Origin of the sequence: Arsenicicoccus sp. UBA7492, assembly GCF_002479615.1 — a bacterium.
GTDB classification, from domain to species: Bacteria; Actinomycetota; Actinomycetes; order Actinomycetales; family Dermatophilaceae; genus Arsenicicoccus; species Arsenicicoccus bolidensis.
In genome coordinates this window covers 1-56,783 of sequence record NZ_DLOE01000016.1, presented here as the reverse complement: position 1 = coordinate 56,783, position 56,783 = coordinate 1, and the positions used below count along the sequence as shown (strand labels likewise).

At 72.7% G+C, this 56,783-nt stretch carries 50 protein-coding genes (1 of these 50 running past the window's edge); 23 read left to right on the top strand and 27 right to left on the bottom strand.

The window, feature by feature from the left end; all coding sequences use genetic code 11:
- On the top strand, positions 1-237 hold the 3' portion of the coding sequence (locus B4E97_RS04530) for a hypothetical protein (RefSeq protein ID WP_019287507.1). Its footprint begins 63 nt before the window's first position; 237 of the gene's 300 nt are visible here — the last part of the coding sequence; its start codon lies off the left edge, out of view; it ends in the stop codon at positions 235-237.
- A 492-nt stretch (positions 238-729) separates the two neighbouring features.
- Here B4E97_RS04530 and B4E97_RS04525 read toward each other — a convergent pair whose 3' ends face one another.
- Positions 730-1,935, bottom strand: coding sequence for a helix-turn-helix domain-containing protein (locus tag B4E97_RS04525; RefSeq protein WP_286958859.1), 1,206 nt, complete (start codon positions 1,933-1,935; stop codon positions 730-732).
- A gap of 75 nt (positions 1,936-2,010) precedes the next feature.
- Between B4E97_RS04525 and B4E97_RS04520 the strand changes: the two genes are divergently transcribed.
- Complete coding sequence (locus B4E97_RS04520; protein ID WP_019287500.1) at positions 2,011-2,187, top strand: hypothetical protein; 177 nt, start codon at positions 2,011-2,013, stop codon at positions 2,185-2,187.
- 145 nt (positions 2,188-2,332) lie between these two features.
- Here B4E97_RS04520 and B4E97_RS04515 read toward each other — a convergent pair whose 3' ends face one another.
- The 4 genes from B4E97_RS04515 to B4E97_RS04500 all read right to left on the bottom strand — a co-directional run bounded on the left by B4E97_RS04515 (position 2,333) and on the right by B4E97_RS04500 (position 5,344).
- Positions 2,333-2,884, bottom strand: a complete 552-nt coding sequence (locus B4E97_RS04515) for a GNAT family N-acetyltransferase (protein ID WP_286958857.1) — start codon at positions 2,882-2,884, stop codon at positions 2,333-2,335.
- A 68-nt stretch (positions 2,885-2,952) separates the two neighbouring features.
- Positions 2,953-3,681, bottom strand: coding sequence for a DUF72 domain-containing protein (locus tag B4E97_RS04510; RefSeq protein WP_286958856.1), 729 nt, complete (start codon positions 3,679-3,681; stop codon positions 2,953-2,955).
- Positions 3,678-4,571 carry an NAD(P)H-hydrate dehydratase gene (locus B4E97_RS04505; protein ID WP_286958855.1) on the bottom strand — a complete coding sequence of 298 codons (894 nt, stop codon included), beginning with the start codon at positions 4,569-4,571 and terminating at the stop codon, positions 3,678-3,680. The genes B4E97_RS04510 and B4E97_RS04505 overlap by 4 nt, the downstream gene beginning before the upstream one ends.
- Positions 4,568-5,344, bottom strand: coding sequence for a histidine phosphatase family protein (locus B4E97_RS04500; protein WP_019287496.1), 777 nt, complete (start codon positions 5,342-5,344; stop codon positions 4,568-4,570). Before B4E97_RS04500 ends, B4E97_RS04505 begins: the two co-directional genes overlap by 4 nt.
- Positions 5,345-5,539: 195 nt before the next feature.
- Between B4E97_RS04500 and B4E97_RS04495 the strand changes: the two genes are divergently transcribed.
- Positions 5,540-6,838 carry an MFS transporter gene (locus B4E97_RS04495; RefSeq protein ID WP_286958854.1) on the top strand — a complete coding sequence of 433 codons (1,299 nt, stop codon included), beginning with the start codon at positions 5,540-5,542 and terminating at the stop codon, positions 6,836-6,838.
- A 428-nt stretch (positions 6,839-7,266) separates the two neighbouring features.
- Here B4E97_RS04495 and B4E97_RS04490 read toward each other — a convergent pair whose 3' ends face one another.
- The gene (locus B4E97_RS04490; protein ID WP_286958853.1) at positions 7,267-8,409 is read right to left on the bottom strand and encodes a hypothetical protein; all 1,143 of its coding nucleotides are present in this window, start codon (positions 8,407-8,409) and stop codon (positions 7,267-7,269) included.
- A gap of 197 nt (positions 8,410-8,606) precedes the next feature.
- Between B4E97_RS04490 and B4E97_RS04485 the strand changes: the two genes are divergently transcribed.
- The 3 genes from B4E97_RS04485 (at position 8,607) to B4E97_RS04475 (ending at position 10,915) form a co-directional block, all read left to right on the top strand.
- Complete coding sequence (locus B4E97_RS04485) at positions 8,607-9,398, top strand: phosphate ABC transporter substrate-binding protein PstS (RefSeq protein ID WP_286958852.1); 792 nt, start codon at positions 8,607-8,609, stop codon at positions 9,396-9,398.
- Positions 9,399-9,431: 33 nt separating this feature from the next.
- Positions 9,432-9,743 (top strand): hypothetical protein, encoded by a 312-nt coding sequence (locus B4E97_RS04480; RefSeq protein ID WP_286958851.1) that lies wholly within the window; start codon positions 9,432-9,434, stop codon positions 9,741-9,743.
- 101 nt (positions 9,744-9,844) lie between these two features.
- A complete protein-coding gene (locus B4E97_RS04475; protein WP_286958850.1) occupies positions 9,845-10,915 on the top strand; it encodes a Na/Pi cotransporter family protein in 1,071 nt (356 codons plus the stop codon).
- Positions 10,916-11,566: 651 nt separating this feature from the next.
- Here B4E97_RS04475 and B4E97_RS04470 read toward each other — a convergent pair.
- The 8 genes from B4E97_RS04470 to B4E97_RS04435 all read right to left on the bottom strand — a co-directional run bounded on the left by B4E97_RS04470 (position 11,567) and on the right by B4E97_RS04435 (position 22,893).
- The gene (locus B4E97_RS04470; protein ID WP_239265758.1) at positions 11,567-12,310 is read right to left on the bottom strand and encodes a sirohydrochlorin chelatase; all 744 of its coding nucleotides are present in this window, start codon (positions 12,308-12,310) and stop codon (positions 11,567-11,569) included.
- Positions 12,307-13,305, bottom strand: a complete 999-nt coding sequence (gene cobA, locus B4E97_RS04465; protein WP_286958849.1) for a uroporphyrinogen-III C-methyltransferase — start codon at positions 13,303-13,305, stop codon at positions 12,307-12,309. The genes B4E97_RS04470 and cobA overlap by 4 nt, the downstream gene beginning before the upstream one ends.
- A complete protein-coding gene (locus tag B4E97_RS04460; RefSeq protein WP_286958848.1) occupies positions 13,302-13,739 on the bottom strand; it encodes a nitrite reductase (NAD(P)H) small subunit in 438 nt (145 codons plus the stop codon). Before B4E97_RS04460 ends, cobA begins: the two co-directional genes overlap by 4 nt.
- Positions 13,736-16,396, bottom strand: a complete 2,661-nt coding sequence (gene nirB, locus B4E97_RS04455) for a nitrite reductase large subunit NirB (RefSeq protein ID WP_286958846.1) — start codon at positions 16,394-16,396, stop codon at positions 13,736-13,738. The genes B4E97_RS04460 and nirB overlap by 4 nt, the downstream gene beginning before the upstream one ends.
- A gap of 31 nt (positions 16,397-16,427) precedes the next feature.
- Positions 16,428-18,026, bottom strand: a complete 1,599-nt coding sequence (locus B4E97_RS04450; RefSeq protein ID WP_286958845.1) for an NAD(P)/FAD-dependent oxidoreductase — start codon at positions 18,024-18,026, stop codon at positions 16,428-16,430.
- Positions 18,019-20,193 (bottom strand): molybdopterin oxidoreductase family protein, encoded by a 2,175-nt coding sequence (locus tag B4E97_RS04445; RefSeq protein ID WP_286958844.1) that lies wholly within the window; start codon positions 20,191-20,193, stop codon positions 18,019-18,021. The genes B4E97_RS04450 and B4E97_RS04445 overlap by 8 nt, the downstream gene beginning before the upstream one ends.
- 35 nt (positions 20,194-20,228) lie before the next feature.
- Complete coding sequence (locus tag B4E97_RS04440) at positions 20,229-21,644, bottom strand: MFS transporter (protein WP_286958843.1); 1,416 nt, start codon at positions 21,642-21,644, stop codon at positions 20,229-20,231.
- 166 nt (positions 21,645-21,810) lie between these two features.
- On the bottom strand, positions 21,811-22,893 hold the full coding sequence (locus tag B4E97_RS04435) for an NADH:flavin oxidoreductase/NADH oxidase (RefSeq protein ID WP_286958842.1): 1,083 nt from the start codon (positions 22,891-22,893) through the stop codon (positions 21,811-21,813).
- Between the two features lie 123 nt (positions 22,894-23,016).
- Here B4E97_RS04435 and B4E97_RS04430 point away from each other — a divergent pair, with 123 nt between their 5' ends.
- Positions 23,017-23,421, top strand: a complete 405-nt coding sequence (locus B4E97_RS04430; RefSeq protein WP_286958841.1) for a hypothetical protein — start codon at positions 23,017-23,019, stop codon at positions 23,419-23,421.
- A 161-nt stretch (positions 23,422-23,582) separates the two neighbouring features.
- A complete protein-coding gene (locus B4E97_RS04425; RefSeq protein WP_286958840.1) occupies positions 23,583-24,800 on the top strand; it encodes an MFS transporter in 1,218 nt (405 codons plus the stop codon).
- Here the strand turns inward: B4E97_RS04425 and B4E97_RS04420 are convergent.
- Together B4E97_RS04420 and B4E97_RS04415 are read right to left on the bottom strand one after the other, a co-directional pair.
- The gene (locus B4E97_RS04420; RefSeq protein ID WP_019287480.1) at positions 24,797-25,399 is read right to left on the bottom strand and encodes a hypothetical protein; all 603 of its coding nucleotides are present in this window, start codon (positions 25,397-25,399) and stop codon (positions 24,797-24,799) included. The two genes, B4E97_RS04425 and B4E97_RS04420, sit on opposite strands and share 4 nt — an antisense overlap.
- A gap of 83 nt (positions 25,400-25,482) precedes the next feature.
- Positions 25,483-25,845 carry a hypothetical protein gene (locus B4E97_RS04415; RefSeq protein ID WP_019287479.1) on the bottom strand — a complete coding sequence of 121 codons (363 nt, stop codon included), beginning with the start codon at positions 25,843-25,845 and terminating at the stop codon, positions 25,483-25,485.
- A gap of 343 nt (positions 25,846-26,188) precedes the next feature.
- Between B4E97_RS04415 and B4E97_RS04410 the strand changes: the two genes are divergently transcribed.
- From B4E97_RS04410 to B4E97_RS04390, 5 genes are all read left to right on the top strand, one after another.
- On the top strand, positions 26,189-27,409 hold the full coding sequence (locus B4E97_RS04410; protein WP_286958839.1) for an NRAMP family divalent metal transporter: 1,221 nt from the start codon (positions 26,189-26,191) through the stop codon (positions 27,407-27,409).
- Positions 27,410-27,418: 9 nt separating this feature from the next.
- Positions 27,419-28,177, top strand: coding sequence for a LamB/YcsF family protein (locus tag B4E97_RS04405; protein ID WP_286958838.1), 759 nt, complete (start codon positions 27,419-27,421; stop codon positions 28,175-28,177).
- Between the two features lie 12 nt (positions 28,178-28,189).
- Positions 28,190-29,932 (top strand): 5-oxoprolinase/urea amidolyase family protein, encoded by a 1,743-nt coding sequence (locus B4E97_RS04400; protein ID WP_286958837.1) that lies wholly within the window; start codon positions 28,190-28,192, stop codon positions 29,930-29,932.
- Positions 29,929-30,720, top strand: a complete 792-nt coding sequence (locus B4E97_RS04395; protein ID WP_286958836.1) for a putative hydro-lyase — start codon at positions 29,929-29,931, stop codon at positions 30,718-30,720. The genes B4E97_RS04400 and B4E97_RS04395 overlap by 4 nt, the downstream gene beginning before the upstream one ends.
- A 339-nt stretch (positions 30,721-31,059) precedes the next feature.
- Complete coding sequence (locus B4E97_RS04390) at positions 31,060-31,356, top strand: PPC domain-containing protein (protein WP_286958835.1); 297 nt, start codon at positions 31,060-31,062, stop codon at positions 31,354-31,356.
- A 57-nt stretch (positions 31,357-31,413) separates the two neighbouring features.
- Here the strand turns inward: B4E97_RS04390 and B4E97_RS04385 are convergent, their stop codons facing one another.
- From B4E97_RS04385 to B4E97_RS04375, 3 genes are all read right to left on the bottom strand, one after another.
- Positions 31,414-32,067, bottom strand: coding sequence for a phosphatase PAP2 family protein (locus tag B4E97_RS04385; protein ID WP_286958834.1), 654 nt, complete (start codon positions 32,065-32,067; stop codon positions 31,414-31,416).
- Positions 32,068-32,193: 126 nt separating this feature from the next.
- Positions 32,194-32,937, bottom strand: coding sequence for a class F sortase (locus tag B4E97_RS04380; RefSeq protein ID WP_239266709.1), 744 nt, complete (start codon positions 32,935-32,937; stop codon positions 32,194-32,196).
- 178 nt (positions 32,938-33,115) lie between these two features.
- Positions 33,116-34,177: a hypothetical protein gene (locus tag B4E97_RS04375; RefSeq protein ID WP_286958833.1), complete on the bottom strand. Its 1,062-nt coding sequence runs from the start codon at positions 34,175-34,177 to the stop codon at positions 33,116-33,118.
- Between the two features lie 896 nt (positions 34,178-35,073).
- On the opposite strand from B4E97_RS04375, the gene B4E97_RS04370 reads away from it, so the two are divergent.
- The 3 genes from B4E97_RS04370 to B4E97_RS04360 are packed head-to-tail and all read left to right on the top strand — an operon-like array spanning position 35,074 to position 37,128.
- The gene (locus tag B4E97_RS04370) at positions 35,074-35,373 is read left to right on the top strand and encodes a TfoX/Sxy family DNA transformation protein (RefSeq protein WP_286958832.1); all 300 of its coding nucleotides are present in this window, start codon (positions 35,074-35,076) and stop codon (positions 35,371-35,373) included.
- 38 nt (positions 35,374-35,411) lie between these two features.
- The gene (locus tag B4E97_RS04365; protein WP_286958831.1) at positions 35,412-36,233 is read left to right on the top strand and encodes a hydroxymethylpyrimidine/phosphomethylpyrimidine kinase; all 822 of its coding nucleotides are present in this window, start codon (positions 35,412-35,414) and stop codon (positions 36,231-36,233) included.
- Between the two features lie 40 nt (positions 36,234-36,273).
- Entirely contained in the window at positions 36,274-37,128 is an 855-nt protein-coding gene (locus tag B4E97_RS04360) for a thermonuclease family protein (RefSeq protein ID WP_286958830.1), read from the top strand.
- A gap of 30 nt (positions 37,129-37,158) precedes the next feature.
- Here the strand turns inward: B4E97_RS04360 and B4E97_RS04355 are convergent, their stop codons facing one another.
- The 3 genes from B4E97_RS04355 to B4E97_RS04345 form a co-directional block, all read right to left on the bottom strand.
- The gene (locus B4E97_RS04355; protein ID WP_286958829.1) at positions 37,159-37,746 is read right to left on the bottom strand and encodes a riboflavin synthase; all 588 of its coding nucleotides are present in this window, start codon (positions 37,744-37,746) and stop codon (positions 37,159-37,161) included.
- A 105-nt stretch (positions 37,747-37,851) separates the two neighbouring features.
- Complete coding sequence (locus tag B4E97_RS04350; RefSeq protein ID WP_286958828.1) at positions 37,852-38,805, bottom strand: carbohydrate kinase family protein; 954 nt, start codon at positions 38,803-38,805, stop codon at positions 37,852-37,854.
- Positions 38,806-38,834: 29 nt separating this feature from the next.
- Positions 38,835-39,494 (bottom strand): nucleoside/nucleotide kinase family protein, encoded by a 660-nt coding sequence (locus B4E97_RS04345; RefSeq protein WP_286958827.1) that lies wholly within the window; start codon positions 39,492-39,494, stop codon positions 38,835-38,837.
- Positions 39,495-39,545: 51 nt separating this feature from the next.
- Here B4E97_RS04345 and B4E97_RS04340 point away from each other — a divergent pair, with 51 nt between their 5' ends.
- Together B4E97_RS04340 and B4E97_RS04335 are read left to right on the top strand one after the other, a co-directional pair.
- Positions 39,546-40,391, top strand: a complete 846-nt coding sequence (locus tag B4E97_RS04340) for an SMP-30/gluconolactonase/LRE family protein (protein ID WP_019287463.1) — start codon at positions 39,546-39,548, stop codon at positions 40,389-40,391.
- A 1-nt stretch (position 40,392) separates the two neighbouring features.
- Complete coding sequence (locus B4E97_RS04335) at positions 40,393-41,658, top strand: cation:proton antiporter (protein WP_286958826.1); 1,266 nt, start codon at positions 40,393-40,395, stop codon at positions 41,656-41,658.
- 179 nt (positions 41,659-41,837) lie between these two features.
- Here B4E97_RS04335 and B4E97_RS04330 read toward each other — a convergent pair whose 3' ends face one another.
- Positions 41,838-43,229: an NAD(P)/FAD-dependent oxidoreductase gene (locus B4E97_RS04330; RefSeq protein WP_286958825.1), complete on the bottom strand. Its 1,392-nt coding sequence runs from the start codon at positions 43,227-43,229 to the stop codon at positions 41,838-41,840.
- 77 nt (positions 43,230-43,306) lie between these two features.
- Complete coding sequence (gene argS, locus B4E97_RS04325) at positions 43,307-45,049, bottom strand: arginine--tRNA ligase (protein ID WP_286958823.1); 1,743 nt, start codon at positions 45,047-45,049, stop codon at positions 43,307-43,309.
- A gap of 160 nt (positions 45,050-45,209) precedes the next feature.
- Between argS and B4E97_RS04320 the strand changes: the two genes are divergently transcribed.
- Positions 45,210-47,465: a 6-phosphofructokinase gene (locus B4E97_RS04320; protein ID WP_286958822.1), complete on the top strand. Its 2,256-nt coding sequence runs from the start codon at positions 45,210-45,212 to the stop codon at positions 47,463-47,465.
- Positions 47,466-47,621: 156 nt separating this feature from the next.
- Entirely contained in the window at positions 47,622-48,596 is a 975-nt protein-coding gene (locus B4E97_RS04315) for a PRC and DUF2382 domain-containing protein (RefSeq protein WP_286958821.1), read from the top strand.
- Positions 48,597-48,768: 172 nt separating this feature from the next.
- Here the strand turns inward: B4E97_RS04315 and B4E97_RS04310 are convergent, their stop codons facing one another.
- From B4E97_RS04310 to B4E97_RS04300, 3 genes are all read right to left on the bottom strand, one after another.
- The gene (locus B4E97_RS04310; RefSeq protein ID WP_349681165.1) at positions 48,769-50,019 is read right to left on the bottom strand and encodes a vWA domain-containing protein; all 1,251 of its coding nucleotides are present in this window, start codon (positions 50,017-50,019) and stop codon (positions 48,769-48,771) included.
- Between the two features lie 727 nt (positions 50,020-50,746).
- A complete protein-coding gene (locus tag B4E97_RS04305) occupies positions 50,747-51,505 on the bottom strand; it encodes a CPBP family intramembrane glutamic endopeptidase (protein WP_286958818.1) in 759 nt (252 codons plus the stop codon).
- Positions 51,506-51,545: 40 nt separating this feature from the next.
- Positions 51,546-53,102 carry a peptide MFS transporter gene (locus B4E97_RS04300; protein WP_286958817.1) on the bottom strand — a complete coding sequence of 519 codons (1,557 nt, stop codon included), beginning with the start codon at positions 53,100-53,102 and terminating at the stop codon, positions 51,546-51,548.
- 349 nt (positions 53,103-53,451) lie between these two features.
- Here B4E97_RS04300 and B4E97_RS04295 point away from each other — a divergent pair, with 349 nt between their 5' ends.
- From B4E97_RS04295 to B4E97_RS04285, 3 genes are read left to right on the top strand one after another with little or no spacing between them, the layout of a single operon-like run.
- Entirely contained in the window at positions 53,452-54,696 is a 1,245-nt protein-coding gene (locus tag B4E97_RS04295) for an arginine deiminase (RefSeq protein ID WP_286958816.1), read from the top strand.
- Entirely contained in the window at positions 54,696-55,697 is a 1,002-nt protein-coding gene (argF, locus tag B4E97_RS04290) for an ornithine carbamoyltransferase (RefSeq protein ID WP_154592248.1), read from the top strand. Before B4E97_RS04295 ends, argF begins: the two co-directional genes overlap by 1 nt.
- Before the next feature lie 3 nt (positions 55,698-55,700).
- Complete coding sequence (locus B4E97_RS04285; RefSeq protein ID WP_286958815.1) at positions 55,701-56,666, top strand: carbamate kinase; 966 nt, start codon at positions 55,701-55,703, stop codon at positions 56,664-56,666.
- Positions 56,667-56,783 lie beyond the last annotated feature (117 nt).

Below are 56,783 nucleotides of genomic sequence, written 5' to 3'. Positions count from 1 at the left end.
TTCCACGACGTCGACCCGACCGGCGCGGGCCAGAGCGCGGCCGAGCGCCCGGCCTACCCGGACGCGGACCAGGACACGGGTGTGGACGACCAGGGTGGCTACGAGGGGGGCGAGCCGGCCGGCCAGCAGCCCACCGAGCAGGTGCCCGAGCCCACCTCGGGCGACCCCGAGACCCCCGGCGAGTCCGACGAGGAGGGCAACGCCGAGGGCCTTACCCAGGGGATCAACGCCGGCTGACCTCGCGATCGGGCTCGAGGGCCGAGGCGACGCGCGGTTCGACGCGCTCCGTCGGGCCCCTGTGACGCCCGGTCACGCCCTCCTCCGGGTGGGTGGACCGGCGTCCGCGATCTCATCCTTCTGGGGGAGGCGCGGGTCGGGACGTTCCAGGGAGGGTGGAGGCACACCGACCACCCAAGGAGACGTCATGAGCAGCAGCACCGCTCGCCGGACGTTCATGGCCGGCACCGTCCTCACCTTGATCGCGTCGACCGGGGCCGCAGCGGGTCCTGCAGGCGTCCGTCGACCAGCTCGACCGCGCCGGCGCCGTGGGGGTCCCGTCCTCCCTCCCACCGCACACCATTGGTCACCGATGGCGTCTGGGGACCCGTTTGGATCGTTCACAAACGTCAGTGGTGACAAATGGCGCGAGGGAGTGCGCGTCGACACAAAGTGTCAACTCGGCGACTCAGTGTGAATGCGCAACGACAGGTGGTGACGGTGCGCGGCGGCTCAGGCGGGCCCGGCGTTGGTAGACGTCAGCGTCAGGAGCAGGCGCACCGACTCCTGCAGGTGCTCGGCCGCCCCGCGGTGATCGCCCAGCTCGCCCAGCGCGGTGCCGAGGTGATGGTGGGCGTCGGCCAGGTCGGAGGCGGCGAGCAGGTGCCCGTCCTCGAGCACCCGCTCCATGTGGGCACGCCCCTGCGCCCAGTCGCCGGTGGCGCAGGCGTACTTGCCCTGCACCAGGTCCAGCTCGACCTGGTCGCTGCGGGCCGAGCTGAGCGAGAAGGCCGTCGCCGCCTTGGCGAGCAGCCCCGGCACGGCGTCGAGGTCGACGTCCGCCTTGAGCCGGAAGTCCGCGGCGGCGCGGTGTACCCGACCCCACCGGCGCAGGTGGCCGTCCGGGTCGATGGCCGCGATGGCCTGGTCGTAGTAGCTGAGCCCCGCCTCGGGGTCTCCGGTCGAGAGCGCGAGGTTGGCCAGGGCCCAGTAGGCGTTGCCGGCCTCGAGCCGGTTGGGGGCATCCTGGGCGCCGCGGGCGAGGTCCGGCGCCCAGCTGATCGCGTCGCTGTAGCGGTGCTGCTGCCCGAGGGCGGACACGAGCGCGGTGAGGGCGGCGACGCCGGTCGAGCGCCAGGTGGGGGTGGTGCGGAAGGCCATGACGGCGGCCCGGGCCTCGGTGACGGACCCCTCCAGGTCGCCGGTGACGCGCAGGGCGACCGACAGGACCGTGCGCACCCGACCCTGCAGGATCGTGGACTGCTGCGTGAACCAGTGGTCGACGAGGGCGCGGGCCTGCTCGACGACCTGGTCGGCGAAGTCATTCTCGATGCGCAGCGTGAGGTCCATCAGCGCGGCGGTCCACCAGAGGTCCAGGCGGTCGGCCTCGAGGGCGAAGTCGCGCAGGTCGGACGCAGCCTTGATGGCACCCTCGAAGGTGTGCGTCGTGAGGACGCTGAGCGCCTCGGTCTGCAGCACCGCGGCGCGGGCGTCGCCGCGCTTGCCGGAGGCGAGCGCCCAGGCCCGGACGTGCTCGACCGACAGGCCGAGCCTGCCGGCGACGTGCTCGACGATCTCGCGGCTCGGCGCGCGGTGCCCTGACTCCACGAGGGAGATGTAGCTGCGGGAGAACTCCGGCTCCCCCAGCTCTGACTGGGACAGGCCGGCCGCGACCCTCGCCGCGCGCAGCGCTACTCCGAAACCGTTCTCGTCGCTCATGACCTATTCCCAACTGTTGACAACGCGAGTAACGTACCGCTTGCCGCATCCCCCCGCCAGTAGGAGATTCCCATCATGATCGCCAAGGCCACTCGCGCCATCGCCGTTCTCACCCTCGCAGCCTTCGCTCTGGTCCCCACCGTCGGTGGCAGCTGGCCCACGAGCCAGGACCCCACGGTGGGCGGCAGCTGGCCCACCAGCCAGGACCCCACCGTCGGTGGCAGCTGGCCGACCGTGCTCGACGCTAGCTGATCTCCCTGGCAGGGCCGCTTTCCTGGCTCGGACGCGCCCGACCGGGCGACCAAGGCCCCCGCTCGACTCCTCGGAGTCCGGCGGGGGCCTTCGTCGTGCGGAGGGAGCGGGGCCGTATGCCGTGCCGCCGGTCGCCGACTCGGGATCAGGCGGGCACGGTCGCGTGCAGGGGCAGCTCGAAGTGGACCGTCTCGAAACGATCGTCCCCCTCGTCGCCGCGGGCGTCATAGGTCTCGACCAGGCCTGCACCGCGCCAGAACTCGAGCGCGCCAGGGATCTTGGCGTTGGTGTGGAGGTAGATGACGCGATACCCGCCCTCGGCGCGGACGAACGCGATGGTGGCGTCGACGAGGCGGCGGCCGAGGCCCTTGCGGCGCAGGCGGGGGTCGGTGACCAGGCGCACCAGCTGCACCACGTTCGCCCGGTCGGCGTAGTGATCGGCGAGCCAGGCGGGGTGCGGCGGGCTGGCGGAGCCGCCGATCCCCGCGGCACAGGTGCCGACCACGGTGCCCTCGTCGACGGCGACGACCATCGCCTGCCGGGGGTTGTCGACATACACCTCGGTCAGGTGGTCGAGGTCCCAGTGCCACTGGGGCTGGAAGCCGTAGCCCTGGTCGTCGTGGACGCTGGTCAGGATGAGCTCGCGCGCGCCGGCCAGGTCCTGCGGCGTCGTCGCGCGGTGGATGTCGATAGCCATGGCCACACGATAATGCAACCCAGCAGCAATAGAGGGGAGTTGGCAGCTGACGGTCGGCGGGGGTGGGGTCAGACGCCGAGGCGGGCGCGCAGCCGACGCACGTCGTGCACCGCGTGACCGTGCCCGTCGTTGTTGAAGTAGCCGAGCACGCGGTGCCCCGCGCCCTGCCACTCGCGGATGCGATCGGCCCACCAGTCGAGGTCGGCGTCGCCGTAGCTGCCGGCATACAGATGGTCGTGGCTGGGGCCGTGCCACCGCACGTAGACCAGCGGCGACGTCGCCCGCAGGACGCACGGCAGGTGCGCCCCGGACATGACGACGTAGGCGGCACCGTGCCGCTCGAGCAGCGCGAACACCTCCTCGCGGTGCCAGGACTCGTGCCGCAGCTCCACGGCGACCTCGATCCAGGGCGGCAGGGCGTCGAGCGCGTAGGCCAGGCGCGCGTCGTCGCGCTCCATCGTGGGCGGCAGCTGCAGCAGGAGCTGTCCCCGGCGTCCCCGCAGCTCGTGCAGGCCGCGGGCGATCACCTCGGACCACCGCTCGGGGGCGTAGAGGCGCTTGGCGTGGGTCAGGCCGCGCGGCGCCTTGACCGTCATGACGAAGCCCTCGGGCAACCGCCGCCGCCAGCTCGCGAAGCTCGCGTCCCGGGGCCAGCGGTAGTGGCTCGCGTTGAGCTCCACGGTCGCGAGCTCCGCGACGTAGCAGGCGAGCCGGTCCCCGGGACGCATGCCGGGCGGGTAGAGGACGCCGTCCCAGTGGGCATAGCACCAGCCCGAGGTCCCGAGGAGGACGCTCACCCGTCGAGCTCGGCCAGCGCCCGTGGGATCTCGGCAAGCAGCTCGCGGGCGAGGAAGCCGCGCCGTCCGTGCACCGCGACCAGGCGCTCGCCCGCGCGGCCGTGCACATAGGCGCCCCACACCCCGGCCTGGGCGGGCTCCGCGCCACGCCCGAGCAGCCCGACCAGCATGCCGGCCTTGACGTCGCCGGAGCCGCTGACGGCCATGCCCTCACCCCCGGTCTGGACGGCCCACAGGTCCGCGGTCGCCCTGGTGCCGGGGGTCGTGACGTATGTCGTGGACGCGCCCGACACCACGACGGCTCCGGCACGGCGCGCGAGCCGCAGCGAGGCGCCGATCGGGTCCTGCGAGACGGCGTCGTCGTCCTCGCCGAGCGTGTGCGCCAGCTCGCTCGTGTTGGGGGACAGGATGACTCGACCGTCGAGGTGCTGCACGCCGTCCTGGTGCTCGGTGAGATAGGCCATCCCCAGCGCGTCGATCACGACGGGCACGTCGAGGCGCGGGACGACCTGCTCGAGGAGCGCCACCGACGCCTCGGGGGACATGACCCCGGGGCCCAGCAGCACCGCGGCGCACCCCTGCGCGAGGTCCACGATCTCGTCGGCGGCCTCGGGCGCGAGGTTGCCCTCGTCGTCGGCGGGCAGCCCGGCGACATACGCCTCGGGGATGGCCATCGCCATCGGCACCGCCAGCGGCTCGACCGTGGCGATCTGCAGCTTGCCGGCGCCGGCGCGCAGTGCCGCCTCCGCGGCGAGGACGACCCCGCCGGGCATGCGGACGTTGCCGCCCACGACGAGGACGCGGCCGTTGCTCTCCTTGTCGCCGCCGTGGCCGGGCAGCTCCCAGCCGCGCAGCAGTCCGGACGAGACGACCTCGGGCTGCCGGCTCACCGGTCCGCGTCCTTGGCGACCGGCTCCTCACGCGTGGTCTGCGTGCCGGCGTCCTCGAGCGCGGCGGTCTCGGCATAGGTGTCGAGCGCGAGCGAGCCGTCCTCGGCCCGGTCGTAGGACGTCATGGAGCAGTTGGGCAGCGGCGTCTCGTTGTCGATCGTGATGATGCCCTCCTCGTCGAGGCCCTCCAGGACGAGGCGGAAGCTCATGATCACGGCCTGGTGGCTGAAGATCCAGACGTGCTCGTCGGCGTACTCCTGGCGGATGTCGGCGAGGACGCTGCGGACGCGCAGGGCCACGTCGCACCAGGACTCGCCGCCCGGGGGCCGGTAGTAGAACTTGCCGACCTTGGTGCGGCGCTCGGCCTCCTCGGGGTACTCCGCCCGGATGCCGTCGCCGGTGAGCCCGTCGAAGATCCCCAGGTCACGCTCGCGCAGCCGCTCGTCGAGGACCAGCGAGTGGTCCAGCCCCGCCTCCCGCAGGGCCGTCTCGGCCGTACCCCGCGCCCGCGCGTACGGCGAGGACAGGATCACCTCGGGGCGGTGGGCCTCGGGCAACCGCGCCAGGTGGGCCCCGAGGGCGGTGGCCTGCTCGGTGCCCAGGTCCGACAGCGGGGTGTCGGCGTCGCGGTAGTCGAGCGCCAGCCTGCCGTGACCGGCCTTGCGGGCCTCGGCGTCCGCCACGTTGCCGAGGCTCTGGCCGTGGCGGACGAGCACGAGCCGTCGGGGTGCGGTCCGCCGTCCGGCGGCGATGGAGTCGGTCTGCTCGGGCACGATTGCCTCCTGCGGGTTGGTCCGGCGCTCCTCTCCGGCTACCCCGTATGCCGCACCGCCAGACCCGAACCCCGCACAGGCCGGTCACTTTTCGACGACGTTCCCCCGTCCTGGCGTGACCGTTCGGCAGACGGGAGGGTGGGATGGGGGAGCATCCGGCATACGGCCGCTCTCCCCACCACGAAGGACACCACCGTGAGCACACCCGCCACCACCGCCCATGCACGGCCCGCCCCGAGCCGGAGCAAGACGCTGCTCGGGACCGGCGTCGGCAATGCGCTCGAGTGGTACGACTGGAACGTCTACGCCACCTTCGCGACCTACATCGCGGCGCAGCTGTTCTCCAAGGCGGACCCCGCCTCCGCGTTCCTGTCCACCCTCGCGATCTTCGCGGTCGGGTTCGTGGCCCGGCCCTTCGGCGGCTACGTCTTCGGCTGGCTCGCCGACCGCATCGGGCGCAAGCACTCCCTGATGGTCGCCGTCATGCTCGCCTCGGGCGGCTCGCTGCTCATCGCCGTCGCGCCGACGTATGACGCCGTCGGGGTGTGGGCCTCGGTGATCCTGCTCGTGGCGAGGTTGCTGCAGGGCCTGGCGCACGGCGGCGAGCTGCCCTCGGCACAGACCTACCTCGCGGAGGAGGCACCCCGCGAGCGGCGCGGGTTCTGGGCGTCCTCGATCTACGTCTCCGGCACCGTCGGCCTGCTGATCGGCATGTTCCTCGGCCTGATCCTCGAGACGACGCTCAGCGACGCGCAGATGGACGCGTGGGGCTGGCGCGTGCCGTTCGCGCTCGGGGCCGTGCTCGGGCTGTTCGCGCTGTGGATGCGCACCCGGCTCGAGGAGTCCGCGATCTTCGAGGAGGAGGTGGGCGGCGAGGGTGCCCCCCGCGAGAACGTGCTCGCCGGCGTGTGGCGCCACAAGCGCCAGGCGCTGCAGGTCATCGGCATGACCATGGGCCTGACTATCACCTACTACGTGTGGTCCGTCAGCACCCCGGCCTACGCCATCAAGGTGCTGAAGTTCGACAAGACCGACGCCTTCTGGGCCTCGATCATCGGCAACACCGTCTTTATCCTCGCGCTGCCCGTGTGGGGTCTCGTGTCCGACCGCATCGGCCGCAAGATCCCCATCCTGATAGCGCTGCTCGGGTCGGCGGTCCTCTACATCCCCATGACCGCGCTCATCGGCCACACCATGTGGCAGCTCGCGCTGGCGATCTCGGTGATGCTGATCCTGCTCGCCGGCTATCTCGCCATCGCGCCGGCGGTGTATGCCGAGATGTTCCCCACCGACGTGCGGGCCACCGGCGTGGGTGTGCCGTACGCCATCTGCATCGCGCTGTTCGGCGGCACCGCCCCCTACGTGCAGAACTGGCTCGCGGCGGCGGTCGAGTGGCGCTGGGCGTTCGCGACGTACGCGATCGTGGCGCTGCTGATCTCGGCCGCGACCGTGCTCACGCTGCCGGAGACGCGCGCCAAGGACCTCAGCCACTGACGCCGGTCCTGGCCGTATGCCGCACCCGACGCCTGGTGCGCGCCAACGGGTGGAGTTGGCCACCGTCATGGGTGGCGTTCTCCACCCGTTGGTGGTGGCGGTGAGCCGTGAGCGCCCCATTGGTCGACGGGGTTGACCCGACGGGGCACTTTGAGCTGGCTAACGGCCGGTTTGGCGGCGCGACGCGTCCCGTCGGGTCACTTCGTGTCGCCGTCGGCGGCCGCGGGGTGGTGCTGGGGCGGGCCGAGGGCGCGGAGGCGTGAACGGGTGGGTTTAGCCACCGTCATGGGTGGTGTTCTCCACCCGTTGGTGGTGGCGATGACCCGCGAGCGCCCCATTGGGTGCTGGGGGTGACCCGACGGGGCACTTTGAGCTGGCTAACGGCCGGTTTGGCGGTGCGACGCGTCCCGCCGGGTCACTTGCTGTCGTCAGCGGCGGCCGAACAGCTTCTTGAGGAAGCCCTTCTCGGGCACCGGCTCCGGAGCGGGGATGGGCTCGGGCTGGGCGATGGGCTCCGCCCGCGGCAGGGGCTGCGGCTCGGGCTCGGGCTCCGGTGAAGGGGTCGGCTCGGGCGTGGGCGCAGGCTCCGGAGACGGTGCAGGCTCGCGCATCGGCTCGGGCTCGGGCGTGGGTGCAGGCTCCTCGTCCGGGAGGGGCTGCGGGGTAGGGGCCGGCTCCGGGGTCGTGGGGAGCTGCCCAGGGATGCGCTCCGGCTGGACCGGAGGCTCCGGGGCGAGCTCGGGCTCCGGCAGCACGGGCTCGGGGGCGACCGGCTCGGGGGCGACCGGCTCGGGGGCGACCTGGGGCTCCGGCGCTATGGGCTCGACGGGCGTGGGCGCGGGCTGCGGCTCCGGCGACGGGGCGGGGGCGGACGCGGCGGCAGGCTCCGGGGCCGCCGGGTGAGTGTCCACGAGGTCCTCGGAGGGCTCGTCCACGCGGATGCCCGGCTCGCCGAAGTCACCCGGCTGGTGCTCAGGCGCAGCGGCGGGCTCGGGTGTGGTCGGCTGGGCGACCACCTCGTCCTCGGAGGGCTCGTCCACGCGGATGCCGGGCTCTCCGAAGTCGCCCGTCGTCGGCTCGGCCACCTCGACGACCGGCTCGGGCTGGACCGGCTCGGGCGTGACGGAGGCGGGCTCTGTCGCAGCCGTCGCCGTGGGGGTGGGCTCGGGTGCGGGCTCGTCGCCATACGACATCCCGACGAAGCGCTTGGTGGCCTCGGCGAACACGTGGACCCCGTCCTGCGCGGCGAGGTGCTCGACGATCCCGCGGGCCTCGCCGGCGTGCTCGCCGCTCGCGTCCGCAGCGCCCGACATGTCGATGACGGTGGTCGCGTTGATCACGGGCCGGCGGCGGGCGCCCTCGGGGAGGTAGTCGGCGTACATCTCGCCGACGCGGTCCGCGTCCTCGAACCAGTAGGTGTAGGCGTAGCCGTCACGCGTCCACGTCAGCTTGAGGGCGGTCTGCTCGGTGGACCCGCCGGGGACGGCCTCGTCGAGCAGGGCCACGAGGCGGTCCTTGTCGAGACCTGCGGCTTCGGTGGCAAAGATCATGTGCGGGTATGCGCTGGCCATGGGTCCAGTCTCCCCGATCGCGCTCGGGAGCGTGACACGGGTGGTGCCAGAGACCTGAGGCGGCCCCACGTGAGGGGATCCGTTCACGTCGTGCGCCACCGTCGTTCATCCGCCATTCGGGTGAGCGACGTCCGACCTGCCTACCGTCCAGGCAGCGCCCCCGCGCCGGTCGACCCCCACGCACCCGAGGAGCCGCGGTGCTCGCTTCACCCCTCAATGGGATCCCCGTCCTGCGGACCGACGACGCCCGTCGTCGCCGCCTCGTCGTGCCGATCCTGGTGGCCCTGGTCGTCGGCGCCCTCGTCGTGGCCCTCACGGCCGCCGGGCGTCAGGACCGGCTCGCCGGGAGCGGGTCGACGCTGGGGCAGCCGCTCATCGACCGATCGATCGAGGCCTATCGCTCGGCCGCGTCGGCCGACAACCCCGACCGCCCCGGAGCGACCGGCAACGACTGGGTGCTGGACGGCTCGGGGCTGGAGTACGAACCGGTCGGGTCGATGGGCGGGATCATGCGCCTCGCCGAGGACGACGTCGCCTTCGCCGTCTCGGACTACCCGCTGAGCAAGGCCGCCCTCGACGAGCGTCAGGTCGTCCAGTTCCCGCTCGCGGTGGGGGCGCTCGCGGTGGCGCACAACCTCGACCTGCCCCCGGGCGCGACGCTGCGGCTCGACCAGGCAACGCTCGCCGGGATCTACACGGGGGCGATCACCCGGTGGGACGACCCGGCGATCACGGCGCTCAACCCCGGCACGCGACTGCCGTCCACCACGATCACCGCGGTGCACCGCAGCGACGGGTCCGGGTCGACGGCCGCCCTGACGCGCTACCTGTCCGGTGCACCCGGCTGGACCGCGGGGCAGGGCGCGCTCGTCAGCTGGAAGGGCGGGGTGGCCGCCGAGCGGTCGAGCGGTCTCGTGCAGGCCGTGCGGCAGCGTCCGGGATCGATCGGGTATGTCGAACGCACGCAGGCCCAGCAGTCGGGGCTGTGACTCGCGCAGCTCGAGAATGCCGCGGGCGCCTTCGTGGGCCCGACGGACGCCGCGATGCGGGTCTCGGTGGCGGGCCTCGACTACGCGGGGCGTGACGACTACGTCGGGCTCGCGCCGACCTCCGCCGAGCGCGCGGCCTATCCGCTGACCGTCCCGATCTATGCCCTCGTCGAGCGCCGACCGGTCCGAGAGACGGAGGCGCGCCAGGCCCTGGACTTCCTCCGCTTCGTGCTGGAGGACAGCGCCGACCTGCACGAGCGTGCGGGCTACCTGCCCCTGCCCGGCGCAGCCGTGGGGCAGGTCGAGACCTACTGGCGCGGCCACCTGCCGTACGCCCCTCGCTGACATCGGCCCTCGCACCTCCGCCTCACGTCCGGCTCGCCCGAGCTCGCCCCACCTCCGAGCCCGCCCGTCACAGCCCACCCGTCACAGTCAGGACAGCACGCATGGACGTCGACATCTTCAAGGACATCCTGGTCCCCGTCATCGGCGGCCTCCGGATCTTCCTGCTCGGCCTGGAGTTCATGGACAACGGCATACAGGCGCTGTCCGTCAACAAGATGCGCACGTGGCTCGCCACGATGGCCGGCACCCCCGCCAAGGGCGTCGTCGCCGGCACGATCATCACGGGCATCATCCAGTCGTCGACCGCGATGACGGTGATGACGGTCGGTCTGGTCAATGCCGGTGTGCTGTCGTTGCGCTCGGCAATCGGCGTGATCATGGGCGCCAACATCGGCACCACGCTCGGCAACGGCCTCATCGCCCTGCCGCTGGGACCGATCGGGCTGCTGAGTGCCGGGATCTTCGCGTGCGTCTACTGCTTCTCCAAGGTCGACAAGGTGCGCAACATCGCGCTCGCGGCCATGGGATTCTCGTTGATCTTCTACGGCCTCAACCTCATGACCGGGGGCCTCAAGCCGCTGCGCAAGATGCCCGCCGTGATGGACGTGCTGTCGTCCCTGGACTCGACCACGTTCATCGGCGTCGTGTCGTGCGCCCTGATCGCCGCCCTCATCACGGCGATGATCCACTGGTCCTCCGCGACCATCGGCATCGTCATGGGTCTCGGCGCCTCGGGGGTCCTGGAGTGGCAGACCGCCATCGCGTTCGCGATCGGCGCCGACCTCGGCACCACCATCACGTCCTGGATCGCCTCGCTCAACCTGTCCAAGAACGCCAAGCGAACGGCCTACGCCCACATCGCCTTCAACTTCATCGGGGTGTGCGTCGTGCTGGCCCTCTTCTTCCCTGCCATCCAGGTGCTGAAGTGGGCGATGGGCTTCTTCGGCGGCGACCCGGGGGGCGGCGGTGGTCGTGGACGGGCAGGAGACCTATCCGCTCGTCCCGGTGGCCGTGGGGATGTTCTCGATCTTCTTCAACATCTTCAACGTGCTCATCCTCTTCCCCTTCGTCAGCACCTTCGAGCGGGTCCTGTCGCGGATCGGGCACACCGACGCGGAGGACGCCGAGGACTACGCGGAGCCGAAGTACCTCGACCGCTCGCTGCTGGGTGACTTCCCGCGCGCGGTGGGGGCGGTGCGCGCCGAGTCCGGTCGGGTGCTCGAGGCAGGCGCGCTGTTCATCGCCATGGCCCGCGGCGAGAAGCAGGCGCCCAAGGACACCGCCGAGCACTGGGAGGCGACCGACTCCCTGTCCCGCGAGATCCGGGCCTACTCGGCCGAGCTGTTCACGGACGACCTGGACCGGACCCAGATGGACCTGGTGGGCAGCCTGATCGAGGAGGCCGACTTCACGACCTCGCTCGCGGACAGCCTGCACCAGATCGCGCGCCGGGTGGAGCGGGACGACTTCAGCCCAGCGGGCAAGGCCTACATCGCCGAGGGTCTCGAGCGCGTCGACGTCGCGCTGGACCACGTGATCGACCGGCCGGAGACGGTCGCCCGCGAGACCGCCCCGTCGTCCTTCGAGGACCTGCGGTGGCGGGTCATCGACACCGCCAGCCTCCCCGCCGGCGAGAAGGGCGCCCTGCTGGCCCTCCTCGGCTCGATCGAGCGCGCCGAGGCCCTCGTCGCCCGCATCGCTGCGGAGCGCGCGTCGGTGGACCGGGGCGTCGCCGGCGGCGCGGTGGCCGAGCAGCCGTCAGGGTCCTCACCGTCGGCGTAGCCGGCGCTGCTCTGATCCGGCGCCGCTCTGAGCGGGCGCGGTCAGAGCGGGCTGGCGACGCGGGCGAGGCGCTGGAGGCCCTCGGCATACCGGCGCTCGACCAGCGTCAGCAGCTCGGGGTGGGTGCCGAGGGGGCGGGTCGTGAGGTCGGCGCCGGCGCGGGCGATCACGTCGGCGAAGTGGCCGGGGCCGATCAGGTATGACGCCGCGATGACCCTGCGGGGGCTGCCGTCACGGGCCGCGGCCACGGCGTCAGCGATGGTGGGGGATGCCGCCGAGCCGTATCCCACGGTCACGGGTCCGGCCCACCGGCAGCGCACGGCGTCGAGCAGGGCGTCGACGTCGGCCTGGGCGCGCTCGCGGCTGGACCCGGCGGCGGCGACGACGAGGGCGTCGCCGGGCCCGCCGCCGGCGCCCTCGGCACGGCGCACGAGGATGTCGGCGAGGATCGGGTCGGGGCCGAGCGCCCCCGTCGCGCAAGCGCTCTCGCGACCGGCGACGGCCCGGGCGATGTCGACCTCGACGTGATAGCCGAGCGACAGCAGGATCGGCACGACGACGACCCGCAGGCCCGCCCCGGTGAGGGCGGCGACGCTGTCGGCGACGTGAGGCTCCTGCACGTCGACGTAGGCCAGCTCGACCCGCAGGTCAGGCCGACGCCGCCTCAGCCGCTCGGCGATGCCGGTGACGGTGCGCTGACCCTCGGGGCTGCGGGTGCCGTGCGCGGTCAGCAGCAGCACCGGCTCCGGCTCGGCGAGGGTCGTGCGGGGCGCGACGAGACTCATGCCGACAGTCTCCCCGCTGGGGCCCCGGCCGCGGCGGATGCGCCCGCGCCCTGGTCCGGCGCGCCGGTGACCTGCACGCCGGAGACCTGGGCGCCGGAGACCTGCACGCCCGAGACCTGGGCGGGGAGCCCGGCGACGGCGCCGACCACGATGACGGCCGGGTTGGTCAGCCCCTCCCGGGCGACGGCGCCGGCCAGCTCGGACAGCGGGGCCCGCACCTCGCGCTGCCAGGGCGTCCACGCCTGCTGTATGACGGCCGCGGGGGTCTGCGGATCACGGCCGTGCCGGACGAGCCCCGCCGTGATCTCGTGCAGCCGCCCCATCCCCATCAGCACGACGACGGTGTGCGGGGTCGTGGCCAGCGCGGGCAGGTCGAGCTCGTCGTGCCCGGAGACGGTCACCACCCCGGTCGACAGGCCGCGGTGCGTGACCGGTATGCCGGCCGCCGCCGGGGCAGCCACCGCGCTGCTGATGCCGGGGACGACGTGGCAGGCGACGCCCGCCTCGTGGCAGGCCGCCAGCTCCTCGCCGCCGCGACCGAGGACGAAGGGGTCACCGCCCTTGAGCCGCACGACCTTTCGTCCCCGCTTGGCGTGGTCGACCAGGAGCTGGTTGATCTCCTCCTGCGGCACCGGGTGGTGGTGCGGACGCTTGCCGACGTCGACCAGCTGGACGGATTCGGGGAGCTCGGTGAGCACGGAGACCGGTCCGAGCCGGTCGTGGACGACGACGTCGGCCTCGTCGAGCAGCCGTCGGGCGCGCACCGTCAGCAGGTCCGGGTCGCCGGGTCCGCCACCGACGAGCCACACCTCGCCCACGGACGGGGCGCCCCCGGGCGAGCTGTCAGAGGCGGCCGAACCGCTCGGCCCGGAAACGTTGCCGGAAACGTTGCCGGAGCCGGAGCCGGACGTGCCGGTGGACCCGGAGCCGGAGGGGCGGTGCGGGAGCACCAGGGTGCCGAAGGGCGTCGACAGGGGAACGGGCGGGCGCGTCATACGGCCCATCCCTCCACGGTCTGGCGGGCCCGCTCGGAGGAGGCCGCCGCCACCTCGGCCTGCTCCGCCGGCGCCACGCCCGCAGGCTCGGTCACGCACGGCCCGACCTGCACCCGTCCCGCAATGACCTGCACGGCCCACGAGCCCAGGCCCACGCTCGGCTCCGCGACGGCGCGACCGCTGCGGACGTCGAAGGCCTGCTTGTACATCGGGGAGAAGATCACGGGGACCTCCCGCCCCTCGACCGTCACCGAGCCGACGAGGCCACGCGACATGACGTTGGCGTCGCAGTAGGGGTCGCGCTGCCCCACGGCGTGCACGGTGTCGTCGTGCAGCCGCACGATCGCCACCTGCCAGCCCTGCACCAGCGCCGGGACCGCCCGCTCGGGCTGCAGGTCACCGAGGGCGCACACGTCGGTCCAGGTCACGCTCATCGCCGCACCTCCAGGGTGGTCCCACCGATCAGCACGGGGGCTCCCGGCTGGTTGCTGCCCGGCTCGACGGGGTGGCCCTGCGAGGTGACGACCTCGATGTCGCCGTCGCCGCGACGGGCGGCCTCGCGCTCCTCACGGGTCGCCGGACGACGCTGGCCGCGCTCGACGACATACACGAGGTCGCCGTCGGCCTGGTCGGGGGCGTTGACGAAGGAGGTGAACCGGGCCAGCTTGACCGGGTCCTCGAGCACGTCGCGCCACTCGTCGGAGTAGGACTCGACGTGGCGCTCCATCGCCCGGTCCAGGTCCGCGCCGATGCCGAGGCTGTCCTCGAGGATCACCTCGCGCACGTGGTCCAGGCCGCCCTCGATCTCCTCGAGCCAGGGCGCGGTGCGCTGCAGGCGGTCGGCGGTGCGGATGTAGTACATGAAGAACCGGTCCACGGTGCGGACGAGCGTCTCGGTGTCGAGGTCCTCGGCGAGCAGCACGGCGTGGCGCGGGGTGAAGCCGCCGTTGCCGCCGACGTAGACGTTCCAGCCGTTCTCGGTCGCGATGATCCCGACGTCCTTGCTGCGCGCCTCGGCGCACTCCCGGGCGCACCCGGAGACGCCGAGCTTGATCTTGTGCGGCGCCCGGAGGCCGCGATAGCGCAGCTCCAGGTCGATCGCCAGCTTGACCGAGTCCTGCACGCCGAAGCGGCACCACGTGGAGCCGACGCAGGACTTCACGGTGCGCAGCGACTTGCCGTAGGCGTGCCCCGACTCGAAGCCCGCGTCGATCAGCCGCCGCCAGATCGCCGGCAGCTGGTCCATGCGCGCCCCGAACAGGTCGATCCGCTGGCCGCCCGTGATCTTGGTGTAGAGCCCGAAGTCGCGGGCGATCTCGCCGATGACGATGAGCCCCTCGGGGGTGACCTCGCCGCCCGCGATGCGGGGGACGACCGAGTAGGTGCCGTCCTTCTGCATGTTGGCGAGCACGTGGTCGTTGGTGTCCTGCAGGGCCGCCTGCTCGCCCTCGAGGATGTGCCCGGTCTCCAGGCTGGCCAGGATCGAGCCGACGACCGGCTTGCAGATCTCGCAGCCGCGGCCCTTGCCGTGCCGGGCGATGATCTCGCTGAAGCTCCGCTCCCCGGTGACGCGCACGGCGTTGAACAGGTCGGCGCGGGACAGCTCGACGTGCTCGCACAGCGACCGGTTGACCTCGAGGCCGGCCTTCTCCTGCTCGGAGGTGACGATCTTCTTGACCAGCGGGAGGCAGGAGCCGCAGCTGGTGCCGGCCTTGGTGCACGCCTTGACCTCGGCGAGGTCGGTGCAGCCGTGCTCGGTGATGGCCGAGCGGATCGTGCCCGCCGTGACGTTGTTGCAGGAGCAGACGCCCACGTCGTCCGGCAGCTCGGCCGTGGCGTGCGGGTCGGCCTGCAGGCCCTCCGGGACGAGGTATGACGAGGGGTCGGCCCCGAGCCGGCGCCCCACCATCGGCCGGAGCGAGGCGTAGGCACTGGCATCGCCCACCAGCATCCCGCCGAGCAGGGTGCGGGCGTCGTCGCTCATCACGAGCTTCTTGTAGACGCCGGCCACCGGGTCGGCATAGGTCACCTCGAGGGCGCCGTCCGCGGTGGCGAAGGCGTCGCCGAAGCTCGCGACGTCGACGCCGAGCAGCTTGAGCTTGGTGGACGTGTCGGCGCCCGGGAAGGTCGCGGTGCCGCCCAGCAGCCGGTCGGCGACGATCTCGGCCATGGTGTTGCCGGGCGCGACCAGGCCCCAGACGCGACCGTCGATGCACGCGACCTCCCCGATCGCGTAGACGGCGGGGTCGCTGGTGACGCAGGCCTCGTCGACGACGACGCCGCCGCGCTCGCCGATCTCCAGACCGCAGGCGCGGCCCAGCTCGTCACGGGGACGCACACCCGTCGCGAACACCACGACGTCCGTGTCGATCCCACCGCCGTCCGCGAAGTCCATGCGGGCGACGACGCCGCGGCGGGCCTTGATCCGCTGCGTCGCCGTGCCGGTGCGCACCTCCACGCCGAGCGCCTCGATGAGCCGCCGCAGCGACTCGCCGCCACCCGCGTCGACCTGCAGCGGCATGAGCCGCGGCGCGAACTCCACGACGGTGGTGTCCACGTCGAGGGCGGTCAGCGCGCCCGCCGCCTCCAGGCCGAGCAGGCCACCGCCGATCACCGCACCGCGCAGGCGGCGGCGGTGCTGGGGGCGGGCGTCCTCGACGTACTGCCGCAGGGCCGCCACGTCGTCGATGGTGCGGTAGACGAAGGTGCCGGTCACGTCCTTGCCCTCGACGGGCGGCACGGTCGCGAACGACCCGGTGGCGAGGACCAGCGCGTCGTAGGCGAGGGTCCGGCCGTCGCTGCAGGCCACGCGCCGCGCCTCACGGTCGATCTCCGTGACCGCGACGCCGCGCCGCAGCGTGACCTGCTCGTCACGCCACAGGGACTGGTCGCCGAGCGCGAGGTCGTCCGCGTCGCGGCCGCTGAAGTAGCTGGTCAGTGCCACCCGGTCGTAGGGGGCGCGGGGCTCCTCCGCGAGCAGGGTGACGCGCCAGGACGCGTCGGTGTCGCGGGCGCGCAGGGCCTCGACGAGTCGTTGGGCGACCATGCCGCCGCCCACGACGACGAGGTGGCGCTGGGTGCTGCCGGTCATCGGTCCTCCTGTGCTGGTGCGTTCCTCGACGCTAGGAAGGGGTTGTTACGCCGAGGCGGGCACGATGTTTCGGGCGTGCTACGCGCGGTAACAACCCAGCGTCATCGGTGTCGGACGCGGTGCTCGCGGGGTCGCCGTCGACCTCGGCCAGCCACTCCAGCAGCCCCTGCACGGTGGCGGTGCACGTGCCGCAGCCCGTCGTGGCGCGCGTGCGGCAGGCGACGTCGTCGACCGTGCGGTCTCCCGCGGCGTGGGCCGCGACGATGTGGGACTTGGCGACGCCGTTGCAGCGGCACACGGTCGCCCGCCCCGGGATCAGGGCCGGGGACTGGGCGGTCGGCAGCCCACCACCGCCCTCGCTCGCCCGCAGCAGCAGCTGGGCGGGGTCGGCCGGCACGGGCAGCCCGCGCTCGTAGGTCGCCGTCAGGTCCGCCGCCAGCTGCGCGTCGCCGACCACGCTCGCCCCCACGAGCACGCCGTCGCGCACGCCCACCCGGACCCGGCGCCGGGAGCGCAGGTCGGTAACGGTCACGACGTGCACGTCGGTGTCGGCCAGGTCGTCGTCGGGCAGGGTGCCCAGCGCGACGACCGTGAGGTCCTTGGCCTTGAGTCGTATGACGTCTCCGCCCGCCGCCTCGGGGGCGGAGCCCGTCGGCGCAGCGGCCCCGTCGGTCGGACCCGTCGAGCGCGAGTCGCCCTGTCGCGCCAGGCGTCTCGCGACGGCCGCCGCCTGGTCCCAGCCGGGCGCGAGCAGCCCGCTGCACCCTCCGGGGGGTTCGGCGCAGTCACCGATCGCCGAGACCCGTGGGTCTGCCAGGGATCTCAGGTCGGGGTCGACGAGGACGCCCGCGGCGCAGGGCAGCCCGGCGTCGGCCGCCAGGTCGGAGCGTGGCCGCACGCCGGTCGCGACGACGAGCAGACCGCCCTCGACGACGGAGCCGTCGGCGAGCCGCAGCCCCGCCACCGCACCGTCGTGGACGACCACCGCGGCCGCCCGGCCGCCCGTGACGACGTCGATCCCGTTGTCGCGCAACGCGTGCCGCAGCACGGTCGCCGAGGCCGCGTCCAGCTGGCGGTCCAGCGGTCCGGCGCCGGAGTGCACCACGGTGACCGGCACGGCGTGGGCGCGCAGCCCCACTGCCGCCTCGACGCCGAGCAGGCCGCCGCCGAGGACGATCGCCCGCCCCACGGATCCCACGCGTGCGAGAATCGCCCGGCAGTCCGCGAGCGTCCGCAGGGCGTGGACGCCCGAGGGCCACCGCGACGCGTCCTCCAGGCCGGCGAGCGGCGGCACGCGCGGGTCGGCACCGGTCGCGAGCACGACCTGGTCGTAGGGGTGCTCGTCGCCGTGCTCGTCCACGACCAGCTGGCGCTCGCGGTCCAGGCGCACGGCTGCGACGCCGTCCAGCACCCGCACCCAGGTGGCGCGGTGCGGCATCGCGAGCCCGTCGACGGCCGCGCGTCCGCCGATGACCTCGGACAGCATGAGCCGGTTGTAGGCCCCCTCGGGCTCCGCGCCGATGACGGTGACGTCGAGGGCGGCGGGGTCGGCATACCGGTCCAGGTCGTCGATCAGTCGCGCCGCCACCATGCCGTGGCCGACGACGACGATGCGGGTGCGGTCAGGCACGGGGATCTCCTTGGGCGGGGCGGATGCTCACGGCCGTGACCTTGAACTCCGGCATGCCGCTGACGGGGTCGGTGGCGGGGTTGGTGAGGGCGTTGGCGCGCTCGGCCCCGGGGAAGTGGAACGGAACGAACACCGTCTCGGGCCGGATCTCGCGCGACAGCCGGGCCGGCGCCGTGCACGACCCGCGCGCGGAGGTGAGGGTCACGTCCTGACCCTCCTCGATCCCGAGGGTGGCGGCCGTCCGCGGGTGCAGCTGCACGAACGCCCGCGGCTCGCCGGCCACCAGCTCGCGAACCCGCCGGGTCTGCGCCCCCGACTGGTAGTGCTGCAGCACGCGACCGGTGATGGCGTAGTACGGCGCGCCGGAACGCAGCTCGTCGTCCACGCCGCGAGGCTCGACGGGCAGCATGCGGGCCCGGCCGTCCGGCGTGGCGAAGCGGTCGAGCAGGGCGCGCGGGGTCCCCGGGTGCGCGGGATCCGGGCAGGGCCAGTGGATCTCGTCGCCGCGGTCGAGGCGCTCGTGGCTGACGCCGCCGTAGTCCGCGATCCCGCCCGCGCTGGCCCGCGCGAGCTCGTCCATCACGAGCGCGGGATCGGTCTCGAACCGCGCTGGTGCGCCGAGGCGTCCGGCCAGGGCGGCCCACACATCGAGCTCGCTGCGCACCCCGGGTGGCGGGTCGATCACCTTGCGGCGCCGGATGACTCGACCCTCCAGGCTGGTCATCGTGCCCTCCTCCTCGGCCCACTGCGTCACGGGGAGCACGACGTCGGCGAGCAGCGCGGTCTCGGACGGCACGAAGTCGCAGACGACGAGCAGGTCCAGGGCGCGCAGGCGCTCGGTGACCTGCACCGCGCCGGGGGCGCTGACGACGAGGTTGGAGCCGTGGACCAGCAGGGCCCGTATGCCGCCCGGCTCGCCCAACCGCCCGAGGAGCTGCATCGCGGGGACACCGGGCCCCGGGAGGGTGTCCGGGTCGACGCTCCACACCGCGGCGACGTGCGCCCGCGCGGCGGGGTCGCTGATGGAGCGGTAGCCGGGCAGCTGGTCGGCCTTCTGGCCGTGCTCGCGCCCGCCCTGCCCGTTGCCCTGACCGGTCAGGCAGCCGTAGCCCGAGCCGACGCGTCCCGGCAGGCCCAACGCCAGAGCGAGGTTGATCGCCGCGGTGACGGTGTCGGTGCCGTGCGCGTGCTGCTCCACGCCGCGGCCGGTGAGCACGTAGGCGCCGGAGCCGCACGCGAGCGGTGCTGCGGCCGCGAGGATCTCGGCGGCGCCGCGCAGGTCGTCGGCGGGGACGCCCGTGACGCGCTCGACCCGCTCGGGCCACCACTCGGAGACGGAGGCCCGCACGTCCTCGGCCCCGGTGACCCGCTCGGCCAGATAGGGGGTGTCGGCGCGACCCGTCGCCCAGACGAGGTGCAGCAGGCCGAGGAGCACGACGATGTCGGTGCCGGGGAGTGGCTGCAGGTGCAGGCCGCCCCCGTCATCGGTGAGCGCCGCCGTCGGCGAGTGGCGGGGGTCCACGACGACGAGGCCGCCGCGCGAGCGCGCGCCCGCGAGGTGCTGCACGAAGGGCGGCATCGTCTCGGAGGGGTTGGAGCCCAGCAGCAGGATCGCCTGCGCCCCACCGAGGTCGGCGAGGGGAAAGGGCAGGCCGCGGTCCAGGCCGAAGGCGCGGTTGGCGCCGGCCGCCGCCGAGGACATGCAGAACCGGCCGTTGTAGTCGACGAACGGCGTGCCGAGGGCGACGCGGGCGAACTTGCCTAGGATGTAAGCCTTCTCGTTGGTGAGGCCGCCGCCGCCGAACACCCCGACGCAGTCCCGGCCGTGCTCGTCCTGCAGGGCCAGGAGCCGGGTGGCGATCAGGTCGAGCGCCTCGTCCCAGGTCGCCGGCTCGAGCTCGCCTGCGGCAGAGCGGATCAGCGGGGTCGTGAGGCGGTCGGTGGCACCGAGGACGGAGGCGCTGGTCCACCCCTTCTGGCAGAGGCCACCCCGGTTGGTGGGGAAGTCCCGCGGCCCCACCGTGGGCAGCGCGGCCTCGTCGGGGGTCAGGTCGGGAGTCAGGGCGGGCGTCAGCGTCATCGCGCACTGCAGCGCGCAGTAGGGGCAGTGCGTGTCGGCGGCGGCCCCCGCGAGAGGGGTGGCGGTCGAGGCGGCGGGGGTCGCCATACCGGCAATCTCCTCTCGTGGCAGGGACGCTCTCGTCAGATGCGGTGCGCGGCGACGCTGGACCCGCGACGGAGGTAGACCGCCCAGGTGAGGCCGAGCAGCAGCAGGTAGGCGCAGACGAAGGCCCACAGCGCGGCCTGCAGCGAGCCGGTCAACGACGTGGACAGGGCGAAGCCGCGCGGGATCAGGAAGCCGCCGAAGGCACCCACCGCGCCGGCGATGCCGATGCAGCCGGCGGCGGCCTTCTTGGCGCGGAGCAGGGCGTCGGCGCCGCCCTCGGAGGTGGCGGTGAAGACCGCGGGGATCATCCGGTAGACGGAGCCGTTGCCCAGCCCCGAGACCACGAAGAGCAGCAGGAACGCGCCGAAGAACAGCGCGAAGCTGTGCGCCCGCAGGCCCATCACGGCGCCGACGGCGCCGATTGCCATGACCACGAACGAGATGCAGGTGATCGTGGCCCCGCCGAAGCGGTCGGCCAGGCGGCCGCCGAGCGGTCGGGACAGCGACCCGACCAGCGCGCCGAGGAAGGCGAGGTTGAGGCTCATCTCGGGGAACTGCGCCTTGAGCAGCGTGGGGAAGGCGCCGGAGTAGCCGATGAACGACCCGAAGGTGCCGATGTAGATGACCGACAGCAGCCAGGTGTGCGGGTGCCGCGCGGCGCGGGCGTAGGACCGTCGGTCGGACCGGGTGCCGGCGATGTTGTCCATGCAGCGCCACGCGAGCACGGCGGCGAGCAGCACGAGCGGGATGAACATCAGGCCGGCCCGGTCCAGCGCGACGCCGGACGCCGTGACGATCACGAGGGGGACGGCGAGCTGCACGGCGGCCGTGCCGAGGTTGCCGCCGGCGGCGTTGAGGCCGAGGGCGGCGCCCTTCTCGCGCTCGGGGTAGAAGAACGAGATGTTGGCCATCGAGGAGCTGAAGTTGCCGCCACCCACGCCGGCCAGCGCCGCGATCAGCAGCAGCACGCCGAACGGCGTCTCCGGGTGCTGCACGGCCCACGCGAGGCCGAGGGTCGGCAGGAGGAGCAGCAGCGCCGAGATCGTCGTCCACGTGCGCCCGCCGAACGCCGGCACGGCGAAGGTGTAGGGCACGCGCAGCGTCGCCCCGACCAGGGACGGCACGGACACGAGCCAGAACATCTGGTCCACGGTGAGCGTGAACCCGGCCCGCGGCAGCTGCGGCACGACGATCGACCAGACCGCCCACACCGCGAAGCCCAGGAACTCCGCGAAGACGGACAGGACCAGGTTGCGGCGGGCGATGGTGCGCCCGCCGTGGTCCCACTGACCAGCGGACTCGGGGTCCCAGCCCACGAGGGTGCGGCCGGAGGCTCGGGTGAGTCCGGGGGCCAGCTCGCCGGGGGACGGCGTGTATGTCGTGGACGTTCCCGCGGCGCTGGCGGGGGCGCCCGCGGCGCTGGTGGAGGTGCTGCTCGTCGTGCTGCTCATCGGGGCTCCCGGTCGTGTGAGGGCTGCTCACGATCGACGCTAGGGAGCCCGTCGGCTCAGGCTGTTGCCCCTGTGTTGCGATGACGTCAACGGATCACCCGATCCGCGAGGCGTCGTTAACCTGCCGGACCCACGACCGTCCGGACGTGCTCCGGGGGCGCTCCGGTCAGTGCCAGGCGCCCCGCCAGTAGGCCGGCGGGTAGGGCGCGTCGTGCTGGTCGACGCCCAGCTCGTGGGCGGCGCGCAGCGGCCAGGACGGGTCGCGCAGCGCGGCCCGGGCCAGGAGCACGGCGTCGGCGAGGCCCGCGTCGAGGATCTCCTGGGCCTGACGCGGCTCCGTGACCAGTCCCACTGCGGCCGTGGGGATCTCGGCTCCCTCGCGCACCTCGGCGGCCAGCGGCACCTGGTAGCCCGGCCCCACGGGGATGGCCGCCTGGGTCACGCCGCCGCTGGACACGTCGATCAGGTCGGCGCCGTGCTCGCGCAGCGTGCGCGACAGCGCGGTCGTCTGCTCGATGTCCCAGGCGCCCTCGATCCAGTCGGTGCCAGACAGGCGCACGAGCACCGGCTTGTCCTGCGGCCAGACGGCGCGGATGGCGTCGAGCACCTCGACCACGATGCGCGAACGTCCCTGCAGGTCACCGCCATAGGCGTCGGTGCGCTGGTTGGACAGCGGCGAGAGGAACTGGTGCAGGAGGTAGCCGTGGGCCGCGTGGATCTCGACCGTGTCGAAGCCCGCCTCGTCGGCGCGGCGTGCGGCGTCCGCGAAGTCCCGCACCACCTGGGCGATCTCGTCGGTCGTCAGCTCGTGCGGCACGACCAGACCGTCTCCGGGCTCGGAGGAGGGGCCGACCGGCTCCCAGCCGCCCTCGTCGGCGGGGACGGTGCCCTCGGGCGCGCCCTCCCACCCGCGGTAGGTCGACGCCTTGCGTCCCGCGTGCGCCAGCTGCACGCCGATCGCCGCGCCCTGCCCGTGCACGAACTCCGTGATGCGCGACCAGGCGTCGCGCTGCTCGTCGTTCCACAGGCCCGTGTCCTCGGGGCTGATGCGCCCCTCCGGGGACACCGCCGTCGCCTCGGTCAGGATCAGCCCGAAGCCGCCCTGCGCCCGCGCCCCCAGGTGCACCAGGTGCCAGTCGGTGGGGACACCGTCCCGCTTCTCCACGGAGTACTGGCACATCGGCGCCAGCCAGACGCGGTTGCGGATCGTGAGGCTGCGCAGGGTGATCGGCGCGAACAAAGATGTCATGGGGGCGGCAACCCCGCGACGCCCGCTCCTGTTCCCCTGCATCCTCCCGGCCTGCACCCGGCCGGCAACCGGCGTCGTCCTCAGGGGATGGGCGCGTGCCCGTCGGCTGCCTAGGCTGGGCCCATGAATCCCTTCCTCACCGAGGCCTTCGCCGAGTCCCTGCTCGACCAGTCGCTCACCGGGGTGACCGAGCGGGGCGGGTGGCTCGGGTCGTTCGTGGCCAAGCGGCTGGTCACGGTGACCGCGAGCTCGCTGATCGAGATGCCCGGGCCGTATGCCGACGCCCTGTCCCGCCTCAAGGCGGTGCGCGGCGAGGGCCCCGACCCTCGGGACACCGACGAGGGGCGCGCGTGGGGATACTCCTGGGTCGAGCGCGGCGGGGTCATGCCCGTCGTGCTCGTGGCGTGGCTGATCGAGGGGCAGTCACCCGTCCACGTGGAGGCGTTCACCAAGGCCCGGGCGGGCGACACGAGCTCCGCCGAGCGGGCCATCGCCGATCTCGCGAGCCGCCTGCGCGTGGAGGGCTGACCCCGACCGCGCCGACCGCTTGCGGCCCGGAGGGGCGGGGCGGGCAGGGGGCGGCAGAATGGCGGCGTTCGCGATGTGGGCGGGCCTTCCCGGCATACGGGACCGTCCCTAGGCTCGAGGCCCTTGCGCCGAGACCACGGCGACCCACCTCGGAGGTCGCGATGACCACCCAGCCCGTCCCTGCGCGGCGCGGCCTCCACCCCGCGTGGATCGTGGCCGTCGTCACGCTGGGCGCGCTCGTCGCGGGCGCGGCCTTCCGCTCCTCGACCGGGGTGCTGCTCGAGCCGATCGAGCGCGAGTTCGGCTGGAGCCGGGCGACCACGTCTGGTGCGGTGAGCCTCAACCTCGTCCTCTACGGCGTGGTCGCGCCGTTCGCCGCCGCGCTGATGGAGAGCTGGGGCGTCCGCAAGGTCGTCACCGTCGCCCTCGCCGTCGTCGGGATCGCGAGCGGCATGACCATCGTCATGACCCAGCCGTGGCAGCTGTGGCTGCTGTGGGGCCTGCTCATCGGGACCGGCACGGGCGCGATGGCGCTGGTGCTCGGCGCGATCGTCGCCAACCGGTGGTTCGACAAACGCCGGGGCCTGGTCACCGGGCTCTTCTCCGCCGCCAACGCCACGGGTCAGCTGATCTTCCTGCCGCTCATCGCGGCCGCCGCGGAGGGACCGGGCTGGCGCTACGCCGCCGGGGTGACGGCCGTGCTCGCCCTGCTCATGGCCGCGCTCGTCGCGGTCTTCCTGCGCGACCGGCCCGCCGACATCGGGGCCCTGCCGTACGGCGCGACCGAGCCGCCGCCCCCCGAGGTCCGCCGCTACGCCAACCCCGCGTCGCAGGCCCTCGCCGTGCTGCGCCGCGCGAGCCGGACGTGGCCGTTCTGGGCGCTGGTGCTGACCTTCTTCGTGTGCGGGTGGTCGACCAACGGCCTCGTGCAGACCCACTTCGTGTCGGCGGCGCACGACCACGGGATGCCCGCGACGACGGCGGCTGGGCTGCTCGCGGTGGTCGGGATCTTCGACCTGGTGGGGACGGTCGCGTCCGGGTGGCTGACCGACCGGATGGACTCGCGCTACCTGCTCGCCGCCGTGTTCTACGGCCTCGACTGGGTGGCGACCGTGCCGCCGACCGTGGCGCTGTGCCGCCAGTTCTACGGCATCGAGGACTCCGGCGTGGTGTTCGGCTGGACCTATGCCTCGCACATGATCGGCGCCGGCGTCGGGGCCAGCGTCGCCGGAGGCATCCGTGAGGCGACGGGCAGCTATCACGGCGCCTGGATCGTGGCCGCGGGGCTGTGCGTCGTGGCGTGCGTGTGCGCGCTGACCATCCCGAGACGAGGCGCGCCGGTGCGCTTCGAGATGGCGATGGAGCCGTCCGACCCCTAGAGCTCGCGCACCCAGCGGTCACCGTCTGGCGCAAAACCCATGGCCTGCAGGTATCTGCGGTGGACGTCGGTCTCGGCCGTGGCGACCACGCGGCGGATCCCCTTGCCCCGCAAGGTGCCGGCGCGGTCGGCATACAGCCATCGCCCGATGCGCGAGTCTCGATAGGCGTGCATGACGTAGTCGAGGTCGACGTGCAGGTCGCGACCGTCCTTGCGCCCCAGCAGCGCCCCCGCGGGCAGGCCCTCGCGCGTCAGGACGAAGGCCACGTCGTCGAGGTGCGCGCTCGTGAATCCTGGCTGGCTGCGGTGGATGTCGTCGAGGTGGGTGCGCAGGAAGTCCGTGAGGTAGGGGTCCTCGTGGTGCACCTCCACCATCCCGAGGTCCTGGCGCGGGCCGAGCTCGCGGCGCAGGTGCCAGACGTTGATCAGCGCGATGATCGCGTTGGACACGATGACCGGCCACGCCCCGATCAAGGCGCCATAGACCACGAAGGTCACCGACCCCACGAACGAGATCACCCGCAGCCGCACGACCGAGGTCATCGCCAGCGACGTGACGATGAGGGCGGACGCGAGATAGCCGACGAGCTCGGTGGTCATGCCCCACCTCATCACGGCCGGGCCGTCGAGTCCCGCAGATCAGCCCGTATGCCGACCCGCCCGCCGCACGACGGGCCCGGGCATCAGGCGGTGGCCGCCGCCACGGGCAACCCCGCCTCGAGCCACGCCCCGAAGCCACCGGTGACCGCGGCGACGGGGGCCCGCACGGCCGCGCGCAGCTGCTCCGCGAGCGTTGCGGCCTCGTCGTCGGTGTCCGCGAGGACAAAGACCCGCTGCGGCGCCGGCGCGACGGCGAGGTCTGCGGCCAGGCGCGGCGCGAGGTCGGGGTGGATCGCGCCGGTGCTGCGGTCGCGGCGCGCGTCCACCAGGGCGGCCCGGGCATAGAGCGCGAACTGGTAGGCGGCCCGGGCGGACACGTGCCCGACGACCGAGGCGGTAGTGGCGGGTGAGGCGAACAGCTGGGTCTGGGCGGTGGTGTCGTTCATCGCGGGTCTCTCTCGGGGCGGGGCGGACGGTCGTCGTCGGCCAAGGTCGGGCGGGGGCTGGGGCTCAGCGCATGCCGCGACGACACCGGTCGGCCGCGGCGAGGCGGCACATTCGGTGGCTGCGAGAGGTCATGACATCTAGGAGACCACGGGCAACCCATCATCGGAAGTAACTCGACCGATAATCCCGCGTTATGAGACATGTGTCGTGGGAGCGCGAGGGCCAGAATGGTCGCAGATGCGACATCTGGGGTGCCCTGACGTCGGATCTGCGACCACTCTGTCCGCAGCCGCCGGCGCTGAGGGGGTTGTGCCTGGCTGGGGGTGTGGTGGGATGACCGTCATGGCCGACACCCCGCCCAGCAGCACCCCCGAGACCCGCACGAGCGGCCGCAGCGCCATCCTCGGTGCGATGTTCCTGATGGCCACGAGCGCCATCGGGCCGGGCTTCATCACCCAGACCACGACCTTCACGGTCACCCTCGGCGCCGCGTTCGCCTTCGCGATCGTCATCTCGATCCTGGTCGACATCGCCGTGCAGATGAACGTCTGGCGCGCCGTCGGCGTCAGCGGCCTGCGCGCCCAGGAGCTCGCCAACCGGGTCGTCCCCGGGCTCGGCTGGGTGCTGGCGGCGCTCGTGCTGCTCGGCGGCCTGGTATTCAACATCGGCAACATCGCCGGCACCGGGCTCGGCCTGGACGCGATGATGGGCGTCGACCCGATCATCGGGGCGGTCGTGTCGGCGGTCATCGCCATCGCGATCTTCCTGGTCAAGCGGGCGGGGATGCTGCTCGACCGGATGGTCGTCTTCCTCGGCCTGCTGATGATCGGCCTGACGACCTGGATAGCCATCACGTCCAAGCCGCCGGTCGGCACGGCCCTGCGCAACGCCGTGCTGCCCGACACCCTCGACGTCGTCGCCATCACGACCCTGATCGGCGGCACCGTCGGCGGCTACATCACGTATGCCGGCGCCCACCGCCTCCTCGACTCCGGCCTCACGGGGCCCGAGCACGCCCGCGAGATCGGGCGGTCGTCGGTGCAGGGCATCATCGTCACCGCGATCATGCGGGTCGTCCTGTTCCTCGCGATCCTGGGGGTCGTCGCGGGTGGCGCCACGCTCGCCAAGGCCAACCCCGCGGCCAGCGCCTTCGAGCAGGCGGCCGGGTCGTTCGGCCTGCACGCGTTCGGGGTGATCCTGTGGGCCGCGGCGATCACCAGCGTCGTCGGCGCGTCATACACGTCCGTCTCGTTCCTGACGAGCTCGCGCACCAGCGACCGCACCCGCAACCTGATGACGGTCGCGTTCATCGTGGTCTGCACGGTGCTGTTCCTGCTGCTCAAGAAGGCCCCGGTCACCCTCCTCGTCTTCGCCGGCGCCTTCAACGGGCTGATCCTGCCGCTGGGCTTCACGATCATCCTGATCGTCGCGATCTGGCGGCGGGACCTGCTGCACGGCTACGTCTACCCGCGGTGGCTGATCGTCGTCGGGGTGCTGGCGTGGCTGCTGACCCTCTACCTCGGCTACCAGTCCCTCGGCGGTCTCGCCAAGCTCTGGGGATAGGAGAATCCCGTGCGCATCGACCTCAACTCCGACCTCGGTGAGTCCTTCGGCTCGTGGTCCATGGGTGACGACGAGGCCATGCTCGACGTCGTGACCAGCGCCAACGTCGCCTGCGGCTTCCACGCCGGCGACCCGCTCGTCATGCAGCGCACGGTGGCGGCGGCCGGCGAGCGCGGTGTCGTCGTGGGCGCGCACGTGGCCTACCGCGACCTGGCCGGCTTCGGGCGTCGCTTCCTGAACGTGGCGCCGCACGAGCTCGTCGCGGACGTCGTCTACCAGCTCGCCGCGCTCGACGGGATGTGCCGGCTCGCTGGCACGCGCGTCGCCTACGTCAAGCCGCACGGCGCGCTCTACAACACGATCGTCCACCACGAGGCGCAGGCCCGGGCCGTGGTCACGGCCGTCAAGTCGTATGACGACGCCCTCCCGATCATGGGGCTGCCCGGCAGCGCGGTGCAGCGGCTGGCCGACGAGGCCGGGCTGCCGTTCGTGGTCGAGGCGTTCGCGGACCGTGGCTACCAGCCCGACGGCACGCTGACGCCGCGCTCCCAGCCCGGCGCCGTCCTGCACGACGCGGACGCCGTGGCCGCCCGCATGGTGCGGCTCGTGACCGAGGGCGTCGTCGAGGCCGTGGACGGGTCCGACGTCCGGCTCTCGGCGGACTCGGTGTGCACGCACGGGGACTCGCCCGGCGCGGTGCAGATGGCCCGCGCCACGCGGACCGCCCTGGAGGCGGCCGGCGTCGAGATCCGGCCCTTCCTGCGATGAGGGCGTGACGCGGTGACGGCGTGGCGGCGTCTCGGCGACACCGGCGTGCTCGTCGAGCTGGCAGGCCTGGACGAGGTGCTCGCGCTCGACGCCGCCGTGCGCGCGGAGATGTCGCGCGGGTCAACGGGGCTCGCGGTAGTGATGGACGTGCTGCCCGCGGCGCGCACCCTCGCCGTGACGGTCCCGGCGGGCACGGACCTCGGGCGCGTGGCCGACGAGATCCTCGCCCTGGCAGGCGATCCGGGTGCGGACGCGGCCACCGGCGAGGTCGACGAGGTCGAGATCGCGGTGCACTACGACGGCCCTGACCTCGACGAGATCGCCTCTCTGACAGGCCTGTCCATCACCGAGGTCGTCGAGGCTCACACCGGCACGCCGTGGCGGGTGGCCTTCGGCGGCTTCGCGCCCGGCTTCTTCTATCTCGTCGACGGGGACCCGCGCCTGACCGTCCCGCGACGCAGCGAGCCCCGCACCGCCGTGCCGCCCGGATCCGTCGGGCTGGCAGGGGAGTTCAGCGGCATCTATCCGCGCGCCTCGCCCGGCGGGTGGCAGCTGCTCGGTCACGTGGACGAGGCGCTGTGGGACGTCGAGCGCGACCCGCCGGCGCTGCTGCGGCCCGGGCAGCACGTCCGCTTCGCCGCGGCACCGGCCGCCCCAGCCGAGTCCGCGACCCCAGCCGAGTCCACGACCCCAGCTGAGTCTGCGGCCCCAGCCGGACCTAGCTATGCCCCAGGGGAATCCGCCGCCCCCGGCGCATCCCCCGACGCCGCCGCCGAAGGTCGTCCAGTCACGCCATCGCGCTCGGCCACGAGATCCGCTGCAGACCAGGGCCTCTCGCACGATCGCGGCTCGCTGACCGTCCTGGCGACCGGCCCGCGCGCCCTCCTGCAGGACCAGGGCCGACCCGGGCTCGCGCACCTCGGCGTCGGTCGCTCGGGCGCCGCGGACCGGGCCGCCCACGCCCTCGGCCAGCGCCTGCTCGGCAACGAGCTCGACTGCGCCGCCGTGGAGGTCACGCTCGGCGGCCTGGCGGTGCGTGCCGAGGCCGACTGCCTGGTGACCGTGACCGGAGCACCCGCACCTGCCCACATCGACGATCGCCCGGTCGGCCATGCGGCGGTGCTGCGCCTCGTGATCGGTCAGGTGCTGCGGCTGGGCGCGCCGGCATACGGCCTGCGCAGCTATCTGTCGGTGCGTGGAGGGATCGACGTGCCGCCGGTGCTCGGCTCGCGATCGACCGACACGCTCGCCGGGCTCGGTCCGGACCCGCTCGAGGACGGAGACGTGCTGCCCATCGGTGACGCCGCCCGCGCCCTCCCGACGACGGAGCAGGCGCCCCTGCCCGGCGGCCCTCCCGCCCGGATCGTGCTGCGCGTCGTCCCGGGGCCGCGCGTGGACTGGCTCGCCGACCGCGAGGTCCTCGTCGCGACGCCGTGGGAGGTGTCGGCCCGCAGCGACCGGATCGGCGCCCGTCTCGTCGGCGAGACCCTGGTGCGGCACCCCGGCCACGAGGGGGAAGAGCTGCTGAGCGAGGGCGTCGTCCGCGGTTCGATCCAGGTGCCGCCGGGGGGCGAGCCCGTGCTCTTCCTCGCCGACCACCCCGTGACCGGCGGCTATCCCGTCGCCGCGGTCGTCGTCGACGAGGACGTCGACCTGGCCGCCCAGCTGCGCCCCGGCGACCGGCTGCGCCTCGCCTGGCACCCCACCTCTCGTCCTGCCACCTCTCCTCCCGCTCCAGGATCGGAGACGACATGACCCGGGCCACCGATCCCGCGTCCCTGACTCCAGGCGAGGCTCGCGCCCTCTTCCGCAGCGGCCTGGTCACGCCGACGGCCGGCTGGTGCCGCGGCCACGCCCAGGCCAACCTCGTGTGCGTGCCGCGCGAGCTCGCCTTCGACATGCTGCTGTTCGCGCAACGCAACCCCAAGCCGTGTCCCGTCCTGGACGTGCTCGAGCCCGGCGCGACCTCCGGCCCGATCCTCGACGGCGACGTCCGCACCGACCTGCCGCTCTATCGGGTGTGGCGGGACGGCGAGCTCGAGGCCGAGGTGCCCGACGTGCGCGAGCACTGGCGGGACGACCTCGTGAGCTTCCTGGTGGGGTGCAGCTTCACCTTCGAGCACCCGCTGATCGCGGCCGGGATCGAGGTCCGCCACATCGTCGACGGCAGCAACGTCCCGATGTACCTCACCGATCGCCCCTGCCGCCCCGCCGGCGACCTCACCGGGCCGATGGTCGTGTCGATGCGGCCGATCCCCGCCGACCGCGTCGCCGACGCCGTCCGGATCAGCGGCCGCTACCCGGGCGTGCACGGTGCGCCGGTGCACGTCGGTGACCCGGCGGCGCTGGGGATCGGTGACCTCGACCGGCCCGACTTCGGTGACCCGGTGCGCATCGAGCCCGGCGAGATCCCGGTCTTCTGGGCGTGCGGGGTGACGCCGCAGGCGATGGTCATGGCCTCGCGTCCGTCGTTGGCGATCACGCACGCGCCGGGCCACATGCTGATCACGGACGCGCGCGACAGCGACTACCTCGCCCTCTGACCCCTCGCGCCCGCCCCTCGCTCGACACCTACCTCAAGCCCACCAGGCTCGTGCGCGGCGACATGACCTGCGGCTACGCCTGCTCGGACCACGCATCGTGGACGAGCGCGGGCTACCCGTCGATGATGGCGGCCGAGCCCGAGATCTTCCCGCAGCTGCACACGAGCGGCGACACCCTCACCAACCTGGGCGGCGCCGCCGAGCCGTCCGCCAGGTTCGCCAAGCTCGGGCTCGCCTTCGTCGGGGAGGTCGCCGAGACGGCGGGCTCCACCACCCCCACCCCCACCCCGACGCCCACGCCGAGCCCCCACCCCGACCGGATCGGTCCTGGTCAACGGGGTGCCCCGCACCGGGCTGTATGGCGCCGCCGGCGTCATGACGGGATACAGCATCGCCGTGCCCGCCGGCGCCACCAACCTCGTGGTCAGCACGTCGGACGGCACGGGCGACGTCGACCTCTACCTCAAGGCGGGCAGCGCGCCGACCACCTCGAGCTACGACTGCTGCCCCTACCGGTCGGGCCACACCGAGACCTGCACGGTCCCGGCGCCGGTCGCCGGCACGCACTACGTCGGGCTGCGCGGCTGCTCGGCCTACTCCGGGGTGACGCTCACGGCGTCCTACACGGCGCCCTGACCCGCCCCGCCCCACCACGATCGTGAGCGTCTCGTCCAAGAAGGCTGGACGAGACCCTCACGATCCTGGGAGGGGGATGCGGGCGCGGTGCTCGTGCACCACCAGCAGGCCGACCACGGCCCACGCGACGGCCACCAGCGCGGAGGCCACCGGGTCGCTCGGCCGGTGCCACCCCGCCAGGACCACGCCGAGCCCCGTGAGCGCGGTGGCGAGGGTGGCCAGCGTGGCCCACACCGCGCGCAGGCCGCCGCCCAGCGCCACGACCGCCGCCACCGCGAGCGCCGCCACGGCCCCCGTGTGGCCGCTCGGGAACGAGTTGCCGTAGTGCGAGATCCCGAGGTCCGGCCGCTCCAAGGTGTACTTGAGCACCTCGGCCGACACGAACGTCCCCGCCGCGCACACCATCCCTACGACCGCCGGCACCACGCGCCGCTGCGCCACCGCCAGCAGCACGATCGCGCCCAGCGCCGCGGCGCAGGACAGCGGGGTGATCACCCCGAGCGCTTCGGCGACGCGTCGGGCGCCGACGGGGGACAGCTCGTGCAGGTGCCACCAGATGCGGTGGTCCCAGGCCTGGCCGCGCACGGTGCACACGGCCACGGCATACAGGCTCGTCAGGGCAGCGCACGCCGCAGCCAGGCCGGTCATGCCGGCGAGGCGGGCGCGCACGAGGGCGGTGGAGCTCAGGGCGCGGGGGGAAGGGCTGGTCATGCGGGTCCTCTCGACCGGATCACGCTAGGGCAGCGGACTGTGGACGGGCTGTGGCGCAGCACCGGACCGGGTGTAGGACGAGTGCGCGCCCCGGGGAAAGGAACCCGGGGCGCGCGCGTCCGCCAGTCAGCCGACCGGGACGAGCCTCGCGAGGTCGTTGCGGGTGCGGCTGGTGGTCTCGCACGTGACGAGACCGAGCTGGCGGGGTCCGGCACGGTCCACGATCCATGCCGGAAGGCTGTGCTTGTCGACACCCGGCACGACCTCGACGACCCGCCAGGCCTGCCCGGCGACGGTGAGGGTGTCACCGGTCTTGAGCTCGCGGACGTACTCCAGCGCGCCGACCGTGGCGTCGCTGCGCGTGGAGTGGCCGACGACGATCGTCGTGCCCCGCGTCGCCCCGAAGTCCGGGCTGCCGGTCCACCGGCACACGGCGCCGATGTCGCTGGGCGGGGTGACGGTGTTGTCCTCGGTGGCGCACCCGGTGACCGGGGCGTCGACCCCGAGGACGGGGATGCGCAGGGTGCGGGAGCCGTCGTCGACGGTCCGCGCGCCGGGCTGTCCCGAGGCGGACGTCCCGCGGCCCGTGGAGGTCCCGGCCGGCGCGGCCGACCTGGCCGCTGACGACGAGCCGGCCGAGGGAGTGCTGGTCGCGGCGCCGGCGCTCGTGGTGACCGCGGCTCCACCGGTCGTGGCCGCCGTCCCCGTCGCCGACGCGGTGGAGGACGAGCTCGCGGCGGTCGGGCTGCTCGCCGCCACCTCGGTGCGGTGGTGGGTGGCCGCGGGGCCTCCCTCGCCGCCGCACCCCGTCAGCAGCAGGCCGAGCGCGACGGCGGCCGTCGCGGCCAGCCGCGGTCGTCGGGCCGTCATGCCGTCCTCCTGGTCCGTGGTCGATGGGTGTCGTGCACCCTTGCGAGAGTGGGTGGTTCGAGTGGTGGCGCGGTGGCCTGCACGGAGCGAGGCCCCCCGCTCCCAGGGGAGCCGGGGGCCTCGCCACCCGGCTGGGACGCGACGTCGCCTCCCAGCGTGCTGTGCCGTATGCCGTGTCTCAGGCGCTCTGGCGGCGACGGATGGCGGGCACCATCATCAGGCCCGCCGCGACGGCCAGACCGGCGCCGAGCGCACCGGCACCGAGACCGGACTCGTCACCCTCGACGCCGGAGTTGAAGACCGGCGCGCCGTTGGCCGTGGCCTTGGCGGGGGTCTCGGTCACGACGACACCGGACGGGGTGACGGGCGTGACGGCGACCGGCGTGTGGCCGACCGGCTTCACCTTCACCGGGGTCGGGGTCACGGGGGTGGGCTTGACCGGGGCAGGCGTCTGGGTGACGGGCTTCTCCGGGGCCGGCGTGGTCGGCGTGGTCGGGGTCGGGCAGGTGTTGTCGCAGTCCTCGACCGGAGGCGTCGTCGGCGTGGTGCCGCACGGCACGTTGGCGTCCTTGATGGTGTGCACGATCAGGTCGCCGGTCGGGAAGGTGTACCAGTCCGCCGAGACCGCCTTGACCACGAGGGTGCCGTTGCTCCACTCGCCCCGATCCCAGATGACGCCCTTGGCGTCGGGGAGGGTGACCTGGTCGTTGTCGGCGCCGCAGACCGGGACGACGACCGGGGCCGGCGGGGTGACGGTCTTGCAGATGTTGCACTCGTGGCCGGGCGTGGGCTCCTCGGACGGCGTGGGCTGAGGCGTGGTGTCCTCGGTCGTGGGGGTCTCCGGCTTGGTGTCACCGGGCTTGGTGTCGCCGGGCTTGGTGTCGCCGGGCTTGGGGGTGGCGGGGCCGTCCGGGCGGTCCGCCGGGCCGCAGTGGTCCTCGTTGACGCCACCGTGGTTGCCGTGCTGGACACAGTCCTTGCCCTTGCCGGGGTTGGGGTCGTCCTTGGCCGGCTTGCCGGTGGCGCCGTGGTCGCTGCCGTCGGCCTCCTCGGCGTGCGGGGTGGTCTGCTTCGCCTGGTCCTGCTTCTTCGCCGGGTCCTGCTTGGCGGAGCTCTGCTTGGTGGGCTGGGTCGCCCCGTCGTGACCGGTGGCCATGGCCGTGCCGGCGCTGCCGAGAGCGACGCTCAGGGCGAAGGCGCCGGAGATGACGATGCGGCCGGTGGTGAGCGTGCGGTTCATGGTGCGGTTCCTTTCGTACGGAGCATCAGTGCTCCTGGATGTCTGATGTGCTGTGCCGCCGGGCCGAGCGTGGTCTCGGATGGTGTTCTGTGCGGCGCCCCCCGTTGACAGCAATTCAACGAGGGAATTCACGAGGCACCCCAGAAATCAATGGGAAATGATCCGAAGCAGGGAACAATCGATGCTCTTGGTCAGGTTCAATGCACGCTGAGTGATGTCCTGTTCATGGCGGCAATGACTCAGCGAAGCGCCCTGACCTGCAGAAATGCATCGGGAGGAGGAGTTTGCGCGACATACGTCGCTATGAGTAGCGGCATGGTCACGGTGCGTTCAACGGCAAATCTCGCCGCCCACCCTGAGTGCAAAGAATGCGCTTCCGCGCAGCTGGACAATGGGGACACATAGCCATGAATTCACGGCAATAAATGACGCAAAGAATGCATGCGAACACGGTGCGTAGTATTCGCGCCGCGAATGTCCTCAAATGCACCGTCCCGGGCGATTCGTTCTCTGACGCTGACGCCGCCGGCTCGGGGGCGGGGCACGGGGAGGTGTCGTCGGCTGCCGTCCGACGCGTCCTCGGGCCTCCCGCCATTGGCCACCCCTGGTGTTGTGGATCGTTCAAAAGGGGAGTTGAGGCGTCACTGGTGACCAATGGCCGGGCGGCGAGGCGTGACTGGTGACCAATGGCCGGGCGGCGAGGCGTCACTGGTGACCAATGGCCGGGCGGCGAGGCGTCACTGGTGACCAACGGCCGGGTGACAGCTCCGGATGGGCGCGGCGACCCGGCGATAGGTCACGGAGAGTGATACTTTAGTTACGACGTCAGTCGCATCCGTGCAGGTCAAAGATGCGGGCTGTGACTGCTGAGAGTAATCACGGGAACGATGGGGGACATGGTGAGCGGGAGCCGAACGCGCGTGGAGGCGCTGCCCAACATCGGTCCCAAGCTGGCCGCGGCACTGCGGGCCGTGGGGGTCGCCGACGCCGAGACCCTGCGGGAGCGGGGGTCGGAGGCCGTGTGGCGTGACATGCGCGAGCAGGGCCTGTTCGACGACGCCACGTCCCTGCAGGCTCTCGAGGGTGCGGTGCGCGGGATGCGCTGGCACGACCTCGACCGAGGCCTGCGCGCCCGGCTGGTCGAGATCGCGGCCGACCCGGAGCACGAGAACGGCTTCGAGGCCGACGCGAGCTGAGCTCCCGCACCGGCGCCGGTCGGTGAGAAACTGTGGGCATGACCACACCTCACGCTGTCGCCGCGGCCGAGGCCGCTCCCATCGCGCTGACCATCGCCGGGTCCGAGGCGACCGGCGGCGCTGGAGCCCAGGCCGACCTCAAGACCTTCCAGGCGCTCGGCACCTTCGGCATCGCTGCCCTCACGTGCATCGTGTCCTTCGACCCCAAGGCCGACTGGGGGCACCGGTTCGTGCCGGTGGACCCGGGCGTGATCGCCGACCAGCTGGAGGCCGAGCTGGCGGCATACGACATCGACACGATCAAGGTGGGCATGCTGGGCACGCCGGCCACGATCGAGACCGTCGCCGGCGTCCTGCGCGAGGCGCGGCCCCGCAACCTGGTCCTCGACCCGGTGCTCATCTGCAAGGGGCAGGAGCCCGGCGCGGCGCTCGACACCGACACCGCGCTCAAGGAGCAGGTGCTGCCGCTCGCGACCTTCGTGACGCCCAACCACTTCGAGTCGATGGCCCTGTCCGGGATGGACTCCATCGAGAGCGAGGACGACCTCGTCGCCGCCGCCCGCGCCATCCACGAGCGCTCCGGCGCCGTCGTCCTCGCCAAGGGGGGCGTCCGGCTCACGGGGCCCGACGCCATCGACGTGTTCTACGACGGCACCACCCTCGAGGTGCTGAGGGCGCCCAAGATCGGCGACCTGGCCGTCAGCGGCGCCGGCTGCACCCTCGCCGCCGCCGTCACCGCCGAGCTGGCCAAGGGCGCGTCGCCGCTCGACGCCGCCCGCACCGCCAAGGATTTCGTCCGTCAGGCGATCCTGCACCGGATGCCGTCGCGCGCGCCGTTCGAGGCCGTCCGCCAGGTCTGACCCCCGTCCCCGTCCCCGACCCACGCCATGGAGGGACCAGATGACCAGGCCCGGCCGCCGACGTCGATGGGGCCTGCGGGTCCTCACGGTCCTCGCAGGCTTAGGCCTGGCGTCGGCGACGGCATACGGCCTGGTCAGCGGGGGGATCACCAGCTCGCCGGACGGTGAGCGGTTGCGGGTGGTGGGCGCCCAGAGCGGGGACGTCCTCGACGTGACGACGATGCGCAACCGGCGGTTGGTGCGCCTCGCCGGGGTCGAGGCACCCCGCCGGACGTCCGACGGCGGGGTCCAGTGCCTGGCGGACGAGGCCCACGAGGCGCTCGAGCGGCTGGCGCCCACGGGGTCACCGGTCACGCTGCGGCACGCGCCGGGCACCCGTGGGTGGGTCCTCGACGGACGTGGCGCCCCCCGCCAGGGCGAGGACGGGGCGGAGGTCAGCAGCGTCTACGACCACCAGGACCGGCTGATCGCGGTCGAGCTCGCCCGCCGCGGGCTGGTCGTGCCGGACGCCGACGACCAGCGCGACGCCGAGGCGCTCGCCCAGGGGTTCGACCACGCGCGGTCGGAGGGTGCGGGCTTCTACGACGAGGACCTCGCGTGCACGGTGCCCGGCCAGGTCCGCGCCCGGAGCACGGGTCTGCAGCAGGCGCTCGGCCCGCGCCAGCGGTGGGCGGACGAGGGGCCGGCACCCGCTCCTGCCCGGGTCGACGCCGCGCTCGCGTCCGCGACCGAGCTGTGGCGGCACCTCAGCGCCGTGGGTCCGCACCGGGACGCGCCGGAGTGGCGGGCGCTGTCGTCCAACGACACGGCTCTGCTGCGGATGCGCCTCGAGGCGGCCATCGTGGGGGCTCAGGCCGTGCGGTTCAACGCGTCGACGCTGGCCGAGGAGGGCTAGCGGCCGTCGGCGAGGGCGAGGGGCGAGCGGCTAGCGGGTCATGAGGCGCTCTACGTACTTGGCGATCACGTCCACCTCGAGGTTGACCGGGTCCCCGACCTGCTTGCGGCCCAGCGTGGTCAGCTCGAGCGTCGTCGGGATCAGCGACACCGCGAAGGTCGCGTCGTCCACCGCGCTCACCGTGAGGGAGATGCCGTCGACCGTGATCGACCCCTTCTCGACGACATAGCGCGACAGCTCCGGCGGCAGCGAGAAGGTCACGACCTCCCAGCGGTCCCCGGGCTCGCGGCGCACGATCGTGGCGGTCCCGTCCACGTGCCCCTGCACCACATGCCCCCCGAACCTGCCCCCGGCGGGCATCGCGCGCTCGAGGTTGACGGGCGAGCCCGCCTGCAGCGCACCGAGGCTCGAGCGGTCGAGGGTCTCGCGCATCACGTCCACGCTGAAGGTCGCCTCGTCGTGCGCCACCACCGTCAGGCACACCCCGTTGACGGCGATCGAGGCGCCGTGCGTCGCGTCGCTCACGACCAGGGGGCCGCGCACCGTCAGGACGGCGCTGTCCGCGCCGAGCTCGACGGCCTCCACGGAGCCGAGCTCCTCCACGATGCCGGTGAACATGGCTGCTCCTTCGTTGGTCGGGACGTCCTCCCCAACCTACCGGCGGCGGTCACATCGACCGGCCGTCGTTCCCCAGGCTGATGATCCCGCCGCCGGCAGGTCCGCTCAGGGGCGTGGTCCCAGCGCTGTCGGGATGTCGGCGAGCCAGCCACGGGACGACGCGTGCGACACCCGGACCGCGGCCACCCGGCAGGCCAGCCCGACCGCGCCGGGCAGCGCCTGCCCCTGCGCCAGCGCCGCCACCAGCGCCCCGTGGAACGCGTCCCCCGCCCCGAGGGAGTCGACGGCCGTGACCGCGGGCGGCGTCACCGCGCCCTCGCTCCCTCCTCGCGCGGACCGCCAGCGCACCGCTCGTGGCCCGTCGGTGACCAGCGCGGTGCCGCAGCCCGACTCGAGCAGGTGGTCCAGGGTGCCGGACGGGTCCAGTCCCAGCTGACGGCCGTATGCCGAGGAGGCCGCCGCCACGTCCACCAGCCGCAGCCAGCCCTCGACGTGGGCCTTGACGCTGCCCGCGTCCAGCACCGTCGTCACGCGTCCGGCCCGGGCCAGGTGCAACGCGGCCTCGCCGGCCACCGGGTGGTGCCCGTCGACGAGCACGGCTGCGGCGCGGGCGATCTCGTCGCGCGCCTCGTCGGAGAGGTTCCACGTGGAACTCTGCGCGCCCGGCGAGACGACCGTCCGCTCCCCGTCGGCGTGGACGACGCAGGTGGCCACCGGAAGCGCCCAGGCGCCACCGTCCCCACCGGCGACCCCGCCACGTGCCGGACTACGTGCCGGACCACGCGCCGCACCGCCCGCCCCACCGTGATCCGGCGCCACCAGGTCGACGAGGCGCACCCCGCACGCCGCGAGGTCCGCCCGCACCACGTCGGCCGCCACGCCAGACCCGACGGCGCTGATCAGGGTCACGGATCCGGCGGGCAGCAGTGCTGCCGCCGTCACCGCGGCGTTGGCCGCCGGACCTCCAGCCACGAGCTCGACCGCGTCCGAGCGGGACTTGCCGCCCAGGACGACCGGCTCGCTGACGCGTTGCACGACGTCGAGCGTCGTCAGCCCCACGCAGATGACGCGTGGACCCGCCCCATCACTCACTCGAGCACCACGACCACGTCCGCGCGCCCGCGCGTCGCCGCGACCAGCCGCGCGTTGGCGGCGTCCACGCCCTCCGTCCCGCGGGTCAGCGCCGCGTCGCGGGTCCGACCGAACTGCACGTGCCGGTCGACGAGCCGCTCGACGCGCAGCCGCTCCGGCACGTCGACGAACCACACCTCGTCGCAGAGCACGTGCACGGCGGTCCACGGATCCTCTTGCAGCAGCAGGTAGTTGCCCTCCGTCACGACCAACGGGCAGTCGGGCGGGACCAGCACGGCGCCCGCGACGGCGTCCTCCACCGAGCGGCGGAACTCCGGCGCCCACACCGCGACCGGGGGCTCCGCGACCAGGCGACGCAGCAGTGCGACATACCCCTCGGCGTCGAAGGTCCACGGTGCGCCCTTGTCGGCGACGTCGCCGCGGGCCTCGAGCACGCTGTGCGCGAGGTGGAACCCGTCTATCCCCACCACCACGGCGCCCGGCACGGCCTGCGCCACCAGCTCCGCGAGCGTCGACTTGCCGGCGGCCGGGGCCCCGGTGATGCCGAGGACCCGGCGCCCGGGCCGCGCCGCGAGCTCCCGCGCCCGCTCGACGGCGGCCTCCGCAGCCAGCTCGTGCCCCTCGCCAGCCGTGCTGTCAGCGATCTGGTCAACCATCTCGCCAGCGTAGGACCCGCAGCCCGCACGCGCTCGCCTAGGGTGAGGCCCATGCGCGCCGACCCCGTGACCGATCCCATCTGCTACCACGCCGAGGGGCCGGTCTGGTGGCCCTCGTGGGGGCTGCGGTGGGTGGACATGCTCGCCGGCGACGTCATGACCCTGCGGCCCGACGGTGAGCCCACCCGCACCCACGTCGGCACCGTCGTCGCCTGCCTGCGCCCACGCGAGGGCGGTGGCGCGGTCCTGGCGCTCGAGCGGGCCGTCGCCAGCACCCGGCGCGACGACCTGACCGAGCTCACGGTCGGCCCGACCTTCGTGCCCGACGGCATCCGGCTCAACGAGGGCGGCTGCGACCCGGACGGCCGGTTCTGGGTCGGGTCGATGGCCTACGACCAGCAGCCCGACGCCGCCACCCTCTACGTCATGGACGAGGACCTGTCCGCGCACGTGGCCCTCGACCCCGTCACCGTCTCCAACGGCATCGTCTGGAGCCCCGATGGCGCGACCGGCTACTACGCCGACACCGCCACCCACCGGGTCATCTCCTTCCCGTATGACGGGACCGCCGCCATCGAGGCCCCCCGCACGCTCGTGGACCTCGGTCCGGACGGCAGCCCCGACGGGCTCACCGTCGATGCCGAGGGTGGGGTCTGGATGGCGATGAACGGCGACGGCGAGGTGCGCCGCTACACCCCGCAGGGACGGCTCGACGAGGTCGTGCAGGTCCCCGCCCGGCAGGTCACCGCCTGCACCTTCGGCGGCGACGACCTCGGCACCCTCTACATCACCACCTCCAGAGAGGGCCTCGACGATGGCGACGACCCCCTGGCCGGCGGGGTGTGCGCCATACGGCCTGGTGTGTCCGGCCTGCCCGCGCTGACCTGGCGCGGCTGAGGTGGTCACCGGGGTCGTCTATCTCGTCGCGGGGATCGGCCTGCTGCTCGGTGCCTTCCTGCCGAGGCTCCTGCGCGAGCGCGCCATCTCCGCCCCGATGGTGGTGCTGTTCGTCGGCATCGCCGTCGGCTGGTTCCTGCCCGGCGACGAGCCGATCGCGCCCGTCTTCCAGCAGACCATCACCCAGCACGTCGCCGAGGTCTGCGTCCTCGTCTCCCTCATGGGCGTCGGCCTGGCCATCGACCGGCCGTTCGCCTGGAGGGCCTGGCGACCGACCTGGCGTTTGCTCGGGATAGCGATGCCGTTGTGCATCGCTGCCGTGGCACTGCTCGGCTGGTGGGCGCTGGCGCTGTCACCGGCCGCCGCCATCCTGCTCGGCGCCGTGCTCGCTCCCACCGACCCGGTGCTCGCGTCGGACGTGCAGGTCGCCGGGCCGAGCGTCAGCGGCGAGGAGGAGAGCCCCGAGGAGGAGGACGACGAGGTGCGCTTCGCCCTCACGTCCGAGGCCGGGCTCAACGACGCCCTGGCCTTCCCGTTCGTGTGGTTCGCGTTGTTCCTCGCCACCAAGGGGCCAGTCGCGGAGTGGGGCTGGCACTGGATCGGGATGGAGCTGGTCGGCAAGATCGCCATCGGCGCGCTCGTCGGGCTGGCGGGCGGCTGGGTCTTCGGCAAGGTGGCGTTCCGCGCGCAGTGGGACAACCTGCGCCTCGCGGACGTCGGTGAGCCGATGCTCGGGCTGGCGCTGGTCGCCACCGTCTACGGACTGGCCGAGGTCCTGCACGGCTACGGCTTCCTCGCCGTGTTCGTCTGCGCGGTGACGCTGCGCGCTGCCGAGCGCGGCCACGAGTACCACGGCCGGCTCCACGACGCCATCGAGCACGTCGAGTCCGTGCTGACGCTGCTGATCCTCCTGCTGCTCGGCGCCTCCCTGTCGTCGGGGCAGCTGTCGGCGCTGAGCTGGCAGGGCATGCTCGTCGCCGTCGCCCTCGTGCTCGTCATCCGCCCCCTGTGCGGCTGGGTCTCGCTGATCGGCACCAAGCAGCTGGGCTCGCGCGAGAAGGTCGTGACCGCGATGTTCGGCGTCCGCGGCATCGGCTCCGTGTTCTACATGGCCTTCGCGACGGCTCAGCACGAGTGGCCGGAGCAGAAGGCGCTGTGGGCGACGGTGACCTTTGCGATCGTGGTGAGCGTGATGGTGCACGGCGTGCTGGCGACGCCCGCCATGAAGCACCTCGAGGAGCGCCGCGGCGCCGAGCGCCCCGTCTGACCACGGTCCACCGTCCGCGACCCCGCACAGGAACGGGTGGGTTCGACCACCGATGACGGTGGCGGAGTCCACCCGTTGCGCCCGGCGGGGCCCGGCGGAGCCGCCGCAGACAGATCGACCGGCCTCCGTCACACCCGCCTGGGGGACGTAGGCCGGTCGATGCCTCGGCCGGGGGCGGGTCAGCGGGTGCGGCGGTCGGCGGCCTCGGGGTCGTAGGGCTGCTCGAGGGGCAGGCGCACGCCGCCGATCGTCGGCTGGAACTGGCTGCCGAGCTGGCTCACCGCGAGGCGTCCGACGAGCTGCTGGCGCGTGGTCGTGCGCTCGGCCCGACCCGTGGACAGGAACGCGATGGCCCAGTGCATCAGCGTCGTCACCCGGTGCTTGAAGCCCACGATGTTGATGAGGTGCACGAACAGCCAGGCCAGCCACGCCGGGAAGCCCGTCAGCTTGATCTTGCCGATGCTCGCGATGGCGCCGAACTTGCTGATCACGGCCATCGACCCGCGGTCCTTGTACTGGAACGGCGAGGTGTCGCGGGCGCCGGCCAGGTCGGAGGCGACCGCGCGGGCGGCGTGCTGGCCACCCTGGATCGCGACCTGCGCGACGCCGGGCAGCTTGTCGAGGCTCATCATGTCGCCGACGACGAAGATCTCGGGGTGCCCCGGCAGCGTCAGGTCGGGGTTGACCGAGATGCGGCCGGCCCGGTCCACCTCGGCGCCCGTCTGCCTGCCGAGGGTGGCTCCGAGGGGGCTGGCCTGGACGCCGGCCGCCCACACCTTGCAGACGGCGCCGATGCGCTCGGTCGAGCCGTCCTTGCGCTTGTAGGTCACGGACTCCGAGTTCACGTCGGTGACCAGGGCGTCGAGGATGACCTCCACGCCGATGCGCTCGAGCTCGGCCTTGGCGCGGCTGGACAGCTTGTCGCCGAACGCCCCGAGGACGGCAGGGGCCCCGTCGATGAGGATCACGCGGGCCTGCGTGGAGTCGATGGAGCGGAAGTTGCCCTTGAGGGTGTTGGTCGCAAGGTCCTTGATCTGTCCGGCCATCTCGACGCCGGTCGGTCCGGCCCCGACGACCACGAAGGTCATCAGCCGCTCGCGCTCGGCCGGGTCCTCGGACAGCTCGGCGACCTCGAAGGCGCCGAAGATGCGGGCGCGCAGCTCGAGGGCGTCGTCGATGGTCTTCATCCCGGGGGCGTAGACCGCGAAGTGGTCGTTGCCGAAGTAGGACTGGCCGGCGCCGGCGGCCACGATCAGGTAGTCGTAGTGCAGGGTCGTCTCGTGCTGCAGCGCCTCGGCCGTCACCGTGCGGGCGTCGACGTCGATGCTGGTGACCTCGCTCATGATGACCTTGGCGTTGCGCTGGCCCTTGAGCACCTCGCGCGTGCTGGGAGCGATCTCGCCGGGGCTGAGGATGCCGGTGGCGACCTGGTACAGCAGGGGCTGGAACAGGTGGTAGACGGTCTTGCCGACGATCGTCACGTCGACGTCGGCGTCCTTGAGCTCCTGGGCGGCGAAGAGCCCGCCGAATCCGGATCCGATGATCACCACGTGGGGGCGCTTCTGAGCCATGGCACACAGGCTAACCTCACCCTGCCCCCTGCGGGGGACTGGGCCGTATGCCGAGAGCCCGCCCCACGTGGGGTCGGTCACATGCGCTCGGGAGCCTCCACGCCGAGCAGGTCCAGGCCCTGCACGAGGGTGCGGAGCGTGAGGGCGCACAGCGTCAGGCGCGACGCCCGGGTCTGCTCGTCGTCCGCCTTGAGCACCGGGCACGCCTCGTAGAACGACGAGAAGGTCTGGGCCAGCTCGAAGAGGTAGGTGCACAGGCGGTGCGGCTCGTAGATCGCGCCGACCTGCGCCAGGACGCCGTCGAGGTCGAGGAGCTTGAGGGCCAGCTCGCGCTCGGCGGGCTCGGTGACGAGCACGGGGGCGTCCTGCGCCTCGGGGTCCACGCCGGCGCTGCGCAGGATGGACCGCAGCCGGGCCGTGGCGTACTGCAGGTAGGGGCCGGTGTTGCCGGTGAGCGCGAGCATCCGGTCGAGGTCGAAGACGTAGTCCGAGTCGTGGGCGACCGACAGGTCGGCATACTTCACGCCGCCGATGCCGACCATCCGCGCGATGCCGGCCCGCTCCTGCTCGGGGAGCTCGGGGCGCGCCTCGTCGATGTAGGCGCGGGCGTGCTGCACGGCCTCGTCGAGGAGGTACATGAGGCGCAGGGGGGCGCCGGACCGGGTCTTGAGGATCTTGCGGTCCTCGCCGAGGACCGACCCGATCTTGACGTGCTCGACCTGCACCTCGGCGGGGTCCTTCGGCAGGTAGCCCGCCTGCCGCGCGGTCTCGTAGACCATCTGCAGGTGCAGGCTCTGGGTCACGCCCACGACATACAGGATCCGGTCGGCGTGCAGGTCCTCGACGCGGTGCTTGACCGTCGCCAGGTCGGTGGTGCCGTAGCCGTAGCCGCCGTCGGACTTGCGGATGAACAGCGGGACGGGCTTGTCCTCGCGGCCGGTGAAGCCGGGGAGGAAGACGACGAGCGCGCCGTCGTCCATGGTCGCGATGCCCTTGGCCTCGAGGTCGGCGCAGATACCGGGGAGGTCCTCGTTGTACGACGACTCACCGGCCAGGTCGTCGTCGGTGAGGGTCACGCCGAGGGTGGAGTAGACCTTGTTGAAGTAGACCTTGGACAGGTCGTAGAGCTTGCCCCAGAGCCGCAGCGTCTCGGGGTCGCCGGCCTGCAGCCGGACGACCCGGGCACGGGCGCGCGTCGCGAAGTCCTCGGACCCGTCGAACTTCGCGCGGGCTGCCTGGTAGAACGCGTTGGGGTCGGTCTCGACGACGTGCGCCTCCGGGGAGTCCTCGCCGACCTCGAGTAGGTGCTCGACCAGCATCCCGAAGGGGGTGCCCCAGTCGCCGACGTGGTTCTGCCGGATGACTGTGTGGCCGAGGTGCTCGAGGGTGCGGGCGAGCGAGTCGCCGATGATCGTCGTGCGCAGGTGGCCGACGTGCATCTCCTTGGCGACGTTGGGCGCGGAGTAGTCGATCGGGATGACCTCGGCCGGCTGGGTGGCCACGCCGAGCCGCGGGTCCGCCTGGGCGGCCTGCACCTGCTGGGCGATCCACGCGTCGCTGAAGGTCACGTTGATGAAGCCCGGGCCGCTGACCTCGGCGGACGCGATGAGGTCGCCCGTCTCGAGGTGCTCGACGATCGCGTCGGCGACGTCGCGCGGCTTGCGGCCGAGCCGCTTGGCCAGGGCCATGGCGGCGTTCACCTGCACGTCGGCGAACTGGCTGGGTCGCACCACCGGGTCCGCCCCTCGCACGTCCTCGCCGAACGCGGCGACGAGGGCGGACTGCACGGCCGGGGCGAGGGCGTCGATCGGGGCAACCATGGGTCCCAGGTTAGTGGGCCTCACCAGCCCGGACGAACGCGTATCACCCCCCTCGGGGCGCGGCGCCCGGGCGGGCACGGTTGGATGGAGGCGAGGACCGTCCGCCCCGTCGTGGACGTGGACCGTCAGCCCAGTCGCGCACGCAGCCGGAGGTAGCCCCGTGGAGACCGTCCCCCGCATCGCCGTCCTGACGAGCGGCGGTGACGCGCAGGGCATGAACGCCGCGGTGCGCGGCGCCGTCCGCACCGCCCTTCACCTCGGGGCCGAGGTCTTCGCGATCTTCGAGGGCTACCAGGGCATGGTCGACGGCGGCGACGGCATCCGCCAGGTCGGCTGGGACGACGTCGGCAACGTCCTGCACCGCGGCGGCACCATGATCGGGACCTACCGCAGCAAAGACTTCCGCGAGCGCGCGGGCCGGCTGCGCGCCGCCGCCAACCTCGTGGAGCGCGGCATCGACCGGCTGATCGTCATCGGTGGGGACGGGTCGCTGAGCGGCCTGGACCTGTTCCGCCAGGAGTGGCCCGGGCTGCTCGCCGAGCTCGTCGAGACGGGGCGGGTCGAGCAGGCGCTCGCCGACGCCCACCCGGCCCTGATGACCGCGGGCCTCGTCGGGTCCATCGACAACGACCTCGTCGGCACCGACATGACCATCGGCGCCGACAGCGCCCTGCACCGGATCGTGGACGCGATCGACGCCATCGCCAGCACGGCGGCCAGCCACCAGCGCAGCTTCGTGGTCGAGGTGATGGGCCGGCACTGCGGCTACCTCACGCTGATGAGCGCCATCGCGGGCGGCTGCGACTACGCCCTCATCCCCGAGAACCCGCCCGCCGACGGCTGGGAGGACCGCATGTGCGCCGAGCTGCGGCGCGGGCGCGCGGCCGGTCGCCGGGACTCGATCGTCGTGGTGGCCGAGGGCGCCCAGGACCGCGAGGGCAACCCCATCACGGCGGCGTACGTGCGCGACACGATCGAGCAACGCCTCGACGAGGACACCCGCGTGACGATCCTCGGGCACGTGCAGCGGGGTGGCCGGCCCAGCGCCTTCGACCGGTGGGCGTCGACCTGGCTGGGCTACGCCGCGGCCGAGGAGGTCCTGGCGGCGACCCCGGGGTCGGTGGCCCACGTGGTCGGCATACGGGGCAACCGCATCGCCAAGGTCCCCCTCATGGAGGCCGTCGAGCGCACCCGGGAGGTCCCGGCGGCCATCGCCGGTGGCGACTACGCGGAGGCGATGCGGCTGCGGGGAGGGTCGTTCACCGAGATGACCCAGGTCTTCACCGAGATGTCGGAACCGCCGGTCCCCGCCCTGGCTGAGGGCGAGTCGCCCCGACGCGTCGCGATCCTGCACGCCGGCGGGCTCGCCCCCGGCATGAACACCGCCGCCCGCGCCGCCGTGCGCCTCGGGATCGACCGCGGGCACACGATGCTCGGCGTGCGCGGCGGCTTCCCCGGCCTGCGCGACGGCCAGGTGCAGGAGCTGACCTGGGGCGACGTCGAGGGATGGACCTCCATCGGGGGTGCCGAGCTGGGGATCCGCCGCACGGTCCCCGAGATCGAGGACCTCTATGCCATCGGTCGCAGCCTGGAAGCCGCCCGCGTCGACGCGCTGCTGGTCGTCGGCGGCTGGAACGGCTACCAGGGGGCGCACCGCCTGTGGGAGGAGCGGGACCGGTACCCGGCCTTCCGCATCCCGGTGGTGTGCGTCCCCGCCTCGATCGACAACAACCTGCCGGGGTCCGAGCTGGCCATCGGCACCGACACCGCGCTCAACGCGATCGTCGAGGCCGTCGACCGGATCAAGCAGTCCGCCTCCGCGCGACGGCGCTGCTTCGTGGTCGAGACGATGGGGCGCTACTGCGGCTACCTCGCGCTGATGAGCGGGCTGGCGAGCGGCGCCGAGCGCGTCTACCTCCACGAGGAGGGCATCACCCTCGACGACCTGCAGGACGACGTGCGTCGGCTCCGGTCCTCCTTCGATGCCGGGCGACGCCTCTACCTCGCCATCCGCAACGAGCGCGCGAGCGAGCAGTACACGACGGACTTCCTCGCCCGTCTCCTCGACCAGGAGGGGCAGGAGAGGTATGACGTGCGCCAGGCGGTCCTCGGTCACCTCCAGCAGGGCGGCGACCCCTCGCCCTTCGACCGGGTGCTGGCGACGCGGCTCGTGGCGCACGCGGTGGACCTGCTGACCGAGCAGCTCGCCGCAGGGGGCCGCGAGGCGCAGCTGGTCGGCCTCGTCGCGGGCCGGGTGCAGGCCACGCCCATGGCGCGGATGCTCGAGCTCATGGACATGGCGCACCGTCGTCCCAAGGACCAGTGGTGGCTGGACCTGAGGCCCGTCGTCCGCGCCGTCTCGGAGCCGCCGCCGCCCGTGCTCGCGGCGCATCGGGCGCCGTCCGCAGGCCAGTGACCTGCGCAGACGTGGCCACGTGACCGTATCGAGATTTTTTGGACTCGGGGGTTTGCCGCCTGACGGGCCTGGGCAAGTTACGAGCAGCGGGGCACCGTCGTCCACGGCGACGGCGTCATCCGGCACTTGGTAACCAACGAAAGGCGGAACCCCACCATGTTCTCCAACGAGCACATCGAGCAGGTCCTCAACGGCACCGTCGTCGACAACAACGGCGACAAGATCGGCAAGGTCGGCGACGTCTACAACGACGACCGCACCGGCAACCCGTCCTGGGTGACCGTCAACACCGGCCTGTTCGGCACGTCCAACACCTTCATCCCGCTCGACGACGCGCAGGTCGATGGCGACACCATCCGCGTCCCGTTCTCCAAGGACAAGGTCAAGGACGCCCCCCGCGTGGACGCCGACCGTCACCTGGACGCCGACGAGGAGCGCGAGCTCTACCGCTACTACGGCCACGACTACGACGAGGGCTACGCCGCTGCCGGCACCCGTGGCGGCGACCACGGCGCTGACGGCGACGCGGACGCCACTGCCGGCCGCAACGACCACGGCGCTGACGGCGACGCGGACGCCACTGCCGGCCGCAACGACCACGGCGCTGACGGCGACGCCGACGCGACCGCTGGTCGTCCCCTGGCCGACCGCGACCGCACCCAGGGCGACAACACGATGACCCGCTCCGAGGAGGAGCTGCGGGTCGGGACCCGCGAGCGCGAGGCCGGCCGTGTGCGCCTGCGCAAGCACGTCCGCACCGAGCGCGAGTCGGTCACGGTCCCGGTGACCCACGAGGAGGTCCGCGTCGAGCGCACCCCCATCCGTGACGGTGAGGGCGGCCGCATCGGTGGCGACGAGACCGCCGAGGTCCGCCTCAAGGCCGACGAGGTCGTCGTCGACAAGGACGTCGTGGCCAAGGAGCAGGTCTCCCTGGGCAAGGAGACGGTGACCGAGCAGCAGCGCGTCACCGAGGACGTCCGCAAGGAGGAGATCGAGGTCGAGCGCGAGGGCGGCGTCCGCGAGGGTGGCCTGCGTGACGGGGTCGGCAACGACAACGACGGCAAGGTCGGCCTCGGCGACAAGATCAAGGACAAGCTGGACCGCGACAACGACGGCAAGGTCGGTCGCTGATCAGCCTGATCTGACCCGTCGAGCCCTGCTCGACGACAGGTAGCCACGACGAAGGCCCGGCTCCCCACGCGGGGGCCGGGCCTCCGTCATGCCCGACGCCGGGCCCCGCATCTGTGAGCTGGGGGCCAGGTTGTGCCGTCACCGTGACGGGTGCGGAGGCGCGCGGCGGGGGTCAGAGCGAGAAGAGCGCCAGGTTGACGGCCGCCTTCATCTCGGACGGGCTGTTGACCTGGGCCGCACGGCCACCGGTGGCGCTGGCGATGGCCTGCAACGCCCCCATGTCTGCCTCGGCGCCGTAGCCCAGGCAGATGATCCTGACGGGTCGCTGGGGGTCCTTGGCCTCGTTGAGGTAGGTGAGGAGCTGGCCGAGCGTGTCCGGGCTGGTGGTGTCGCGGTTTGCGCCGTCGGACAGGATCACGAGCTGGTTGACGTAGCCGGGGTCGTACTCGTCGAGGGTGTAGGCGTAGGCCTCGCGGACGGCCTGGTAGAGGGGCGTCCCACCCTTGATGGTGACGTTGCTCATGGCCTGCACCACGACGTCGATGTGCTGGCGGCCGGCGTCGGCGCTCTCGTTGACGGCGAGGTCGGTGGGGCGCTCGATCAGGGGTGTCCCGAGTTCGTTGGAGGTGTGAAAGAAGCACACGCCGGAGCGGGCCCGGGGCGACGCGGTCTGGTAGACGTTGCCGACGAGGCCGCGGACCAGGTCGATGCGGCTCGTCGCCCCGCCGGCGAGGTGCTGGTTCATCGACCCCGAGGCGTCCACGAGCACCATCGAGGAGATGCGGGAGTGCATGCCCCGCCAGGCCTGCACGGTCTGCTGCAGCACGGGCAGCGGCACGGCGGCGGGACGCAGCGGCGCGGCATAGGCGACGCCGGCGGGGTGATCGGTGGGCGCGGCGCCGTCGGGCGCCCTCAGGCTGGCCGCGCGCAGGGCGGCCAGGCCGGACGCCGAGGTGAGGTAGGCCCGGAACCCCCGCGCCGAGGCAGCGCCCGGAGCGTCGTCGGCGGTCGCTCCCACCCCCAGCACCGACAGCGGCACGGAGGCGGCGCCGCCGGCGAGGGGGACGGCGGCCAGCGGCACCGTCGGGTCCACGGCGTTGTCCGCGGCGACGGCCCTCTCGGTGGTGACATAGGCCGAGGCGCGGGAGGTCACCTCGGAGAGGGTGTCGTCCTGGTCAGGGAGCACGTCCCCGTCGTTGCCGGCGAGCGAGGTGATGCGGTGCTCGACCTTGATGACGGCGAGGTCCTTGTCGCTCGGCTCCGCGTAGTCCGGCGCCTTGGCGAGCGGCCCGCCGTTGGCGAGGGTGATCATGGCTCCGAACCCGATGGCAGCGGTGGGGCTGGTCGCCGGGTCCGCCATACGGATCGAGAAGGACGCCCACTCGGGGTGCCCGGTCTGGGCCCAGGTCGACCGCCCCAGCATCCACGAACGCCAGGCGTCGGGGGTGAGCGGCCGGGTGGCCAGCCCCAGGTGCCCGTGTCGGCCATGGCCGAGGGCATCGCGAGGACGACGGGGGTGCTGGCGACCAGCTGCGGGGCGGTGCGCCTCACGGAGCTGGGGAGGGCGGCGACGTCCCCCTCGGACCGGGCGAGCCACAGCGCGGCCCGGTCCGAGGAGAGCAGCCCGGGGAGTGCGGCGGGCCCCGCGGCCTGCTGCACCGCCACCCGGGCGCAGGCCGATCGCTGCGCGACGCGATAGTCGTCGGCGACCTGGGCGAGGGCGTCGGTCAGGGCGGGGGAGGCATAGATCGTGGTGGCGTCGTCGCACGTGCGGACCTCGGCCTGCCGCGAACCCGTCGGCCCCTGCACCCCCGGCCGTGGCTCCCCGACCGTCCCCGGTCCCCGAGCCGGCGCGCCCCTGCACGGCCACGACCCCCCACCCCGCCGAGGGCGGCGAGGGCGATGATGGCGGCGGCGACGTTGCCCACCCGGTCGCTGGAGCTGCCGCGGTGACGGCCGTAGGTCTGCGACACGGGACACCTCCCAGGACTGCGGGCGTCGGGCGTGCGACGGGTTCTGCACCCGACGCCGTCCGTGACGCACAGGTCGCAGTGCGCCGGAAGCGTAACTATTGGAGGGCATTCGGGTGATGTGACGTTAGTCCTGCATCGATTACCGGCGTACGACGAGCCAGGAGCGTGCCGAGAGGGTCAGAGCCAGCCGAGACGGCCCTTGGCGAGCGTGTAGCCGACGAAGGCGACCACGTCGAGCAGCGTGTGCGCGACGACGAGCGGCATGACCCGGCCGCGCCGCTGGTAGTAGGCGCCCAGCACCAGGCCCATCACGGCGTTGCCGAGGAACGCCCCGAAGCCCTGGTAAAGGTGGTAGCTCCCGCGCAGGAGGGCGGACAGCACGAGCGCCAGGCGGTCCGGCATACCGGCCTGGCGCAGTCGCGCGAGGAGGTAGGCGACGACGACGACCTCCTCGAGCACGGAGTTCTGCACCGCCGCCAGCACGAGCACCGGGATCGTCCACCAGGTCGAGGTGAGGTCGGCCGCGACCACCTCGGTGGTGATCCCGAGGTGGCGGCCGAGGAGATACAGACCCAGGCCCGGTATGCCGATCCCCGCCGCCAGGAGGGCGCCGTGCGCGGCGTCGCGGCCCGGCTCACGCCGGTCCCACCCGATGCGCGGGTCGGCGGGTGGGCGGCGGTGCCGCAGCAGGAAGATCGCCATCGCGGGGGCGACCACGCCGAGGGCGATCCCGGTCAGCTGGTAGGCGAGGTCGAGCCAGGGGCGGTCGGGGGTGACCGACTGGTTGAGGGTGGAGGTCTGCTGGTTGAGGGCGACCTCGCGGGTGGTCCGCTCGATGATCCGCAGGATCGAGTAGATCGCGGAGGAGCCCAGGGACAGACCGAGCAGCAGGAGCACCTCGACCAGGTGCTCCTGCCGCTCGGTCAGTCTGCGCATGGGCGGCACTCTAGCGAGCGCCGCTGCGGGTGGGGCGCCGTCAGTGCGCCCGGGCTGCGCGCGCCGCGTCGGAGGCCTCGCGCCGCATGTCCTCGACGTCCTTCATCTTGCGCTGCGTCCACGGCACGAGCGCGAACAGGATGACCGCGCAGGCCAGCGTCATGCCGCCGAGGGTGTAGTAGAAGGCCGCGTCGGACAGGCCGGCCATCCCCTTGATGAGCAGCGCGGCGATGCCCTGGCCGACGGCCGAGGTCAGCAGCCAGAGCGCCATGGCCTGGCTGGCGAAGGCCTTGGGGGCCAGCATCGTCGTGGCGGACAGCCCGACCGGGGACAGGAACAGCTCGGCGACCGTCTGCATGACGAAGACGAGACCGAGGAAGTAGAACGGCGCGAGCGCGGAGCCGCCGGTCCAGGTGCCGAAGGCCCAGCCCATCACCATGGCGGACAGGCCGATGAGGGTGACCGACAGCGCGAACTTGGCCGGCGTCTGCGGGAAGCGGCCGGCGCGACGGGTGAAGAACCAGCCCACGATCGGGGCGAGGATGACGATCGCGAAGGGGTTGATCGACTGGTACCACGCCGGGTTGACGGTGAAGCCGCCGCCGACCTCGAGCTGGGTGTTGTTCTTGGCGAAGCTCGCCATCTTGACGGCGGCCTGCTCGAAGATCATGAAGAACAGCGCCCCGCCGACCCACAGCGGGATGTAGGCGGCGAGGTGGCTGCGCTCGGTCGCGTCGACCTTGGGGCTGCGGAACATCATGACGAAGTAGCCGACGGCCGCGATGATCGACAGCGCCGCGACGGTGTCGACGATGGCCGCGGTGGTCGCGCCGCCCTCGAGGGCGTTGAACAGGAGGTACAGCACCGCGGTGCCCACCACCACGCCGACCGCGACGCCGGCGACGCGGGCGCCGTCCTTGCCGGTCAGGGGGTTGGGGACGGTGGAGCCGATGCCGTGCAGGGCCTTCTTGCCGGCGACGAAGGACAGGATCGCGAAGCCCATGCCGACGGCCGCGGCGGAGAAGCCGACGTGGTAGCCCCAGCGGCCCTGCAGGAAGCCGACGATCAGGGGGGACAGGAAGGCGCCGATGTTGATCGACATGTAGAAGATCTGGAAGCCACCGTCGCGGCGGGGGTCGTCGCGGTCGTAGAGCTCACCGACCATCGTCGACAGGTTGGGCTTGATGAACCCGGTGCCGATGGCGACCAGGCAGATGCCGAGCCACGCGGTCGCGACGGTCGGCAGGGCCAGGCAGATGTGGCCGGCCATGATGATGATGCCGCCGTAGAGCGTGGACCTCCAGGCGCCCAGCAGCCGGTCCGCGGCGAGCCCGCCGGGGATGGCCAGCAGGTAGACGGCGGCGCCGTAGGTCGCGACGATCGCCTCGCCGGTCGACTTCTCCATCCCCAGGCCGCCCTCGCCGACCGTGGCGATGATGAAGTACAGGAGGATGGCCTTCATCCCGTAGTACGAGAACCGCTCCCAGAACTCGACCTGGAACAACCAGGCCAGGCCCTTCGGGTGCCCGACGAATCCTCGGTCGTCCCTGGACGAGGGTCTGGTCGGTGCTGGGGTGGTCTCGTCGATCGTGGCCATGAGTGGTGGCCTTCCTCTCTGATGGGTCGTGCGGTGGCCCACGCCGTCGGGGGCCAGCGTGCCGATGGGTGAGGCACGGCATACACCGTATGCCTCCCCGCACGTCGATCGACGACCGGGTGCGCCTCACCTGACGAGATGCGCTGCCGCGCATACCTATCTGCGGCATACCGTGTGCCGCTCGACCCGGTGCAGCATGAACACTCACCACCCGCTCTGACCAGCGAGATCGGCACCCTCCCCGGTGTAGGCGCAGGGCCCGCTCTGCGCTTTGATAGGGGCGGACCACGGCGGGGAAGCCTTCGAGCGAGGGGCGATCCACCCAGAACCAGCGAGCGAGGGAACCCAGATGACGAGCGAGCGCAGAGCCTACGTCGGCTCCGAGGTCGGCCAGCTCCGCCGGGTGCTGCTGCACCGCCCCGACCGTGAGCTGGCGCGCCTCACGCCGAGCAACAAGGAGGCCCTGCTCTTCGACGACCTGCCGTGGTTCGAGGAGGCGCAGAAGGAGCACGACGAGTTCGCCCAGGCGCTGCGCGACCTCGACGTGGAGGTCCTCTACCTGCAGGACATCCTGACCGAGACGCTCGAGCACCCGGCCGCCCGCCAGTTCCTGTTCGACCACCTCCTCGACGACGAGGTCTTCGGCCCGCAGGCCATCGACCCGATGCTCGAGGTCCTGTCGGGCATGGGCTCCGGGGAGCTCGCCTCGGTCCTCATCGGCGGGATCACCAAGCAGGAGATGCTCGGCCGTATGCCGCACGAGCCCGCCTCGCTGGTCCTGCACTCGATGGGGCGCGACCAGTTCGTGCTGGCGCCGCTGCCCAACCACCTGTTCACGCGGGACACGACCTGCTGGGTCTACGGCGGGGTGTCGATCAACTCGATGCGCATGACGGCGCGCGTGCGCGAGTCCCTGCACTACGAGGCGATCTACCACTGGCACCCGGAGCTGTCCGGCGGCGACCACTCCCTCACCCGCTGGTCGGACGGCCTCGGCACCGGGCTGGCCTCGATGGAGGGCGGCGACGTGCACGTGCTGGGGCGAGGCGGGGTCCTCGTCGGTATGTCGGAGCGCACGACCCCCCAGGCGGTGGAGCGGCTGGCGCAGCAGCTGTTCAAAGCGCAAGCCGCCACCAGCGTCGTCGCGATCGCCATGCCGCAGGGACGCGCGATGATGCATCTCGACACCGTCATGTCGATGGTCGACGAGCACACCTTCACGAAGTACGCCGGGCTGGGGATGCTCCCGGCATACACCCTGACCCCGGGGGACGAACCCGGCCGGCTGCGGGTCCGGTCCCACGCACCCGAGGACATGCACAGGGCGATCGCAAGAGCGATCGGCCTCGACGACATCCGCACCCTGACCGCCGACCAGGACCTGGCGGCGGCGGAGCGGGAGCAGTGGGACGACGGCTGCAACGTGCTCACCGTCCGGCCCGGCGTGGTGATCGCCTACGAGCGAAACACCACGAGCAACGACCACCTGCGCGACAACGGTGTCGAGGTGGTCACCATCAAGGGGAGCGAGCTGGGCCGGGGCCGTGGCGGCCCGCGCTGCATGAGCTGCCCCATCGAGCGAGAGGACATCTGATGTCGTTCACCCTGCGCCACCGCAACTTCCTCAAGGAGGTGGACTTCACCCCCGCGGAGTGGAAGCACCTGCTGAAGCTGTCCGCGGACCTCAAGGCCGCGAAGTACGCCGGCACCGAGCAGCCGCGGCTGCGGGGCAAGAACATCGCGCTGATCTTCGAGAAGACCTCGACCCGGACGCGCTGCGCCTTCGAGGTCGCGGCGTACGACCAGGGCGCGGGGGTGACCTACCTCGAGCCCACGGGCTCGCAGATCGGGCACAAGGAGTCGATGAAGGACACCGCGCGGGTGCTGGGGCGCATGTATGACGGCATCGAGTACCGCGGCTTCGCGCAGTCGCTCGTCGAGACGCTCGGGGAGTTCGCGGGCGTCCCGGTGTGGAACGGCCTGACCGACGAGTGGCACCCCACCCAGATGCTCGCCGACCAGCTCACGATGACCGAGCACTCGGACAAGCCGCTGTCGCAGATCGCCTTCGCCTATCTCGGTGACGCGCGCAACAACGTCGGCAACTCGCTGCTGGTGTCCGGCGCCATGGCCGGGATGGACGTGCGCATGGTCGCGCCGACGTCGCTGCAGAACACCGAGGAGGTCGTCGCCTTGGCGCGCGGGATCGCGGAGCAGACCGGTGCCCGCATCACGATCACCGACGACGTCGAGGCGGGGGTGCGCGGCGCGGACTTCCTCTACACCGACGTGTGGGTGTCGATGGGTGAGCCCAAGGAGGTCTGGGACGAGCGGATCGCGCTGCTCAAGGACTACCAGGTCAACAAGGCCACGATGGAGGCGACAGGCAACCCGCAGGTCAAGTTCATGCACTGCCTGCCGGCCTTCCACGACCGGGCCACCAAGGTGGGGGAGGACATCTTCCAGGCCACCGGCATGGAGGCCCTCGAGGTCACCGACGAGGTCTTCGAGTCCGAGGCGTCGATCGTCTTCGACCAGGCGGAGAACCGCATGCACACGATCAAGGCGGTCATGGTCGCCACCCTGGGGGACTGACTCGTGCGCATCGTCGTCGCCCTCGGCGGCAACGCCCTGCTCGAGCGGGGCGAGAAGCCCGACGCGTCCACGCAGCTCGAGCGCGCCAAGGCCGCGGCCCGGGCCCTCGCGCCGCTCGCGGAGGAGCACGAGCTGGTGATCACCCACGGCAACGGCCCGCAGGTCGGGGTGCTGGCGCTGGAGTCCGCCAACGACCCCAACCTGTCCGAGCCCTTCCCCTTCGACGCCCTGGGGGCGCAGACGCAGGGGATGATCGGCTACTGGCTGCTGCAGTCCCTGCAGAACGCCCTGCCCGGCCGCCAGGTCGCCGCGATGGTCAACCAGACCCTGGTCATGGCGCACGACCCGGCGTTCAAGGACCCCACCAAGTTCGTCGGCGAGACCTACACCGAGGCCGAGGCGCGCTCCAAGGCCGAGGAGCGCGGCTGGGAGGTCAAGCAGGACACCAAGGGCTGGCGCCGCGTGGTCGCCTCGCCGACGCCGCAGCGCATCGTCGAGACCCGCATCATCCGGCTGCTGCTGTCGTCGGGTGCGGTGGTGGTCTGTGCGGGCGGTGGCGGCATACCCGTCATCCGTGACGACAAGGGCAAGCTCAAGGGCGTCGAGGCGGTCGTCGACAAGGACCTCACCGCCGGGCGGCTCGCCGAGGCGCTCGAGGCGGACGCGCTGTTCATCCTCACCGACGTGGCGCACGTGGTCGAGGGCTTCGGCACGGACGACGAGCGGCCGATCACGCGCGCGACGCCGGGGATGCTGCGGGCGATGGACCTGCCCGCGGGGTCGATGGGCCCCAAGGTCGAGGCTGTGTGCCGGTTCGTGGAGCTCACCGGTGATCTCGCGGGCATCGGCCGGCTGCAGGACGTGGCCGCCATGATCGAGGGCGAGGCGGGCACGATCGTCACGCCCGGAGGCAACTACGGCGGCCCCGACGACCTCAACCCCCGCCACGAGCTCACCGTCGACATCTAGACCTACCTCAGGTAGTCACGTCCTCCTGGGTTGGCACGCCAGGCGGACAGACCTACCGGGGGTAGAGGCATCGGCCGGCGTTCGTTCGCCAGGCTGATGCCTCTACCCCCGGCGGGG

Bases quoted from the DNA above. Each gene is read 5' to 3' on its own strand.
- B4E97_RS04525 (WP_286958859.1), bottom strand. From the start codon at position 1,935: ATGAGCGACGAGAACGGTTTCGGAGTAGCGCTGCGCGCGGCGAGGGTC.
- B4E97_RS04520 (WP_019287500.1), top strand. From the start codon at position 2,011: ATGATCGCCAAGGCCACTCGCGCCATCGCCGTTCTCACCCTCGCAGCC.
- B4E97_RS04515 (WP_286958857.1), bottom strand. From the start codon at position 2,884: ATGGCTATCGACATCCACCGCGCGACGACGCCGCAGGACCTGGCCGGC.
- B4E97_RS04490 (WP_286958853.1), bottom strand. From the start codon at position 8,409: ATGGCCAGCGCATACCCGCACATGATCTTTGCCACCGAAGCCGCAGGT.
- B4E97_RS04475 (WP_286958850.1), top strand. From the start codon at position 9,845: ATGGACGTCGACATCTTCAAGGACATCCTGGTCCCCGTCATCGGCGGC.
- B4E97_RS04470 (WP_239265758.1), bottom strand. From the start codon at position 12,310: ATGAGTCTCGTCGCGCCCCGCACGACCCTCGCCGAGCCGGAGCCGGTG.
- cobA (WP_286958849.1), bottom strand. From the start codon at position 13,305: ATGACGCGCCCGCCCGTTCCCCTGTCGACGCCCTTCGGCACCCTGGTG.
- B4E97_RS04460 (WP_286958848.1), bottom strand. From the start codon at position 13,739: ATGAGCGTGACCTGGACCGACGTGTGCGCCCTCGGTGACCTGCAGCCC.
- nirB (WP_286958846.1), bottom strand. From the start codon at position 16,396: ATGACCGGCAGCACCCAGCGCCACCTCGTCGTCGTGGGCGGCGGCATG.
- B4E97_RS04445 (WP_286958844.1), bottom strand. From the start codon at position 20,193: ATGGCGACCCCCGCCGCCTCGACCGCCACCCCTCTCGCGGGGGCCGCC.
- B4E97_RS04440 (WP_286958843.1), bottom strand. From the start codon at position 21,644: ATGAGCAGCACGACGAGCAGCACCTCCACCAGCGCCGCGGGCGCCCCC.
- B4E97_RS04435 (WP_286958842.1), bottom strand. From the start codon at position 22,893: ATGACATCTTTGTTCGCGCCGATCACCCTGCGCAGCCTCACGATCCGC.
- B4E97_RS04430 (WP_286958841.1), top strand. From the start codon at position 23,017: ATGAATCCCTTCCTCACCGAGGCCTTCGCCGAGTCCCTGCTCGACCAG.
- B4E97_RS04425 (WP_286958840.1), top strand. From the start codon at position 23,583: ATGACCACCCAGCCCGTCCCTGCGCGGCGCGGCCTCCACCCCGCGTGG.
- B4E97_RS04420 (WP_019287480.1), bottom strand. From the start codon at position 25,399: ATGACCACCGAGCTCGTCGGCTATCTCGCGTCCGCCCTCATCGTCACG.
- B4E97_RS04415 (WP_019287479.1), bottom strand. From the start codon at position 25,845: ATGAACGACACCACCGCCCAGACCCAGCTGTTCGCCTCACCCGCCACT.
- B4E97_RS04410 (WP_286958839.1), top strand. From the start codon at position 26,189: ATGGCCGACACCCCGCCCAGCAGCACCCCCGAGACCCGCACGAGCGGC.
- B4E97_RS04395 (WP_286958836.1), top strand. From the start codon at position 29,929: ATGACCCGGGCCACCGATCCCGCGTCCCTGACTCCAGGCGAGGCTCGC.
- B4E97_RS04385 (WP_286958834.1), bottom strand. From the start codon at position 32,067: ATGACCAGCCCTTCCCCCCGCGCCCTGAGCTCCACCGCCCTCGTGCGC.
- B4E97_RS04380 (WP_239266709.1), bottom strand. From the start codon at position 32,937: ATGACGGCCCGACGACCGCGGCTGGCCGCGACGGCCGCCGTCGCGCTC.
- B4E97_RS04375 (WP_286958833.1), bottom strand. From the start codon at position 34,177: ATGAACCGCACGCTCACCACCGGCCGCATCGTCATCTCCGGCGCCTTC.
- B4E97_RS04370 (WP_286958832.1), top strand. From the start codon at position 35,074: ATGGTGAGCGGGAGCCGAACGCGCGTGGAGGCGCTGCCCAACATCGGT.
- B4E97_RS04365 (WP_286958831.1), top strand. From the start codon at position 35,412: ATGACCACACCTCACGCTGTCGCCGCGGCCGAGGCCGCTCCCATCGCG.
- B4E97_RS04360 (WP_286958830.1), top strand. From the start codon at position 36,274: ATGACCAGGCCCGGCCGCCGACGTCGATGGGGCCTGCGGGTCCTCACG.
- B4E97_RS04355 (WP_286958829.1), bottom strand. From the start codon at position 37,746: ATGTTCACCGGCATCGTGGAGGAGCTCGGCTCCGTGGAGGCCGTCGAG.
- B4E97_RS04345 (WP_286958827.1), bottom strand. From the start codon at position 39,494: ATGGTTGACCAGATCGCTGACAGCACGGCTGGCGAGGGGCACGAGCTG.
- B4E97_RS04340 (WP_019287463.1), top strand. From the start codon at position 39,546: ATGCGCGCCGACCCCGTGACCGATCCCATCTGCTACCACGCCGAGGGG.
- B4E97_RS04330 (WP_286958825.1), bottom strand. From the start codon at position 43,229: ATGGCTCAGAAGCGCCCCCACGTGGTGATCATCGGATCCGGATTCGGC.
- argS (WP_286958823.1), bottom strand. From the start codon at position 45,049: ATGGTTGCCCCGATCGACGCCCTCGCCCCGGCCGTGCAGTCCGCCCTC.
- B4E97_RS04315 (WP_286958821.1), top strand. From the start codon at position 47,622: ATGTTCTCCAACGAGCACATCGAGCAGGTCCTCAACGGCACCGTCGTC.
- B4E97_RS04310 (WP_349681165.1), bottom strand. From the start codon at position 50,019: ATGCTGGGGCGGTCGACCTGGGCCCAGACCGGGCACCCCGAGTGGGCG.
- B4E97_RS04305 (WP_286958818.1), bottom strand. From the start codon at position 51,505: ATGCGCAGACTGACCGAGCGGCAGGAGCACCTGGTCGAGGTGCTCCTG.
- B4E97_RS04300 (WP_286958817.1), bottom strand. From the start codon at position 53,102: ATGGCCACGATCGACGAGACCACCCCAGCACCGACCAGACCCTCGTCC.
- B4E97_RS04295 (WP_286958816.1), top strand. From the start codon at position 53,452: ATGACGAGCGAGCGCAGAGCCTACGTCGGCTCCGAGGTCGGCCAGCTC.
- argF (WP_154592248.1), top strand. From the start codon at position 54,696: ATGTCGTTCACCCTGCGCCACCGCAACTTCCTCAAGGAGGTGGACTTC.